49 protein-coding genes, 2 pseudogenes and 1 riboswitch (2 of these 52 running past the window's edge) are annotated in these 56,556 nt (G+C 70.1%); of the genes and pseudogenes, 18 read left to right on the top strand and 33 right to left on the bottom strand.

Features of this window, described 5'->3' with window-relative positions:
• Positions 1–774 carry the 5' portion of a DHA2 family efflux MFS transporter permease subunit gene (locus ACFWXQ_RS08690; RefSeq protein WP_383936927.1) on the bottom strand. The gene continues 726 nt to the left of window position 1, outside the view, so the window shows 774 of its 1,500 coding nt (coding positions 1–774); its start codon is at positions 772–774; its stop codon lies beyond the left edge, outside the window.
• A 100-nt stretch (positions 775–874) separates the two neighbouring features.
• Here ACFWXQ_RS08690 and ACFWXQ_RS08685 point away from each other — a divergent pair, with 100 nt between their 5' ends.
• Positions 875–1,546: a TetR/AcrR family transcriptional regulator gene (locus tag ACFWXQ_RS08685; protein WP_383936925.1), complete on the top strand. Its 672-nt coding sequence runs from the start codon at positions 875–877 to the stop codon at positions 1,544–1,546.
• Positions 1,547–2,095: 549 nt separating this feature from the next.
• The gene (locus ACFWXQ_RS08680) at positions 2,096–2,431 is read left to right on the top strand and encodes a hypothetical protein (protein ID WP_383936923.1); all 336 of its coding nucleotides are present in this window, start codon (positions 2,096–2,098) and stop codon (positions 2,429–2,431) included.
• A 7-nt stretch (positions 2,432–2,438) separates the two neighbouring features.
• Here ACFWXQ_RS08680 and ACFWXQ_RS08675 read toward each other — a convergent pair whose 3' ends face one another.
• From ACFWXQ_RS08675 to ACFWXQ_RS08665, 3 genes and pseudogenes are all read right to left on the bottom strand, one after another.
• On the bottom strand, positions 2,439–3,032 hold the full coding sequence (locus tag ACFWXQ_RS08675; protein WP_383937045.1) for a tetratricopeptide repeat protein: 594 nt from the start codon (positions 3,030–3,032) through the stop codon (positions 2,439–2,441).
• Between the two features lies 1 nt (position 3,033).
• Positions 3,034–3,335 (bottom strand): annotated as a pseudogene (locus tag ACFWXQ_RS08670) (RNA-guided endonuclease TnpB family protein); the annotation flags it as partial.
• Positions 3,336–3,493: pseudogene (locus ACFWXQ_RS08665) on the bottom strand (response regulator transcription factor); the annotation flags it as partial. It abuts the pseudogene before it with no gap.
• Positions 3,494–4,000: 507 nt separating this feature from the next.
• On the opposite strand from ACFWXQ_RS08665, the gene ACFWXQ_RS08660 reads away from it, so the two are divergent.
• Positions 4,001–7,330 (top strand): S8 family serine peptidase, encoded by a 3,330-nt coding sequence (locus ACFWXQ_RS08660; RefSeq protein WP_386267849.1) that lies wholly within the window; start codon positions 4,001–4,003, stop codon positions 7,328–7,330.
• A 325-nt stretch (positions 7,331–7,655) separates the two neighbouring features.
• Here ACFWXQ_RS08660 and ACFWXQ_RS08655 read toward each other — a convergent pair whose 3' ends face one another.
• On the bottom strand, positions 7,656–8,996 hold the full coding sequence (locus ACFWXQ_RS08655) for a class I SAM-dependent RNA methyltransferase (RefSeq protein ID WP_383956174.1): 1,341 nt from the start codon (positions 8,994–8,996) through the stop codon (positions 7,656–7,658).
• A 118-nt stretch (positions 8,997–9,114) separates the two neighbouring features.
• On the bottom strand, positions 9,115–11,169 hold the full coding sequence (locus ACFWXQ_RS08650) for an APC family permease (RefSeq protein WP_383956177.1): 2,055 nt from the start codon (positions 11,167–11,169) through the stop codon (positions 9,115–9,117).
• Positions 11,170–11,597: 428 nt separating this feature from the next.
• Here ACFWXQ_RS08650 and ACFWXQ_RS08645 point away from each other — a divergent pair, with 428 nt between their 5' ends.
• Positions 11,598–12,269 (top strand): potassium channel family protein, encoded by a 672-nt coding sequence (locus ACFWXQ_RS08645; RefSeq protein ID WP_383956180.1) that lies wholly within the window; start codon positions 11,598–11,600, stop codon positions 12,267–12,269.
• Positions 12,269–12,946, top strand: coding sequence for a TrkA family potassium uptake protein (locus ACFWXQ_RS08640; RefSeq protein WP_143638222.1), 678 nt, complete (start codon positions 12,269–12,271; stop codon positions 12,944–12,946). The genes ACFWXQ_RS08645 and ACFWXQ_RS08640 overlap by 1 nt, the downstream gene beginning before the upstream one ends.
• Positions 12,947–13,151: 205 nt before the next feature.
• Here ACFWXQ_RS08640 and ACFWXQ_RS08635 read toward each other — a convergent pair whose 3' ends face one another.
• The 7 genes from ACFWXQ_RS08635 to ACFWXQ_RS08605 all read right to left on the bottom strand — a co-directional run bounded on the left by ACFWXQ_RS08635 (position 13,152) and on the right by ACFWXQ_RS08605 (position 20,847).
• Entirely contained in the window at positions 13,152–13,871 is a 720-nt protein-coding gene (locus tag ACFWXQ_RS08635; RefSeq protein ID WP_055615459.1) for a DUF3159 domain-containing protein, read from the bottom strand.
• A gap of 3 nt (positions 13,872–13,874) precedes the next feature.
• A complete protein-coding gene (locus ACFWXQ_RS08630; RefSeq protein ID WP_359943564.1) occupies positions 13,875–14,273 on the bottom strand; it encodes an OB-fold nucleic acid binding domain-containing protein in 399 nt (132 codons plus the stop codon).
• An 80-nt stretch (positions 14,274–14,353) separates the two neighbouring features.
• Positions 14,354–15,037, bottom strand: coding sequence for a response regulator (locus ACFWXQ_RS08625; protein WP_364183511.1), 684 nt, complete (start codon positions 15,035–15,037; stop codon positions 14,354–14,356).
• The gene (locus ACFWXQ_RS08620; RefSeq protein WP_383955863.1) at positions 15,034–17,592 is read right to left on the bottom strand and encodes an ATP-binding protein; all 2,559 of its coding nucleotides are present in this window, start codon (positions 17,590–17,592) and stop codon (positions 15,034–15,036) included. The genes ACFWXQ_RS08625 and ACFWXQ_RS08620 overlap by 4 nt, the downstream gene beginning before the upstream one ends.
• Positions 17,593–17,752: 160 nt before the next feature.
• Positions 17,753–18,460, bottom strand: a complete 708-nt coding sequence (locus ACFWXQ_RS08615) for an ABC transporter ATP-binding protein (protein ID WP_383955866.1) — start codon at positions 18,458–18,460, stop codon at positions 17,753–17,755.
• A 59-nt stretch (positions 18,461–18,519) separates the two neighbouring features.
• A complete protein-coding gene (locus ACFWXQ_RS08610; RefSeq protein WP_383955869.1) occupies positions 18,520–19,746 on the bottom strand; it encodes an alginate lyase family protein in 1,227 nt (408 codons plus the stop codon).
• Between the two features lie 204 nt (positions 19,747–19,950).
• On the bottom strand, positions 19,951–20,847 hold the full coding sequence (locus ACFWXQ_RS08605; protein ID WP_383957391.1) for a peptidoglycan-binding protein: 897 nt from the start codon (positions 20,845–20,847) through the stop codon (positions 19,951–19,953).
• A gap of 207 nt (positions 20,848–21,054) precedes the next feature.
• Between ACFWXQ_RS08605 and ACFWXQ_RS08600 the strand changes: the two genes are divergently transcribed.
• Entirely contained in the window at positions 21,055–21,621 is a 567-nt protein-coding gene (locus ACFWXQ_RS08600; protein ID WP_383957393.1) for a TetR/AcrR family transcriptional regulator, read from the top strand.
• Between the two features lie 368 nt (positions 21,622–21,989).
• On the opposite strand, the gene ACFWXQ_RS08595 is transcribed toward ACFWXQ_RS08600, so the two are convergent.
• The 3 genes from ACFWXQ_RS08595 to ACFWXQ_RS08585 are packed head-to-tail and all read right to left on the bottom strand — an operon-like array spanning position 21,990 to position 23,855.
• A complete protein-coding gene (locus ACFWXQ_RS08595) occupies positions 21,990–22,751 on the bottom strand; it encodes a DUF3710 domain-containing protein (protein WP_200395442.1) in 762 nt (253 codons plus the stop codon).
• Between the two features lies 1 nt (position 22,752).
• On the bottom strand, positions 22,753–23,274 hold the full coding sequence (dut, locus tag ACFWXQ_RS08590; protein ID WP_383950338.1) for a dUTP diphosphatase: 522 nt from the start codon (positions 23,272–23,274) through the stop codon (positions 22,753–22,755).
• Positions 23,271–23,855 carry a PaaI family thioesterase gene (locus ACFWXQ_RS08585; RefSeq protein ID WP_200395444.1) on the bottom strand — a complete coding sequence of 195 codons (585 nt, stop codon included), beginning with the start codon at positions 23,853–23,855 and terminating at the stop codon, positions 23,271–23,273. Before ACFWXQ_RS08585 ends, dut begins: the two co-directional genes overlap by 4 nt.
• A 58-nt stretch (positions 23,856–23,913) precedes the next feature.
• Between ACFWXQ_RS08585 and ACFWXQ_RS08580 the strand changes: the two genes are divergently transcribed.
• Entirely contained in the window at positions 23,914–24,378 is a 465-nt protein-coding gene (locus ACFWXQ_RS08580) for a DUF3093 domain-containing protein (protein ID WP_200395445.1), read from the top strand.
• A gap of 133 nt (positions 24,379–24,511) precedes the next feature.
• Here ACFWXQ_RS08580 and ACFWXQ_RS08575 read toward each other — a convergent pair whose 3' ends face one another.
• The 4 genes from ACFWXQ_RS08575 to ACFWXQ_RS08560 all read right to left on the bottom strand — a co-directional run bounded on the left by ACFWXQ_RS08575 (position 24,512) and on the right by ACFWXQ_RS08560 (position 28,004).
• A complete protein-coding gene (locus ACFWXQ_RS08575) occupies positions 24,512–25,408 on the bottom strand; it encodes a hypothetical protein (protein ID WP_383950342.1) in 897 nt (298 codons plus the stop codon).
• A 13-nt stretch (positions 25,409–25,421) separates the two neighbouring features.
• Positions 25,422–25,718 carry a DUF4193 domain-containing protein gene (locus ACFWXQ_RS08570; RefSeq protein ID WP_005481602.1) on the bottom strand — a complete coding sequence of 99 codons (297 nt, stop codon included), beginning with the start codon at positions 25,716–25,718 and terminating at the stop codon, positions 25,422–25,424.
• 393 nt (positions 25,719–26,111) lie between these two features.
• Positions 26,112–27,344: a sensor histidine kinase gene (locus tag ACFWXQ_RS08565; RefSeq protein ID WP_383950345.1), complete on the bottom strand. Its 1,233-nt coding sequence runs from the start codon at positions 27,342–27,344 to the stop codon at positions 26,112–26,114.
• A gap of 6 nt (positions 27,345–27,350) precedes the next feature.
• Positions 27,351–28,004, bottom strand: coding sequence for a response regulator transcription factor (locus tag ACFWXQ_RS08560; RefSeq protein ID WP_055615445.1), 654 nt, complete (start codon positions 28,002–28,004; stop codon positions 27,351–27,353).
• Positions 28,005–28,395: 391 nt separating this feature from the next.
• Here ACFWXQ_RS08560 and ACFWXQ_RS08555 point away from each other — a divergent pair, with 391 nt between their 5' ends.
• Complete coding sequence (locus tag ACFWXQ_RS08555; protein ID WP_189841132.1) at positions 28,396–28,569, top strand: hypothetical protein; 174 nt, start codon at positions 28,396–28,398, stop codon at positions 28,567–28,569.
• 93 nt (positions 28,570–28,662) lie between these two features.
• On the opposite strand, the gene ACFWXQ_RS08550 is transcribed toward ACFWXQ_RS08555, so the two are convergent.
• Positions 28,663–29,487 (bottom strand): inositol monophosphatase family protein, encoded by an 825-nt coding sequence (locus tag ACFWXQ_RS08550; protein ID WP_383950348.1) that lies wholly within the window; start codon positions 29,485–29,487, stop codon positions 28,663–28,665.
• On the bottom strand, positions 29,484–30,611 hold the full coding sequence (locus ACFWXQ_RS08545) for a ferrochelatase (RefSeq protein WP_383950351.1): 1,128 nt from the start codon (positions 30,609–30,611) through the stop codon (positions 29,484–29,486). The genes ACFWXQ_RS08550 and ACFWXQ_RS08545 overlap by 4 nt, the downstream gene beginning before the upstream one ends.
• Positions 30,612–30,773: 162 nt before the next feature.
• On the opposite strand from ACFWXQ_RS08545, the gene ACFWXQ_RS08540 reads away from it, so the two are divergent.
• From ACFWXQ_RS08540 to sepH, 3 genes are all read left to right on the top strand, one after another.
• Complete coding sequence (locus tag ACFWXQ_RS08540; protein ID WP_383950354.1) at positions 30,774–32,012, top strand: MFS transporter; 1,239 nt, start codon at positions 30,774–30,776, stop codon at positions 32,010–32,012.
• Positions 31,972–33,291 (top strand): D-arabinono-1,4-lactone oxidase, encoded by a 1,320-nt coding sequence (locus ACFWXQ_RS08535; protein ID WP_383950356.1) that lies wholly within the window; start codon positions 31,972–31,974, stop codon positions 33,289–33,291. Before ACFWXQ_RS08540 ends, ACFWXQ_RS08535 begins: the two co-directional genes overlap by 41 nt.
• A gap of 462 nt (positions 33,292–33,753) precedes the next feature.
• Complete coding sequence (gene sepH, locus ACFWXQ_RS08530) at positions 33,754–34,842, top strand: septation protein SepH (protein ID WP_189841127.1); 1,089 nt, start codon at positions 33,754–33,756, stop codon at positions 34,840–34,842.
• An 81-nt stretch (positions 34,843–34,923) separates the two neighbouring features.
• On the opposite strand, the gene ACFWXQ_RS08525 is transcribed toward sepH, so the two are convergent.
• Complete coding sequence (locus ACFWXQ_RS08525) at positions 34,924–35,751, bottom strand: sulfurtransferase (RefSeq protein WP_383950360.1); 828 nt, start codon at positions 35,749–35,751, stop codon at positions 34,924–34,926.
• A 314-nt stretch (positions 35,752–36,065) separates the two neighbouring features.
• Between ACFWXQ_RS08525 and ACFWXQ_RS08520 the strand changes: the two genes are divergently transcribed.
• A complete protein-coding gene (locus tag ACFWXQ_RS08520; RefSeq protein ID WP_383950362.1) occupies positions 36,066–36,860 on the top strand; it encodes a VOC family protein in 795 nt (264 codons plus the stop codon).
• Between the two features lie 70 nt (positions 36,861–36,930).
• Here the strand turns inward: ACFWXQ_RS08520 and ACFWXQ_RS08515 are convergent, their stop codons facing one another.
• The 4 genes from ACFWXQ_RS08515 to ACFWXQ_RS08500 are packed head-to-tail and all read right to left on the bottom strand — an operon-like array spanning position 36,931 to position 42,296.
• The gene (locus ACFWXQ_RS08515; protein WP_383950365.1) at positions 36,931–37,587 is read right to left on the bottom strand and encodes a thymidine kinase; all 657 of its coding nucleotides are present in this window, start codon (positions 37,585–37,587) and stop codon (positions 36,931–36,933) included.
• Positions 37,588–37,639: 52 nt separating this feature from the next.
• Positions 37,640–38,827 carry an alkaline phosphatase family protein gene (locus tag ACFWXQ_RS08510; protein ID WP_383950368.1) on the bottom strand — a complete coding sequence of 396 codons (1,188 nt, stop codon included), beginning with the start codon at positions 38,825–38,827 and terminating at the stop codon, positions 37,640–37,642.
• Positions 38,827–39,414 (bottom strand): DUF5998 family protein, encoded by a 588-nt coding sequence (locus tag ACFWXQ_RS08505; RefSeq protein WP_143638176.1) that lies wholly within the window; start codon positions 39,412–39,414, stop codon positions 38,827–38,829. The genes ACFWXQ_RS08510 and ACFWXQ_RS08505 overlap by 1 nt, the downstream gene beginning before the upstream one ends.
• A 41-nt stretch (positions 39,415–39,455) precedes the next feature.
• The gene (locus tag ACFWXQ_RS08500) at positions 39,456–42,296 is read right to left on the bottom strand and encodes a GNAT family N-acetyltransferase (protein ID WP_383950372.1); all 2,841 of its coding nucleotides are present in this window, start codon (positions 42,294–42,296) and stop codon (positions 39,456–39,458) included.
• Between the two features lie 267 nt (positions 42,297–42,563).
• Between ACFWXQ_RS08500 and ACFWXQ_RS08495 the strand changes: the two genes are divergently transcribed.
• Positions 42,564–42,845, top strand: a complete 282-nt coding sequence (locus tag ACFWXQ_RS08495) for an HPr family phosphocarrier protein (protein ID WP_003981826.1) — start codon at positions 42,564–42,566, stop codon at positions 42,843–42,845.
• Between the two features lie 337 nt (positions 42,846–43,182).
• Here ACFWXQ_RS08495 and ACFWXQ_RS08490 read toward each other — a convergent pair whose 3' ends face one another.
• The 4 genes from ACFWXQ_RS08490 to ACFWXQ_RS08475 form a co-directional block, all read right to left on the bottom strand.
• On the bottom strand, positions 43,183–43,878 hold the full coding sequence (locus ACFWXQ_RS08490) for a GntR family transcriptional regulator (protein WP_383941075.1): 696 nt from the start codon (positions 43,876–43,878) through the stop codon (positions 43,183–43,185).
• Positions 43,879–44,141: 263 nt separating this feature from the next.
• Entirely contained in the window at positions 44,142–44,915 is a 774-nt protein-coding gene (locus ACFWXQ_RS08485; RefSeq protein ID WP_383941072.1) for a M23 family metallopeptidase, read from the bottom strand.
• Between the two features lie 12 nt (positions 44,916–44,927).
• Positions 44,928–45,088, bottom strand: a riboswitch (cyclic di-AMP (ydaO/yuaA leader).
• A gap of 235 nt (positions 45,089–45,323) precedes the next feature.
• A complete protein-coding gene (locus tag ACFWXQ_RS08480) occupies positions 45,324–46,712 on the bottom strand; it encodes a M16 family metallopeptidase (RefSeq protein WP_383941069.1) in 1,389 nt (462 codons plus the stop codon).
• Entirely contained in the window at positions 46,709–48,070 is a 1,362-nt protein-coding gene (locus tag ACFWXQ_RS08475; protein WP_200395460.1) for a pitrilysin family protein, read from the bottom strand. Before ACFWXQ_RS08475 ends, ACFWXQ_RS08480 begins: the two co-directional genes overlap by 4 nt.
• Positions 48,071–48,443: 373 nt before the next feature.
• On the opposite strand from ACFWXQ_RS08475, the gene ACFWXQ_RS08470 reads away from it, so the two are divergent.
• On the top strand, positions 48,444–50,894 hold the full coding sequence (locus tag ACFWXQ_RS08470) for a DNA topoisomerase (ATP-hydrolyzing) subunit A (RefSeq protein WP_383941064.1): 2,451 nt from the start codon (positions 48,444–48,446) through the stop codon (positions 50,892–50,894).
• On the opposite strand, the gene ACFWXQ_RS08465 is transcribed toward ACFWXQ_RS08470, so the two are convergent.
• The gene (locus tag ACFWXQ_RS08465) at positions 50,891–52,093 is read right to left on the bottom strand and encodes a CobW family GTP-binding protein (RefSeq protein ID WP_383941061.1); all 1,203 of its coding nucleotides are present in this window, start codon (positions 52,091–52,093) and stop codon (positions 50,891–50,893) included. The two genes, ACFWXQ_RS08470 and ACFWXQ_RS08465, sit on opposite strands and share 4 nt — an antisense overlap.
• A 322-nt stretch (positions 52,094–52,415) precedes the next feature.
• Between ACFWXQ_RS08465 and ACFWXQ_RS08460 the strand changes: the two genes are divergently transcribed.
• The gene (locus ACFWXQ_RS08460) at positions 52,416–52,958 is read left to right on the top strand and encodes a DUF6082 family protein (RefSeq protein WP_383941058.1); all 543 of its coding nucleotides are present in this window, start codon (positions 52,416–52,418) and stop codon (positions 52,956–52,958) included.
• Between the two features lie 209 nt (positions 52,959–53,167).
• On the top strand, positions 53,168–53,404 hold the full coding sequence (locus ACFWXQ_RS08455) for a hypothetical protein (RefSeq protein WP_143638156.1): 237 nt from the start codon (positions 53,168–53,170) through the stop codon (positions 53,402–53,404).
• 277 nt (positions 53,405–53,681) lie between these two features.
• On the opposite strand, the gene ACFWXQ_RS08450 is transcribed toward ACFWXQ_RS08455, so the two are convergent.
• Complete coding sequence (locus ACFWXQ_RS08450) at positions 53,682–54,848, bottom strand: citrate synthase (protein ID WP_383941055.1); 1,167 nt, start codon at positions 54,846–54,848, stop codon at positions 53,682–53,684.
• Between the two features lie 97 nt (positions 54,849–54,945).
• On the opposite strand from ACFWXQ_RS08450, the gene ACFWXQ_RS08445 reads away from it, so the two are divergent.
• Positions 54,946–56,205: a citrate/2-methylcitrate synthase gene (locus tag ACFWXQ_RS08445; protein WP_383941051.1), complete on the top strand. Its 1,260-nt coding sequence runs from the start codon at positions 54,946–54,948 to the stop codon at positions 56,203–56,205.
• Positions 56,206–56,256: 51 nt separating this feature from the next.
• A protein-coding gene (locus tag ACFWXQ_RS08440) for a sucrase ferredoxin (RefSeq protein WP_383941048.1) crosses the window boundary here: on the top strand, positions 56,257–56,556 show its 5' portion. 651 nt of this gene lie beyond the right edge of the window; the window shows 300 of its 951 coding nt (coding positions 1–300); its start codon is at positions 56,257–56,259; its stop codon lies off the right edge, out of view.

Genomic DNA, 56,556 nt, shown 5'->3' with positions numbered 1-56,556 from the left:
GGCCACGAAGCCCGCGATGAGGACCGCCGCCGCGCCGAGGGCGACAAGGACGTTGGAGGACCCCCACCCGTCCGCCTCCGCCTGCGAGAGCCCGTAGGTGAGCGCCGCGATGCCCAGCGTCACGCAGAGGCTGCCGGGGAGATCGAGCCGGACCGGCTTGGTGCCGACCCGGGCGGGGAGCAGGCACCAGAGTGTCGCGGCGAACAGCGCGATGCCGGGGGGAATGTTGATGAAGAGCACCCACCGCCAGTTCAGCTCGCTGGTGAGCACGCCGCCGAGGAGTACGCCGGCCGTGCCGGCGAACGCGATGGTGATGCTCCACAGGGCCAGGGCGCGCTGCCGCTGGGTCTCGTCGGTGTGACTCGTGGTGATGAGGCTCAGGCTGGTGGGCGTGAGTGCGGCGGCGCCGACGCCCTGGATGAGCCGGGACACGATCAGCATGGTGGGGTCGGTCGCCACGCCGCCCGTGAGGCTGGCGGCGGTGAAGACGATCAGGCCGAACAGGAACACCCGTTTGTGGCCGAACAGGTCGCCCGCCCTGGCGGCCAGCAGTAACAGACCGCCGAGAGTGACCAGATAGCCGGTGACGACCCACTGCTGCTGGCTGACCGACATGTCCAGTGCGTCGCGCATCTGCGGCAGGGCGAGCGTGACGATCGTGGTGTCGAGCACCACCATGAAGAGCGCCACGCACGAGATGGCCACCACGACGCCGAGCGGCAGATTCGGCCGCAGGACCGCGGGGGTGGGAGGTGACTCTGAGGATGCAGACATTGCGCCTCCTGGTGAACGTCGTTCACCGTGAACGTCGTTTACTGTGAACAGCGTTTACGCTAGCTATATGATTCGGGGGTTGTCAACGATGGAGCGACGCATGCTGCTGCGAAAGGCCGACGTGGTCGAAGGGGCCCTGAAGTTTCTCGACACCGAAGGGCTGGACGGACTGACCATGCGCAAGCTCGGTGCTGCGCTCAACGTGCACGGAGGAGCCCTCTACCGGCACTTCCCGAACAAGGCGGCCCTGCTGGAGGCGATGGCCAACAAGCTCACCGAGGGGGTCGGGGTCCCCTTGCCCGAGGCTCCCTGGCGCGAACAGATCTATGTCCTGGGCCAGCGGTTCCGGACGGCCATGCTGTCGCACCGGGACGGAGCGCGCCTGGTCAGCGGCACCCATGCCACCGGCGCCAACTCGATCACCGCCGGGAGTCTCGTCGTCGACGTCCTCTGCGGCACGGGCCTGGCCCCCGCCCAGGCCGGATCGCTGGCCTTCTCCCTCTACTACTACGTACTCGGCCACACCATCGACGAACAGAACCAGGCCCACGCGCCGGACGAGGGGTGGCAGAGCGGTGAGAACCAGCTCGCGAGCGCGCTGTCGCCCCAGTACGCGGAGGCCTTCGACTCCCTCATGAGCACCGACCCGGCGGAACGGTTCGCGTACGGGCTCAACACCTTCATCGAGGGCGTCGCAAGCCGGATCCCGCCGACGCCCCCTACCGCACCCCGGACACCCGCCCCACCCGCGTCCGGTACTGGGCCGCAATGACCTGAGCCTCGGTGAGGGCGAACACGTCACCGAGGCACTTGCCGTTCCCGGTGCCGAGGGGCAGGTAGCTGTCGGGGGCGTCGAAGCAGCGGGCGTCCCGGTTCAGCAGGAAGGGGCTGTACGACAGCTCGGTGCCGGCCGGTACGGGCAGCCCACCAAGCGTGGTGTCGACGGCCGTCGCCCGAACGGCGGTAGCGGTCGATGGTCTCCTGCACCACCTGGTGCAACTGCGCCTCCGCCCGCTTGTAGCTCTGGTTGCCGGGAGTGGGCAGGCAGGACAGGGCCGTCGGGAGACCGTGGTGGCCGCCCATCGACGACCAACAGCAGGCGCTTGGCCGTCACGGTGGAGTCCGTGGATGTCAATAGACGTCTGGTCGCCGTGAACTCCGACGCCTACGAGGACAACCTCGCCCGCGCCCTGGACAATCTCGCCGCACGGCTCAGCGAGGCGGACCGCTGGGACGAGGCACTCCCTCCCGCTCCGGAGCCGTCGAAATCCGCCGCCGTCAGGTCGGACGCTTTCCCGGAGAGTATGAGCCGGTCCTCGCCATGGCCCTGGACAACATCGGCCGCCTACTCACGCGGAGCGACCGGGGGGCCGAGGCGTTGGACTGCTCCCGAGAGGCCCTCGCCCTGTATCAGTCGCTGGCCACACAGCACCCCGACGCGCATCTGCCTGGCCTCGCGGACGCCTGCCACAACCTCGCGGTACGGCGGATGGTCATGCGGCAGCGCAGCAATCCGCTGCCCGAGGCCGCGGCCGAACGCGTACGCCAGGAACTGGGGCTACCGACCACAACGTCCGGGGAGCGATCGAGCGAGTCGGACCCCTCCGTGCCGTTGTGCTCCCTGTCGGATTTCGCCGACTCGCTGACCTCGTCGTGAAACGTCATCAGCGCGGCTCACTCACGGGCGCTTCGGACAGCCGAACCGTCCGACGCGTCGACCAACTGGTTGATAACCGCAGCAAGTTGCCGTACGGCCATGAGGTCGTCCTGATACACGTCGGGAAGGTCGGACGCCAGCCGCGAGTACAGCCGTACCGCCCCTCCTCGATCTCGCCCGACGCATCGGGCAGGTCGTGATCGCCCCGCAGCCGGATGCCTGCCATCCACCACAACAACCTGGCGAGTTGGGGCTCGAAGGCCTTCGGGTGTCGACTCACCAGCTCACGTCTGAGCGCCAAAGCCTCCTCGGCCCCGCGCACGGCACCGGACCAGTCTGCCCGGTCGGCCAGATCGGCTCCCAGATTGCTGAGCGCTGAGGCGAGTCGAGGAGCGTGGGCTTCTCGGTTGCCCTCTACAGCGACGGTGCGCGGTGGACGCTGGGGTCGCGGCTGGGGCACCTCCTGCAGGATCTCGAACACCTCGCGGCGGAAGCCGAAGGCCGGGAGCGGGAGAGGGAATTGCGCGAGGCAGAGCAGCGGCGGCGCTGGTATGCGGCCGTCGCCCTGGCTCGCGAGCAGCAGGTCGAGCCGGACGAGCATGACGCGTCCATCGTGGTGTACGCAGAGTTCACGACGTGGATGTCCCGCCGTGCTTGCGGCCCATCTCGGTCAGGGCCCGTTTGGTGGCGCCGACGGCGGCGTCGACGGCCTTCCTGGCCATGCTGGTCCTGGCGAGGAATTTCGGCTTGAAGTCCTCGACAGCGATCGCGTCGTGGTGAGTCACGACGGACTTGGCCCTTTTGCGGCCGGTGTCCTGCCGCTGCGGGCGATCTTCTGGTACGTCTTCGCCCGCCACTTCCTGGCCCCACGGTAACCCTTGGAAGCCGCTTGCCCCTTGGCGGGCATCAAGTCCAGTACGACCAGGGCGTATTCGCCGGTCCGGGCCATCCACAGTCCCTGCCGGCCGTCATGGGCGAAGTCGACGCTGTAACCCTCGGCGGTCAGACCGTGTGCAGAGTGTGGGCAAGATCCACCGCGTCTTCGACCACCAGGATGCGCATGCGGTGCAGCCTCGCACAGCGCCGGCCCGCCTTCCTGATCGGCCGGTCAGGTTGGATCAGCATCCGGTCAACGAGGTCCTGGCACGCTGGCGGAGCGTTTTCGCCACTGCTGAAAGGCCCTGCCACACGTGTCCGTTGCTGAACATGCCCCCGCTGCGGCCAGGACGGTTCCCCCGCCCGCACGCGCCCGTCGTCAGTCACCGCTCCGGCCTGTGACCGATGGCGGTCCCCAGCCTCGGGCGCGTCTGCGGTGACGCGGGGGTGCTTGCTGAGCCGAGGCGGTCAAGCTCAAGGGCACGACGGGCCATCATCACGCCACAGGCGAAGGGGAAGTCCGAGCGGGCGGGCGAAAGCGAACCCTTGTCCTTACGAGCCGGCATGAGGAACACCGCGTCAATGGCGAAGCGGGCGGCGGCAAATTTACGCCTGAACAGCAGAAAGCCAGCGATTACACCCGGAAGACAACAAGTTCTCAGACAGCCTCCAGGGGGAGACTTGCGCAGACAAGTGAAAAGAGCGTGCGCGGCCACGATCGCCACGGCGGCAGCCGTGGCCCTGGCGGCGGGCATGACCAGCCCGGCGTCGGCGGAGCCCGAGCGTGCAGCCAATGACCCGGCCGGCGCCTCGGCCGTGCAGACCGCGCCCAAGCACCGCATCACCCTGATCACCGGCGACCGTGTGGTCGTCGACGCCAAGGGCCGCGTCGTCGGCCTGGAGCGGGCCAAGGGCCGTGAGGGGATACCCGTCCAGGTCCGCACGGCCGGCGGGCACACGCTCGTCGTGCCGGCCGACGCCGCGCGGCTGATCGCCACCGGCAAGCTCGACCAGCGGCTCTTCGACGTCACCGAGCTCAACAAGTCGGCCAACCGCAAGGCCCAGAAGCAGGGCCTCAAGCTGATCGTCGGCTACCGCGGCGCGGCCGCGGCGGCGAAGGCGGACGTCCGTGACGCAGGTGACACCGAGGTCCGCAGGACTCTCAAGTCGCTGAACGCGGACGCGGTCCTGACGCCCAAGGGCGACGCGAGCGACCTCTGGGCCGCGGTCACCGACGCGCAGGGCGGCAACGCGCGCACCGCCTCCGGTGTCGCCCACGTGTGGCTCGACGGGGTCCGCAAGGCCAGCCTCGACAAGTCCGTCCCGCAGATCGGCGCCGACAAGGCCTGGGCCGCCGGGTACGACGGCAAGGGCGTCAAGATCGCCGTCCTCGACACCGGTGTCGACAGGACCCACCCGGACCTCAAGGAGCAGGTGGTCGGGGAGAAGAACTTCTCCACGTCCCCCGACGCGACCGACAAGTACGGCCACGGCACGCACGTGGCGTCCATCGCGGCCGGTACGGGCGCCAAGTCCGCGGGCAAGTACAAGGGCGTCGCACCGGGCGCCAAGCTGCTCAACGGCAAGGTGCTCGGCGACGACGGCTCCGGCGACGACTCCGGCATCCTCGCCGGCATGGACTGGGCGGTCGAGCAGGGCGCCGACGTCGTGAATCTCAGCCTCGGCGGCGGGGACACCCCCGACATCGACCCGCTGGAGGCCCAGGTCAACAAGCTGTCCAAGGAGAAGGGCACCCTCTTCGCGATCGCCGCGGGCAACGACGGGGCCGAGCAGACGATCGGCTCCCCGGGCAGCGCGGAAGCCGCGCTCACCGTGGGCGCCGTCGACGACAAGGACAAGCCGGCCGAGTTCTCCAGCATGGGCCCCGGCCTCGATGGACAGATCAAGCCCGACGTGACCGCGCCCGGCGTGGACGTCACGGCCGCCTCGGCCCCGGGCAGCGTCATAGCCCAGGAGGTCGGCGAGAAGCCGGCCGGCTACGTGAGCATCTCGGGTACGTCGATGGCCACCCCGCATGTCGCGGGCGCCGCGGCGATCCTGAAGCAGCAGCACCCCGACTGGACGTACACCCAGCTCAAGGGCGCGCTGACCGGCTCCGCCAAGGGCGGCGCCTACACGCCGTTCCAGCAGGGTTCGGGCCGGATCCAGGTCGACAAGGCCATCAGGCAGACCGTGGTCGCCGACCCGACGTCGGTGAGCTTCGGCATCCAGCAGTGGCCGCACACCGACGACACCCCGGTCACCGACAAGGTCACGTACAAGAACCTCGGGAAGACCGATGTCACGCTGACCCTCGCGGCGACGGCCACCGACCCGAAGGGGCAAGCCGCACCGGCCGGCTTCTTCACGCTCGGCACCAAGACGCTGACCGTCCCGGCGGGCGGCACGGCCTCCGCCGACCTCACGGTCGACACGAAGCAGGGCGGCACGCTCGACGGCGCCTACTCCGCGTACGTGACCGCGACGGGCGGCGGCCAGAGCGTACGCACGGCGGCGGCGGTGCAGCGCGAGGTGGAGTCGTACGACGTCACGCTGAAGTTCCTTGGCCGTGACGGCAACCCGGCGAAGTACTACGGCACCAGCCTGGACGGTGTCTCCGGGCTGGCACAAGGCAAGTGGTACGCGCCCCACGACGAGTCCGGCACCGTCAAGGTCCGTGTTCCCAAGGGCGGTTACATCTTCAACTCGTCCGTCTACGTCGACCCGGATGACTCCGCCAAGGGCTTCGACTGGGTGACGCAGCCGAAGCTGAGCATCACCAAGAAGGCCACGATCACGGTGGACGCGCGGACCGCGAAGCGGGTGGACATCGCCGTGCCCGACGCGGCGGCGAAGTCGGAGGTCGCTACGCCGTTGTACACCGTCGGCGTGCCGGACGGCAGTAACTCGTACGGCTGGTGGCTGGACTCGTACGCCAACTTCCGTACCGCGCACGCCGGCCCGCCGATCACCGACGGCAGCCTGTACCAGCAGTGGGGCGGTCACTGGGTCAAGCCCGCCGAGGAGTACGACACCCTCGCCGGCGGCAAGGTCAAGCAACTCGCCACCGGTTACACCAAGCGCTACAAGGCGAGTGAACTGGCCACGGTGAAGACCGGTCTGGGTGCCTCGTCGAGCGGCAAGAAGGGCGTGATCTACGCCTGGGGCGAACTGCCTGGCAGTACAAGCACCTTTGCACCCGGGGTCCAGCAGACGCTGCCCGGCACGCGCACGCTGCGCCTGTCCACCGCGGGCGGGGCGAAGTGGAAACTCGACTTCGAGCAGCACGGCGGGGTCGACGAAGACGGCTCACCGATCGTCGAGGCCGTCTACACGCTCGGCGCTCCGCAGACCCTCAAGGCCGACAAGAGCTACGAGAAGACCTTCAACACGGCGGTCTTCGGCCCGCGCATCGGTTCCGGCCTGGGCATCTACCGCGAGGGCAACGGCATCTACGGCTACCTGCCGCTGTTCGCCGACGGCAAGACCCACGTCGGCGGGTCGCTCTACTCGTCGGCCACCACGACCCTCTACCGCAACGGCGCCAAGGTCGGCTCGAACAGCGACCCGCTGGAAGGGCAGGGCGTCTTCAAGGTCCCGGCCGGTGACGCCGCGTACAAGCTGACCACCTCGGTCAAGCGCAGCGTCAAGATCGCCGCGGCCTCCACCCGCGTCGACGCCAGCTGGACCTTCCGCTCGAAGAAGGCCGACCTGGCCAAGCTGCCCGCGTCCGCGATCCGCTTCGACGCGGCCGTCGGACTGGACAGCAAGGTCCCGGCCGGCAAGAAGGTCTCCGTCCCGGTGACCGTCCAGGGCTCGGCAGCGGGCTCGAACCTGAAGTCCCTGTCGGTGTACGTGTCGTACGACTACGGCCAGACCTGGAAGAAGGTCACCGTCAAGAACGGCAAGATCGCGGTCACGAACCCGGCCAAGGGCAAGGGCATCTCGTTCCACGCCAAGATCGCCGACAAGAAGGGCAACAAGTCGACGATCTCGATCTACAACGCGTACTACGGGAAGTGACCTGATCCGGTGGATCACCGACAGGCTCGCTGAACGGACAGAGTCCGACGACTCCATCGTTTGTGTAGGCCACGGATGCCTGCGGCCTGCACCACCAGGAGACCAAGAACCCGCCGAGAACTACTCATAAGCGGCTGGGCACAACTACTTGGGATCGCGAAATTCCCAGCGGTACCCCTCAGCCGGACTACGCATCAAATCGCCTGACCAACAACGAACCACGACTGACACCCCATCAGAACGAGCGTCACGGGCGTCATTTCAGCGTCAAGATATCGCCCGTGACGCCCGCACCGCACATAATGCGCACGCACAAAACCGCAGGTCAGGAGCCCTTCGCGGCAGGTTCAAGAATCGCGACGCACTCAACGTGGTGGGTCATGGGAAACAAATCAAACGCCCGCAGCGTCCGCACCCGATACCCCCCATCGCGGAAGTACGCCAGGTCCCGCGCCAGCGCGGCCGGGTCGCAGGCCACGTACGCGATCTTGCGGGCGCCGAGGGAGGCGAGGTGCTGGACCGTCTTCTTGCCGGCGCCGGCGCGGGGCGGGTCGAGGACGATGAGGTCGACCTCGGTGATGCCGGTGCGCGGGAGGACCGTCTCGACCTTGCCCTGTTCGATGCGGACGCGGTCGAACGCGGCGAGGTTGTGCTTGGCGTCCTCCACCGCACGCTTGCCGGACTCGATGCCGAGGACCGCGCCCTTGTCGCCGAGGCGGTCGGCCAGCGCGCCGGCGAAGAGGCCGACGCCGCAGTAGAGGTCCAGGGCCATGTCGCCCTTGCGCGGGAGCAGGCCCTGCATGACGGCCTTGACGAGCGTGTCGGCCGCCATCGGGTGGACCTGCCAGAAGCCGCCGCTGCCGACCCGGTGCGTACGGCCGTCGGCGCGCTCGCGGACGAAGGCGCGGCCGTGGACCTTGTGGATACCGCCGTCGTGCTCCTCGACGCGCATCACGGAGACGGGCTTGTCGAGTTCGACGAGGGGCAGGCGGGCGCCGGGCCGCGGTTCGAGGATCACCATGCGGTCCTGCGAACCGGTCGCCGCGATCGCCTCGACCGACTCCATGCCGGACCAGTCGCGCTTCTCGATGCCCAGCTCGGAGACCCCGGGCGCGGCGATCATGCAGTGCTCGATCGGCTCGACCTCGTGCGAACGGTGGCGGCGCAGACCGGCGTTGCCGTCCTCGTCGACCGCGTACTGCACGCGCGTACGCCAGGCGGGTACGTCACCGGCGGGCAGCTTGTCGCCCTCGGCCGGCATCACCGTGCCGTCCCAGCCGGCCTCCTCCGGGGTGAGGCCCGCGAGCCGCTGGAGCTGCTCGGCGACGACCTCGCCCTTGAGCCGCCGCTGTGCGCCCGGCTTGGCGTGCTGCCAGTCGCAGCCACCGCAGCGGCCAGGACCGGCGTACGGACAGGGCGCCTCGACGCGGTCCTTGGACGCCTCCAGCACGGTCACCGCGTCCGCCCGCAGGAAGCGCGAGTCCTCCTCGCCGTCCGTCACCCGTGCGACGACCCGCTCACCGGGCAGCGCGTGCCGCACGAAGAGGACCTGGCCGGCGTCCGTACGGGCGACGCAGTGCCCGCCGTGCGCGACGGGGCCGATCTCGACCTCGTACTCCTGACCCACGAGCGACCCCGCCGGCGATTTCTTCGGTTCTGCCTGCATGGCGGGGTGACTCCAGATGCGAAAGGGGAACGAACGGCCAAAGCGGCCGGACCACAGCCCACCAGTCTACGTGGACACCGCCCGGCCGCTCACCACGAGCCCGCAAGCCCCCTGATTCTCAGCTCTTCGTCGGAGACGACGGCTCCTTCGGCCGGTCCTCGGCCGGCCCGCGCCGCACGGAACCCGGCGCGTTCCAGTCCTGCCGCTTGCGGGCCCGCTTCTTGGCCACCTCGGAGGACTCCAGCTGGTACGGCACGGACGTCACCATCACGCCCGGCGTGAACAGCAGCCGCCCCTTGAGCCGCAGCGCGCTCTGGTTGTGCAGCAACTGCTCGTACCAGTGGCCGACCACGTACTCGGGGATGATCACCGACACCGCGTCACGCGGCGACTCACGGCGCAGCCCCTTCACGTACTCGATGACCGGCCGCGTGATCTCGCGGTACGGCGAGTCGAGGACCTTCAGCGGTACGTCGATGCCGCGCCGCTCCCACTCCTCGCGCAGGGCCTTCGTCTCGGCCGGGTCGACGTTGACGCTGAGCGCCTCCAGGGTGTCGGAGCGCATCAGCTTGGCGTAGGCGAGGGCCCGCAGCGTCGGCCGGTGGATCTTCGAGATCAGCACGACGGAGTGGACGCGGGAGGGGCGCACGCTGTCGTCAGACGGGCCCTCGGGCGCGGCGATCTCCTCGGCGACCCGGTCGTAGTGCTTCCGGATCGCGGACATCGTGGCGTAGAAGATCACCATGCCGAGCAGTGCGACCCAGGCGCCGTGCGTGAACTTGGTGACGAGGACGACGACCAGGACCAGGCCGGTGAAGAAGGCGCCGAACGCGTTGATCGCCCGGGAGCGGACCATGTGGCGGCGCTTGGCCTGGTCCTTCTCGGTGGCCAGGTGGCGGTTCCAGTGCCGGACCATGCCGGTCTGGCTGAGCGTGAAGGACACGAACACACCGACGATGTAGAGCTGGATGAGCCGCGTCGAGTCGGCGCCGTAGACCCAGACGAGCAGGATGGCCGCGCCGGCCAGCAGCACGATGCCGTTCGAGAAGGCGAGCCGGTCGCCACGGGTGTGCAGCTGGCGCGGCAGGTAGCGGTCCTGCGCGAGGATCGAACCGAGCAGCGGGAAGCCGTTGTACGCGGTGTTCGCGGCGAGGAAGAGCACCAGCGCGGTGGCCGCGGCGAGCAGGATGAACAGGAAGCTGCCGTCGCCGAACACGGCCTCGGCGACCTGGGAGATCACCGGGTTCTGGACATAGTCGGAGCCGACCTCGACGCCGTTCTTCAGCAGGTCGTGCGCGGGGTTCTCGGCCATGCGGACGTTGGTCGCCATGGCCAGGCCGATGATGCCGCAGAACATGGTGACGGCGAGCAGGCCCATGGCCGCGAGTGTGCTCGCCGCGTTCTTGGACTTGGGCTTGCGGAAGGCCGGGACGCCGTTGGAGATCGCCTCGACGCCGGTCAGAGCGGCGCAGCCGGAGGAGAAGGCGCGCAGCAGCAGGAAGACGAGGGCGAAGCCCGCGAGCCCCTGGTGCTCGGCCTTGATCTCGAAGTCGGCGGTCGGCGCCTTCATGGTGTCGTCGAGGACGAGCCCGCGGAAGGCACCCCACGCGATCATCAGGAAGACGCCCACCACGAAGACGTACGTCGGGATCGCGAAGAGCTTCCCGGACTCCTTGACCCCGCGCAGGTTCATCAGCGTGAGCAGCACGATCACGGCGATCGCGCAGAGCACCTTGTGCTCGACGACGAACGGGATCGCCGAGCCGAGGTTCTCGATGCCGGACGAGATCGACACCGCGACGGTCAGGACGTAGTCCACGAGCAGCGCGCTGGCGACGGTGAGCCCGGCCTTGGGGCCGAGGTTGGTGTTGGCCACCTCGTAGTCGCCGCCGCCGCTGGGGTAGGCGTGCACGTTCTGCCGGTACGAGGCCACGACGGTGAACATCAGCACGACGACCGCGACCGCGATCCAGGGGCTGAAGTGATAGGCCGACACACCCGCGATGGAGAGGACGAGGAGCACTTCCCCGGGTGCGTACGCCACGGAGGAGAGCGGGTCGGAGGCGAAGACGGGGAGTGCGATGCGCTTCGGCAGGAGTGTCTCTCCGAGCCGGTCACTGCGCAGTGCGCGCCCGATCAAGATCCGTTTGGGCACGTCGGTCAGTTTGGACACGCAGAGGATCGTAAGCGGTCGAACACGGCCACGCCCACCCTCCCCCGCCCTCGGCATTGCCCGGAGGACGGAGCGGCCGTCCTTCGTCTGCCCTCCGAGTGAAATCCCGTACGGGCCCGGTTGCGGATTCCGCCGCCGGGCGAAGCCGCATGCCTATATGAAAAAAGCCAAAACTTTGCCGCCCCTTGCCACTTCATGGAGGTTCCATGCACGCCACCGCGGAACTCATCGGCGCCGCCGCCGGACTCGTAGGCCTCGGGATCCTCACACTCGTCAGCGTGCGCAGCATCAGCCGCCGCTGATCGCCGGGATCCCGCGGGCGATCGTGCACGGGGGTGCCCCCCGCGGACCGCGCGTGTGTAGCTTGGGCGGCGGTCTGAGACCCTGTTCCAGCCTGAGCAGTAACTTTTCACACCGGAAGGACGGTCGTGCACATCGTCATCATGGGCTGCGGAAGAGTGGGTTCCGCTCTTGCCCGGACCCTGGAGCAACAGGGGCATACGGTCGCCGTGATCGACCAGGACCCCACCGCCTTCCGACGACTGGGCTCCGGGTTCGGCGGCCGTCGTGTCACCGGCATCGGTTTCGACCAGGACACCCTGCGCGAGGCGGGCATCGAGGACGCCGGTGCCTTCGCCGCCGTCTCCAGCGGTGACAACTCGAACATCATCGCCGCCCGGGTGGCCCGCGAGATGTTCGGCATCGAGAACGTCGCGGCGCGTATCTACGACCCCCGCCGTGCCGAGGTCTACCAACGGCTGGGCATTCCGACGGTCGCCACCGTGCGCTGGACCGCCGACCAGATGCTGCGCCGGCTGCTGCCGTCGGGTTCCGAGCCGCTGTGGCGCGACCCCACGGGCGGGGTGCAGCTCGCCGAGGTGCACGCGTCCACGGCGTGGGTCGGCCAGCGGATCAGCCGGCTCCAGGAGGAGACCGGTGTGCGCGTGGCCTTCCTCACCCGGCTGGGCGAGGCGGTGCTCCCCACCTCGCAGACGGTGCTGCAGGAGGGCGACCTGGTGCACGTGATGATGCGTACGGACGACGTCGAGAAGGTCGAGGCGTCGTTCGCCGAGGGCCCCGAGGAAGAAGGCGGTCACTGATGAGGGTCGCCATTGCCGGTGCCGGTGCGGTGGGCCGCTCGATCGCGGGCGAGCTCCTGGAGAACGGGCACGAGGTCCTGCTGATCGACAAGGCACCGACCGCCATCTCGGTCGAGCGCGTCCCGCAGGCGGAGTGGCTGCTCGCCGACGCCTGCGAGATCACTTCGCTGGACGAGGCCGCGCTGCAGCGGTGCAACGTGGTCATCGCGGCGACGGGCGACGACAAGGTGAACCTCGTCGTCTCGCTCCTCGCCAAGACGGAGTACGGGGTTCCGCGGGTCGTCGCCCGCGTCAACAACCCCAAGAACGAATGGCTGTTCAACGAGTCGTGGGGCGTGGACGTGGCCGTCTCGACCCCCCGTCTGATGTCGGCCCTGGTCGAGGAGGCGGTGAGCGTCGGCGACCTGGTCCGCCTGCTCCGCTTCAGCCACGGCGACGCCAACCTCGTCGAACTGACCCTGCCCCCGGAGTCGGCCCTGGCCGGCACCCAGGTCGGCGAAGTGGCCTGGCCCGAGGACACGTCCCTCGTCACCATCATCCGCGGCACCCGGGTCCTCACGCCCACCCGGGAGGACTCCCTGGAAGCAGGCGACGAACTCCTCTTCGTGGCGGCCCAGGCCCGCGAGGAACAGCTGGAGGACCTGCTGTCGGTACGCCGCGAGGAGACGACGGGCTGACGGCGGACGGCTGTCGTACAGAGACAAATGGAGGGGCGCTCGGAGACATCTCCGAGCGCCCCTCCATTTTCAGCTTGATCCGGCTCTACGTCTCAGCCTGGTCCGGCACCATCCAGCCCGTCCGGCGTTTGAGGACGAGGCCGTTCAGGCCGACAGCGGGGGTCTGGGGGCGCAGCCCCCAGCGGCCCACACAGGCACCGGGTGCCTAATCCGCAGACCGAGCCGCCGCTTCCCGCTCCTTCTCGGCGCGCTCCTCCGCCTCCATCTCAGCAAACACATCGATCGGCGGCGGAGCCTTCGCCAGGAAGACCCACGTGAGCCAGACCGCGAGCAGGAAGGGCGGGATCTTCAGGGCGATCAGGACCCAGCCGAACTGAGTCGTGTCGGCCCACCAGTACAGCGGAAACAGAATCGCGCACTTGGCGAGCAGGATGAGCCCCCAGGCCCAACTGGCCTTCGCGTAAGCCGTCTTACGACCAGGGTTGCGCGTACGCCAGGAGAGGTTCTCCTTGAAGACCGGGCCGAGAATGAGCCCGATCAGCGGAACTCCCGCGAGCGTCGTGATGATGTAGGCGAGGGCGAGTCCGAGCGTGTAGAGCATGCCCGGCAGATAGAAGTCCTTCGCGTTGCCCGTCATCATCGCGAAGACCACGCCGAAGGCCACACCGAAGACGCCGCTGAAGGCGTGCTTGACGGTGTCCTTCATGACGAGGCGGACCACGACCAGCAGGATCGAGACACCGAGGGCCGCGATGGCCGCCGAGTGCAGATCCTTGTTGATCGTGAAGATCGTGACGAAGAGCAGGCCCGGCAGGACCGTCTCGATCATGCCCCGCAGACCGCCGAACGCCTCGAAGAGCGCGGCCTCGGTCACCGCCCGCGAATCCCGCTGGGCGTCTTCGGTCGGCTTGTCGAGCGACGTCACCGGCTACTCCCGTCCGAGGGGTCTGAGTTCGTATTTGGGATTGAACAGCACCCGGCGGCCCCGGCTCATCGAGATCCGGCCCGATGCGATCAGCTTGCGCCCCGGTTCTATCCCCACTATGGAGCGCCTGCCGAGCCACACCACGTCCAGGGCGGCCGAACCGTCGAACAGCTCGGCCTCCAGGGCCGGGACACCGGCCCTCGGGCGCAGGGTGACCGTGCGCAAGGTACCAGTAACGGTGACCACCTGTCGGTCCCGGCAGTCACCTATACGCGTACAGCCCGCGGTCTCCGTGTCCTCGCGCAGCTCCTCCGACTCCAGGTCCTCCTGGGACGAGGAGAGCCGGTCGAGCATCCGCCGGAACCGGCCCGCCGGCTTTTCGGAACGAGGAACAGCGCTCATATCCGAAGCGTACCGGGGGGCGCTGACGTCTACGTACCCCTGGTGCCGCCACTCGAACCGGCGTACGACCCGAACCGGGCTCACTTCTCGAACCGATACCCCATCCCCGGCTCCGTAATGAAGTGCCGGGGATGCGCGGGGTCCGTCTCCAGCTTGCGCCGCAGCTGGGCCATGTAGACCCGCAGATAGTTCGTCTCGGTGCCGTAGGAGGGGCCCCAGACCTCCTGGAGCAGCTGTTTCTGGCTGACCAGGCGGCCCGTGTTGCGCACCAGCACCTCCAGGAGGTGCCACTCGGTCGGGGTGAGGCGCACGTCGCGGCCGTCCCGGTTGACCTTCTTGGCGGCCAGATCGACGGTGAAGTCGTCGGTCTCGACGATCACGTCCTCCTCGTCGCCGCCGTTGGGCTCGGCACGGCGGACGGCGGCCCTCAGCCGGGCGAGCAGCTCGTCCATGCCGAAGGGCTTGGTCACGTAGTCGTCGGCGCCCGCGTCGAGGGCCTCGACCTTCTCGTCGGAGGAGTGCCGGGCGGACAGCACCAGGATCGGCACGCGGGTCCAGCCGCGCAGCCCCTTGATCACCTCGACGCCGTCCATGTCGGGCAGGCCGAGGTCGAGCACGACGACGTCCGGGTGCCGGGCGGCCGCCAGCTGGAGCGCGGTGGCGCCGTCGGGGGCCGCGTCGACCTCGTACTTGCGTGCCTTGAGGTTGATCACGAGGGCTCTGGTGATCTGCGGCTCGTCGTCGACCACGAGGACGCGGGTCATGAAGCCTGCCTTTCCGGTTGTACGAGTGCAGTGACGTCCACGAAGGGTGTCGGGTGGGCGGGGGCCGCCCTGAGGGTGAGGACCATGGTGAGGCCGCCGCCGGGGGTGTCCTCGGCGTCGAGGGTGCCGCCCATGGCCTCGGCGAAGCCCCGGGCGACCGCGAGGCCGAGGCCCACGCCGGAGCCGCGCGGGGCGTCACCGTACCGCTGGAAGGGCGCGAATATACGGTCCTTCGCCTCGTCCGGGACCCCGCGGCCGCGGTCCACCACGCGTACCTCCACGCGGTCCCCGAGCGTGCTGGCGGCGACCAGGACCCGCTCGTCGGCGGGGCTGTACTTGACGGCGTTCTCGACGATGTTGGCCACCGAGCGCTCCAGCAGGCCCGGGTCGACGGCGACCATGGGCAGCGTCTCGGGGATCTCCAGCTCGACGCTGTGCTCCGGTACGCCGCCGAGGGCCATCGGGACGACCTCGTCGAGGTCGATCTCGCGGATCAGCGGGGTGACCGTGCCGGTCTGCAGGCGGGACATGTCGAGGAGGTTCCCGACCAGGTGGTCGAGCCGGTCGGCGCCCGCCTCGATGCCCTCCAGGAGCTCGGCCTCGTCCTCCTCGGACCAGGCCACGTCGTCGGACCTGAGGGACGACACGGCGGCCTTGATGGCGGCCAGCGGGGTGCGCAGGTCATGGCTGACGGCCGCCAGAAGCGCCGTACGGATGCGGTTGCCCTCGGCGAGTGTGCGGGCCTGCTCGGCCTCCTCCTGGAGGCGTTTGCGGTCCAGGACGACGACGGCCTGGGCGGCGAAGGCGGCGAGCACCCGCCGGTCCTCGGCGGGCAGGACCCGGCCCGAGAGGGCGAGCGCGGTGTGGTCGCCGACCGGCATGTCGACGTCCGCGTCCTCGGGGAGCGTCGGCGGGTGCGGGCCGACGCTGCCCGCGCAGGTCCACGGGTCGACGTCGCTCTCCCGCTCCAGGAGGGCCACCGACTCCATGCCGAAGGTCTCGCGGACCCGCTCCAGCAGGGCGTCCAGGCTGGTCTCGCCGCGCAGGACGCTGCCGGCCAGGAAGGAGAGGATCTCGGACTCGGCCCGCAGCCGGGCGGCCTGGTGGGTGCGGCGGGCGGCCAGGTCCACCACGGAGGCCACCGACACCGCGACACCCACGAAGATCACGATGGCGACGATGTTCTTGGGGTCGGCGATGGTCAACCGGTGCAGCGGCGGGGTGAAGTAGTAGTTCAGCAGCAGCGAGCCGAGGGCCGCCGAGGCGAGCGCCGGAAGCAGCCCGCCCAGGAGGGCCGCCGCGACGATCAGCGTCAGGAAGAGCAGCATGTCGTTGGCGAGCCCGAGGTTCGAGGCGCCATGGGTCAGCAGCAGGGCGAGGAGGGCCGGGCCGACGACACCGACCAGCCAGCCCGCGATGATCCGGGACCGGCCGAGCCGCGATCCCCGGGCGGCCGGCAGTCCCCGCCCCTTGCCGACCGCGTCGTGCGTGACGATGTGCACGTCCAGGTCGGGCCCCGACTCCCGGGCGACCGTGGCGCCGACGCCGGGGCCGAGCACGTACTGCCAGGCCTTGCGCCGCGAGGAGCCGAGCACGATCTGGGAGGCGTTGACTCCGCGGGCGAACTCCAGCAGCGCGGACGGGATGTCGTCGCCGATGACGTGGTGGAAGGTGCCGCCGAGGTCCTCGGCGAGGGTGCGCTGGACGGCGAGTTCCTTGGGCGAGGCGGAGGTCAGGCCGTCGCTGCGGGAGATGTAGACGGCGAGCACCTCGCCACCGGCGCCCTTCTCCGCCAGCCGCGCCGCGCGGCGGATCAGCGTACGGCCCTCGGGTCCGCCGGTCAGGCCCACGACGATGCGTTCGCGGGCCTGCCAGGTGGAGCGGATGCCGTGCTCGCCGCGGTACTGCTGGAGGTATTCGTCGACGCGGTCGGCGACCCAGAGGAGGGCCAGTTCGCGCAGGGCGGTGAGGTTTCCGGGGCGGAAGTAGTTGGAGAGGGCCGCGTCGACCTTGTCGGGCTTGTAGATGTTTCCGTGCGCCATCCGGCGGCGCAGCGCCTGGGGCGACATGTCGACGAGCTCGATCTGGTCGGCCCGGCGCACCACCTCGTCCGGGACGGTCTCGCGCTGCCGTACTCCCGTTATCGACTCGACGACGTCACCGAGCGACTCCAGGTGCTGGATGTTGACCGTCGAGACGACGTCGATCCCGGCGGCGAGGAGTTCCTCGACGTCCTGCCAGCGCTTGGCGTTCCGTGAGCCGGGGACATTCGTGTGGGCCAGTTCGTCCACCAGGGCGACGGCCGGGGCGCGCTCCAGGACGGCGTCGACGTCCATCTCCGTGAAGACGGTGTCCCGGTAGGAGATCTCCCGGCGGGGGATCCGCTCCAGACCGTGCAGCATGACCTCGGTGCGCGGCCGGTCGTAGTGCTCGACGAAGGCCACCACGCAGTCCGTGCCCCGCTCGACGCGGCGATGCGCCTCGGACAGCATCGCGTACGTCTTGCCGACGCCCGGTGCCGCACCGAGGTAGATCCGAAGCTTGCCGCGTCCCATGGCCCCATTGTCTTCCCAAAACGCACTGCGTACGCTCCGTCGACCCTACGGCCAACAATCCTGACAAATGGGGTGAGGGGTGGGGCGCGGGACGTCTTTGACAGAACCCTGACGCGCCGCCGCGGGCCCCTCCGGGCCTCGGTGCTCCACAGTCCCGGCCTCAGTGCTCGACGATCTCGCCGTCGCTCAGTTCGAGAACCCGGTCGGCGAGGTCCAGGAGGGCCGCGTCGTGGGTGGCGACGAGCGCGGTGACCCGCTCGCTGCGGACGACCGCCCGCAGCAGCTCCATCACGGCGATACCGGTCTCGGCGTCGAGCTGGCCGGTGGGCTCGTCGGCGATGAGGAGCGCGGGCTCGTTGGCCAGGGCGCGGGCGATGGCCACGCGCTGCTGCTGCCCGCCGGAGAGCTCGCCGGGCCGCTGCGCCGCGTGGTCGGCGAGTCCGACCAGGGAGAGCAGCAGCTCGACGCGCTCCTCGCGCTCGCGGGGCTCGGCCCGGCGCAGCCGCATCGGCACACCCACGTTCTCGGCGGCCGTCAGGATCGGGATGAGACCGAAGGACTGGAAGACGAAGCCGATACGGTCCCGGCGCAGCTCCAGCAGCCCGTTCTCGCCGAGTCCTGAGAGGTCGAGCCCGTCGACGGTGATCCGCCCGTCGTCCGGCTCGTCGAGCCCGCCGACGAGATTGAGGAGTGTGGTCTTGCCTGACCCCGACCGACCCTTGAGGGCGACGAGTTCACCGCGCGGTATGTCGAACGAGACACCGCGCAGCGCGTGCACGGCGGTGGCTCCGCTGCCGTACGAGCGGTGGACGTTCTCGACGCGCACCATTGTTTCGGTGACGACCGTTTCGGCGACGACCTGGCTCATGACCCTCCCCCGTGGACCGGGCGCCAGTATCACCGTCCGGCGCCCGGTCGGGCAACGTCTCAGTTCGGGTTGTCGCCGTGCGTGAGCGTCTCCCAGGCGACGAAGAGGTTGTTGCTCCCCGCCGGACGGTTCTGCAGCGTCAGCCGCTCGGTATTGGTCATGACATGGCCGAGGCGGTTGCTCAGGGCGTTGTGGCCGACCTCCGTGATGGGCCCGAGCCCGAGGTGCAGCGACCCGCCGCACAGCCAGCTCGGGGGCGCCTCGCCCAGCTGGTACTTGGCCTGGAAGCCGAGCGCGTGCCGCAGCCGCTCGCCGACGTCGGTGCCGTACAGGTCCTGGCCCTGGATGCGGCTGGTCTCGGCGACGTGCGAGATCGCGGAGATGCCGTATCCGGTGTGCGTGAGGTCGCGGCAGGTCTCCTGGGTGAGCCCGTTGACGAAGGTCGACTGCCCCTGCCAGTAGTTGATGATCTTCTGTGCGGTGTCGAGGTTCTGGCTCGGCACGGTCTTCGGCAGCGCGCCGTCGGAGGACAGGTACACGAACGCGGCCGTCCGGGTGCGGAACTTCGCCATGGCCTTGTCGTACGACGCCTTGTCCTCCAGGAAGACGGAGATGCCGACGGCGGCCTCCATCATCGACAGCTCCCAGTTGCCGTTGGAGTTCGAGCCGTTGATGATCTCGGGGAGGTACACGGTGCGCAGCATGGTCGCGAAGCGGCCCGAGTTCGCCCAGCCGCCGTCGTACGTGTACTTGATGATCTCGGCGGCCTTGGGCCAGGACGAGCCCGCCCAGCCGGTCTGCAGCGGGGCGTTGCTGTTGGTGTGGTCCCGGATCGTCGCGGACCAGGCGTCCATCAGCTCGATCGCCTTCCGCGCGTACCGCGCGTCCCGTGTGACGTACCAGGCGAGCGCCTGGGTGTACGCGGCGATCGCGTCCTCACGCTCGTCGGTGCAGCCGTTGTTGGGGTTCGAGTACGAGCCGCACTCGACGACGGCCCGGGGCTTGGGGGTGCGCGTGAGCGAGCCGTACTTGCTCGCCAGCATCTGGTCGTACGCGCCCTTCCAGGGCTGTGCGCCGGCGTTGACCTGTTGCCGGGCGAAGTCCAACTGGCCGCGGGAGACGGTGACTCCGGGGTGCGTGAAGGTGGCGGGAGCCGCTTCGGCACGGTCGGCGGCGGGCCAGGCGAGGGCGCCCGCCACGAGGGCGGCGACGGTCGCGAGGAGCGCGAGGCGGGATCTGCGGCGATGACGTGGAGGTACCGGGGTGTTCAGCATTGTGGGGGACATCCGTTCTCGTATGTGAACACGGAATGCCTTTATGAACACAGGCGTTGGCGGTGACCATAGGTACGGACCAATTTCACGTCAAGAGAAAAGGCAGGAGAAAAGAAGCGGGGGAACCGCAACGGCCCGTGGGGCTCCGGAAGTCGTCCGGAGCCCCACGGGCCGCGCGCTGCAGTGCTGGGGTGGTGCTGGGAAGCCGAAGGGCACTCAGTCCTTGACCGTGAAGCCGTGCTCCTTGCCGAGCCTCTTCAGTGTCGTCTGGCCCGGGATGCCGTTGGCGTCCGTACCGCTGAAGCCGTACCGGCGCTGGAGGCTCGCGTACGCCTCGACGGTCCTGCTGCCGAAGGAGCCGTCGGCCCACTGGGCGGGCAGCAACCCCTCGGCGACGAGGGCCTTTTCGACGACGAGGACGTCCGCCTTGTGGGTCTTGCCGCCCTGGGGCAGACCCGGGTCGCGGCGCGCGGCGGCGATGAGGTTGCTGAGGTCGACGACCGGCTTCGACGGCGTGGTGCCGCCGCCCGCCCCGGGGGACCCGATCGGGGCCGCCTCGAAGAGCGCGGACTTGTCGATGTTGCCCGGGTCCCAGTGGTCGTTGCCGGGGATGTTGGCGTGGCCGTAGTGGCCGCCCTTGCTCATCCAGATCGTCCGGGGGCGGTTGGTCGCGTCGGCGCCCGAGGTCGCGAGGCGGCCGGCCGGGAAGGTGTCCGGGATCTTCCAGGAGCGGATCGCGGCCATCATGGCCCGGTAGTTGGGCCCCGGCTTCCAGGTGGCGGTGAACGGCTTGCCCGCCCGTCCGAGCACCTCGATCTGGATGCAGACCTTGCCGACGCGGTTGGTCCTCGTCGAACCGTCGTTGCGCAGGGCGCGGGCGCTCGCGTTCAGCGGCCCGTACTGGCCGAGCCGGTCGGTCGTCGGGTCGTACAGCAGATGCGGCTCGGCGGAGACGCTGATCAGGTGCGCCGACACGGCACGGAACGCGTCGTCGCCGGCACCGCTCTCCGTGGTGTGCCAGACGACGCGGCCGGGGATCGACGGGTGGTCCATCGCGCCTCCGATGCTCCCGTCGCCCAGCCGCTGCGCCTTCTCGATCCAGTTCGTACCCATGCCGGGCTCCCGTGCTCTGTTGCGTAGGTCGGTAAGTCGGTAAGTCGTCGGTGGTACAGGCGAGTTGACGGTTCGACGCCAGCTCCGCCCTGGGTGACGCAGCGTAGCCACTCGCGGGTTCCGGTTCAGACGTTTCTTTGTTTTTTCAGCGCAACGAGTGGCTCCCGTCCCTGGACGGCGAAAAAGTGTGAGTGGTTGAGTACTCACATGCAGACGGAACGACGCCGCCACCTGTCCACCGCCGAGGAGCGCCGCGAGACGGTGCTCCGCACCGCCATCGGCGCCTTCGCCTCACGGGGCTACTTCGGCACGACGACCACGGAGGTGGCCAAGGCCGCCGGAATCTCCCAGGCGTACGTCTACCGGCTGTTCCCGAACAAGGAGTCCCTGTTCGCCGCGGTCGTCGAGCACTGCTTCGTCAGGGTGCGCGAGAGCCTGGAAGGGGGCGCGGCCGAGGCGAAGGGCAGCTCACCGGAAGCGGTGCTCTCCTCGATGGGCGACGCCTACGCCCGCCTGATCAGCGACAACGACCTGCTGCTCGTCCAGCTGCACGCCCAGGCGGCCGCGGTCTCCGTCCCCGCGATCCGGGACGCCGTCCGAGCGGGGTACGCCCGTACGGTGGAGTACGTGCGCGGCGCCTCCGGGGGCGACGACCGGCAGGTCCAGGAGTTCTTCGCCGTGGGCATGCTCTGCCATCTCGTGGCGTCGATGGAGGCGCAGAAAGTGGACGCCCCCTGGACGCGCACGCTCACTGCGGGCATCCGGCACTACTGAGGGGCCACCCCTTCACACCTCGACAGCCCCGCCTCTTTTTTGAACCCAATCTTTTTTGAACTCAAGAGTGAGTGGTCAACCACACATACTTCATACGCGCTCCTGTCGCACTCCTGGCGCCCAAGAACTCACAGGAACTCACAGGAACCCGCGAGAAGGGGGCCCGATGTCCAGCACGCGAACGGAAGCAGGGAGCAAGGGCGGTCCGCCCCGGCGCCGTGCTCGTCGGCACCCTGGTGCTGGTCCCCGCCTCACCGCCCGACGACTGCGCTCCCGGGCGGCTCGAAAAAAGGCGAAACGGCGGTGGGCCGCACTCCCCCGAGGGGAGTGCGGCCCACCGCCGTACTTCCGTGTGCGCGGCTACGCGGCTATCGGACCTCGGTGATCTCCGGTCCGCGCTGCAGCTGACCCATGCCGCCGGAGAAGCGGGAACCGGCCTGCTCCTCCTGCTGGACGCCCTCGGCGACCATCTGCGCGTCGTCCGGCAGCTTCAGGACAATCGGGTCGCGCGGGGCCATCGGGCCCTCGCCACGGACCACCACGGTGTCCCTGAAGATCGACTCCAGCACGCCGCCGGTCTGCGGCTGCACGGCGCCCTGGCCGGAGATCACTCCGCGCAGGAACCAGCGGGGCCCGTCCACACCGATGAACCGGACGACCTGGAAGCCGCCCGTCCCGTCCGGCAGCTGCACCGGTACCTGCGCGCGCAGCTCCCAGCCCAGCGGGCCCTCGACCTCGTCGATGACACCGCCCTGCTGGGTGATGCCGGTGGCGATCTCCTCGCGCACCTCGCCCCAGATGCCCTCGCGCTTGGGGGCGGCGAAGGCCTGCAGCTGGACGGCGCTGTCCTTGAGCACCACGGTCGCCGCGACGATGGCGTCGCCCGCGACCTCCACCCGGAGCTCCATCCCGTCGACCCCGGGCACGAAGAGACCGCCCAGGTCGACCCGGCCCTCGGCCGGATCCCGGACCTCTGTGCTGTCCCAGGGGCCGTCGGGGCGCGGCTCGGGCTCGAGCCTCACGCGCTCGCGCTCCGCGTCGTCCGCCTCAGTGTCGACACTGTCGACGACCTGCTCGGCCTCGCCCGCCGCGTCCTCGGCGGCACTGCCCTTCTTGCGACGTCCGAACACGTCACTGTCCTTCCCGGTCGGATACGACCGAAGCGTATCGATTCCCACCCGCTGTGCCGCCCACGGCGGCATGCCCGCCGGTGGACCCGAAGCCCCCTGCGGCCCGCGCCGAGTCGGGAAGCTCCGCCACCTCCTGGAAGCGCACCTTCTCGACCTGCTGGACGACCAGTTGGGCAATCCGGTCGAAGCGCTCGAACCGCACGGACTCGCGCGGGTCGAGATTCACCACGATCACCTTGATCTCCCCACGGTACCCGGCATCAACCGTCCCCGGGGCATTCACCAGAGCGACACCGCAGCGGGCGGCGAGCCCGGATCGCGGGTGCACGAAGGCCGCGTACCCCTCAGGGAGCGCGATGCACACTCCCGTGGGCAGCACGGCCCGCTCGCCGGGGTCCAGTACGCGGCTCTCCGTCGTCCGGAGGTCCGCGCCGGCGTCGCCGGCGTGCGCGTATTCCGGAAGCGGTACGTCCGGATCGACGCGCTTGATCAGCACGCCCACGGGAGTCGGGGTCGGGGTCACGGGTTCACCTCGAAGGCACGGGCACGGCGGACCTGGTCGGGGTCGTCCATGGCCGCACGGATCTCCTCCGGGCGGCCGTTGTCGATGAAGTGCTCCACCTTCACCTCAAGGAAGAGCGCGTCCGCACGCACGGCGACGGGCCCGTCCGGGCCGCCGGTCCGTCCGGTGGCGGACGAGTAGATCTTGCGCCCCGCCACCGCCGTCACCTCGGCCTCCAGATACAGCACGGTGCCGACGGGCACGGGCCGTACGAAGTCGGTCTCCAGCCGTCCGGTCACGGCGATGGTGCGCAGCAGCCAGTTCAGCGAACCGAGGGTCTCGTCGAGGGCGCTCGCCAGGACTCCGCCGTGCGCGAGGCCGGGAGCGCCCTGGTGGGCCGGCTTCACGGTGAACTCGGCGGTGATCCTCACCCCCTCGCCCGCGCGGGCCTCCAGGTGCAGTCCGTGCGGCTGCTCTCCGCCGCAGCCGAAACACTCGCCGTAGTGCGCGCCGAGCAGCTCGCCGGGCGCGGGCGCGTCGGGATGCCTCACCGGCGCCACGGCGTCGGCCGGGGGCCGCAGAGCTGAAGATGTACCACTCACAGGCGCAGACCTTACCTCCGCGTCAGCGCCGCGCACGCACCGTGGCAGGCTAGGCCGTATGCAGCTTTCCGCCTCGCCGTACGAAGAACGTCTGACCGCGCCCCGTTCCTGGTGGTTCATCAGCCTGCTGGTGGGTCTCTCGATGGCCCTGATCCTGCTGCCGTTCGGCACGCTTCCCCTGCTGGGGGGCCTGGTCGGCGGCACGGCGGTCGCGGCGGTGGCGGCCAGTTCGTACGGCTCCGTGCGGATCCGTGTGGTGGCGGGCTCCCTGATCGCGGGCGACGCGAAGATCCCGGTCTCGGCTCTCGGCGAGGCCCATGTCCTCGACCCGGAGGAGACGCGCGCCTGGCGCACGTTCAAGGCCGACACCCGCGCCTTCATGCTCCTGCGCTCCTACATCCCGACGGCACTGCGCGTGGAGGTCACCGACCCGGCCGACCCGACGCCGTACCTGTACCTGTCGACCCGCGAGCCGGAACGCCTGGCCGCGGCACTGGAAGCGGCACGGACGACGACGGCGTAGTTCCGGCCGGCTCCGCTCCCGGACCTGCTCCAGGCTCCCGGCCAATTTTGGGGCGCGCTCGCACTCGTGTCCCGTACGGAAACTTTCCCTTCCGCGGGTCAGAACTTTGCCTGCCGGGGCCGGGGGAAGGAGGTCAGCGCCCCAGCTCCTTGGGGATCTCCCCGACGCGCAGCGGATCGGCGGGCTTCTCCAGGGGCGGCAGCGCCGGCAGCGCGTCCCACGGCACCTGCGCCTTGCGGAGGTCCTTGCGGATGCGATCCGCGAGCTTTCTCGTGTCACGGCGGTTCATGACCGCCCCGACCGCGGCGCCGACCATGAACGGCATCAGGTTCGGCAGATTTCTGACCATGCGCTTCATGATCTGCTGGCGCAGCTCGCGCTTCAGCTGGCCCCCGAGGGCCACATTGAGCGTCGACGGTTTGGTCACGTCGATTCCGCGCTCCTCCGACCACGAACTCAGATACGTGGTGGAGCGCTCTCTCAGGCTGCCCGGCGGCCGCAGGCCGTAGACCTCGTACAACTCCGCGATCAGCTTCATCTCGATCGCGGCCACGCCGGTGATCTCGGCGGCCAGCTCCGTGGGCATCGCCGGGGGTACGGGCATCATCGCGGCCGCGCCGATTCCCGCGCCCACCGTGGAGGTCGCGTTGCAGGCGCCCGCCACGAGCTTGTCCGCGAGCTGCTCGGGGCCGAGGCCCGGGAACTGCCTGCGGAGGGTCGCGAGGTCCCGTACGGGGATGCGCGGGGCGTTCTCGATGATGCGGTCGGTGAGGTACGCCAGGCCCGCCCTGGCGCGGCTGCCGCCCTTGCGGACACCTTCCTTGACCCCGTGGCCGACCGCGGCGGCCCTGCGTTTGGCGACAGGCACCTTTGGAACCGGCACCTCCAGGGCGCCGGAGGCGCCTGTCGCGTCCGCTGCTTCGAGCGAGGCCGGGTGGCCCCGCTCGTCGTCATGCATGCCGTCCGAGGACGGACCGGCCGCTCCCTGGTCACGAAAGCGGCGCTTCCAGGGCGGGGTCGAGCCTGTCACGGCCGACCCTGCCTCAGTCGCAGTCGCGGCAGATCGGCTGGCCGTTCTTCTCGCGGGCCAGCTGGCTGCGGTGGTGGACCAGGAAGCAGCTCATGCAGGTGAACTCGTCCTGCTGCTTCGGCAGGACCCGGACGGCCAACTCCTCGTTCGAGAGGTCCGCTCCGGGCAGTTCCAGGCCTTCTGCTGCCTCGAACTCGTCCACGTCGACCGCCGAAGTCGACTTGTCGTTCCGGCGAGCCTTCAGTTCTTCAAGGCTGTCCGAATCGACGTCGTCGTCGGTCTTGCGTGGGGTGTCGTAATCCGTTGCCATGTCGCTCTCCCCCTCTGGGTGTCTGCGGTGTCTCCAGCGCACGTAACGCGTGAGAGGCCGGACTTGTGCCCGACCCGAGGCGGAGATTTTGCCTCACATCAAGGTCTGTTACTCAATCGACACCCAATCGGACCCCTCAAGAGTGATCGGCTTGGATGGCGAACGGGACCGTACACGGTCCGAATGCCGCACTTCAAAGGCGTCTCACCGTGTACTTCCCGTGATCTCGACCCCCGAAAACCCGGATTATCCCGGCTTTACGACGGCCTTCTTGATCACGGAGAGTAGATGGCCGGAAATTCGCCCTTGTGATCGATCACACACGAGACAGCCCACTGCGTGCCCAGAAAATTCCGCGCAAAGCGAACATCCTCGCGTGTCGGCGACATGGTCTCAGACGGGCAGGGTTACTCGCATCACCAGTCCACCCCCCTCACGCGGTTCCGCGGCGATGTGACCGCCGTGGGCACGGGCCACCGACCTGGCGATCGACAGGCCGAGACCCACGCCCTTGTCACTGCCCGTCCGCTCCGTACGCAGTCGCCGGAAGGGCTCGAAAAGATTGTCGATCTCGTACGCGGGCACCACGGGCCCCGTATTGGACACCACGAGAACCGCCTGACCGTGCTGCACCTCTGTGGTCACCTCGACCCAGCCCTCCTCCGCCACGTTGTACCGCACGGCGTTCTGGACGAGGTTCAGGGCGATCCGCTCCAGGAGGACACCGCTGCCCTGGACGACCGCGGCGGCCCGCTTCCCGCGGATCGTGACGCCCTTCGCCTCGGCCTCGCCGCGCACCTGGTCGATGGCCTGCGAGGCGACCTCGGCGAGATCGACCGGCTTGCGTTCGACGATCTGGTTGTCGCTGCGGGCGAGCAGCAGCAGTCCCTCGACGAGCTGCTCACTGCGCTCGTTCGTGGCGAGCAGCGTCTTGCCCAGCTGCTGCAGCTCCACGGGCGCTCCCGGATCGGACAGGTGCACCTCCAGGAGCGTGCGGTTGATCGCGAGGGGCGTCCGCAGCTCGTGCGAGGCGTTCCCCACGAACCGCTGCTGGGCCGTGAAGGCCCGCTGCAACCGCTCCAGCATGTCGTCGAAGGTGTCCGCCAGCTCCTTGAACTCGTCGTCGGGACCGTCCAGCTCGATCCGCCGCGACAGGTCCGAGCCCGCCACCGCGCGCGCGGTGCGCGTGATCCGGCCGAGCGGGGACAGCACCCGGCCGGCCATCGCGTAGCCGAATGCGAACGCGATGACGGCGAGGCCCAGCAGGGCGAGGAGCGAGCGGCTCAGGAGGTTGTCCAGGGCGTGCTGGCGCTGCTCGTTGACGCAGGCGTTCATCGCGTTGTTGAGCTCGGTCGCCGACGGCTCGGACGGGAAGTTGCAGGTGGGGCTGGTCACACCGCCGGAGACGATCCTGAAGGGCAGATCACTGCCCACGTTCAGGGCCTGGGCGGCGAGCAGATAGATGATCGACAGCAGGAGGATGCCCGCGATCAGGAACATCCCGCCGTACAGCAGCGTGAGCCGTATCCGGATGGTCGGACGCAGCCACGGGAACGGGGGCTCCGGCTTCCGCGGGTCCCAGGTGGGCTTCGGAGGCGCCGTCGGGGGCGCGGGCGTCGTGGCCACCACAGATCAGATCCGGTAGCCGGAACCGGGCACCGTGACGATGACCGGGGGCTCACCGAGCTTGCGGCGCAGGGTCATCACCGTGACGCGCACGACGTTGGTGAACGGGTCGGTGTTCTCGTCCCAGGCCTTCTCCAGGAGCTGCTCGGCGGAGACGACGGCGCCCTCGCTGCGCAGCAGCACCTCCAGGACGGCGAACTCCTTGGGCGCGAGCTGGACCTCCTTGCCGTCGCGGAAGACCTCGCGGCGGTTGGGGTCGAGCTTGATCCCGGCGCGCTCCAGGACGGGCGGCAGCGGCATGCTCGTACGCCGGCCGAGGGCACGCACGCGTGCCGTCAGTTCGCTGAACGCGAAGGGCTTGGGGAGGTAGTCGTCGGCGCCGATCTCCAGGCCCTCCACCCGGTCGCTGACGTCTCCGGAGGCCGTGAGCATCAGCACGCGTGTGGGCATGCCGAGCTCGACGATCTTGCGGCAGACGTCGTCGCCGTGCACGAGGGGAAGGTCACGGTCGAGAACGACCACGTCGTAGTCGTTGACGCCGATGCGCTCCAGGGCGGCCGCGCCGTCGTACACGACGTCGACGGCCATGGCCTCCCGGCGCAGTCCGGTGGCCACCGCATCGGCGAGCAGTTGCTCGTCCTCGACGACGAGTACGCGCACGTCGCTTGTCCTTCCTCTGTCCACCCGCGTAGCGCCTTCTCGGCGCACGCGGGCAGGGTCTGTCGCGGGTTGAGTCTCCATCCTGCCCTTTTCGGCCATAAGTCGGCTGTAAGGCGGGTGCGGAGGCCGGGGAATGCCAGATTTTCTCGTGCGGTTGAGGTTTCCGTGGAAGGGAGCGGGGGGAGGACGGCTTTACACCCCGCGATCACGCTCTGCTTGTGCCGCACCACCATGCGGTACGTCACGGTCCGCTTCCGCAGGGCGGGCGTGGGTGTCCGGCACCGTCGCCGCCCAGTGCGGGCAGCGCTGGGCACCCTGGAGACGTGATCGCCCCTTCCGAACGGCACACCCCCGTGCCACCGACCCACGACCCAGGACGAGGGGGCGCAGCATGGACGCATTCACCGCAGGACTTCTGCAGCGCATAAGGGCGACCGAGTCCGACCTGACGATGGCTCGCGAGACCGGCGACGACTTCCTCGCGGAGGTCGAGCAGGCAGAGCTCGACGATCTGCACCGCCTTGCCGCCGAGCACGGCGTGGAGGTCGGCGCGTCACGCGTCTGATCAGCTCGCACAAAGGCGGGGCCCCGGCATCGATCCAGTGCCGGGGCGCCCGTTTTTTTGCGGCTCGGTTCACCGCCGGGCGTCCACGCGCGCTCAGTCGTGCCAGGCGCCCAGTTCCTCCAGGCGGGCCTGGAGCGGTTCGAAGAGGCCGGGCGGGGCCGCGACGGTCAGGTCGGTCGAGAGGGGCTCCCCGGGGCGTCCGCCGGTCAGGGCGCCCGCCTCGCGGGCGATCAGGTCGCCGGCGGCGTAGTCCCAGGGGTTCAGACCTCGCTCGTAGTACGCGTCCAGGCGGCCCGTCGCCACATCGCACAGGTCGATCGCCGCAGAGCCGCCGCGGCGGATGTCCCGGACCTGGGGGATCAGGTGTCCGACCACCTCGGCCTGCCGGGCCCGGCGCTCGGCGACGTAGCCGAAGCCGGTGCCGACGAGGGCCAGCCCGAAGGCGGGAGCGGGCCGCACGCGCGCGGGGCGGTCGTTCACGTACGCGCCCTGCCCCAGGACGGCCCGGTAGGTCTCCGCGCGCATCGGGGCGTGCACCACTCCGACGACGGTCTCGCCGTCCTTGAGGGCCGCGATGGAGACGGACCAACTGGGCAGCCCGTACAGGTAGTTGACCGTGCCGTCGATCGGGTCGATCACCCACTGGACGCCGCTGCTGCCCTCGACGCTGGCGCCCTCCTCGCCGAGCACGCCGTCGTGCGGCCTGCGGTCGGCCAGCAGACCGGTGATCAGCTTCTCGGACGCGATGTCCATCTCGGTGACGACATCGACGGCACTGGATTTGGTGGCGGCCACTCCCAGGTCGTCCGGGCGGCCGTCACGCAGGAAGGCGCCCGCGCGGTGGGCCGCGTCGAGCGCGATCTCCAGCAGCTCGGCCTTCAGCTCGTCGTTCGCTGTGGCGGTCACGGTGCTCCTCATGCGTACGGGCTGTCGGCGCCCGCGGCTGCGGGCTTGGGGGCGCGGGCCGGGCAGCAGCCCACGGGACAAAGGTTGTGGCTCGGGCCCAGGGCGCCGAGCGCGCAGGGCGTCACGCCCCGGCCGCTCTCCGCGGCAGCCCGCTCCAGGACCAGTTCGCGGATCGCGGCAGCGAACCGCGGGTCGGCGCCCACGGTGGCCGAGCGGCGGACCGGCAGTCCCAGCTCCTCGGCCTTGGCCGTGGCCTCCGTGTCGAGGTCGTACAGGACCTCCATGTGGTCCGAGACGAACCCGATGGGTGCCATGACGACGGCCGGGACGCCGTTGCCGTGCAGCTCCTCCAGGTGGTCGCAGATGTCCGGCTCCAGCCACGGGATGTGCGGGGCGCCCGAGCGGGACTGGTAGACGAGCTGCCAGGGGTGGTCGATCCCGGTCCGCTCGTGCACGGCGTCGGCGACGAGCCGGGCGACGTCCAGGTGCTGCTTCACGTACGCCCCGCCGTCGCCGTGGTCCTCGGCCGGGCCCGAGGTGTCCGCCGAGACGTTCGGGATCGAGTGGGTCGTGAAGGCGAGGTGCGCGCCCGCGCGGACGTCCTCGGGGAGCTCCGCGAGGGACTTCAGGAGGCCCTCGATCATGGGCTCCAGGAAGCCGGGGTGGTTGAAGTAGTGCCGCAGCTTGTCGATGCGCGGCAGCTCCAGACCCTCGCCCTCCAGGGTGGCCAGGGCCCCGGCGAGGTCCTCGCGGTACTGCCGGCAGCCCGAGTAGGAGGCGTACGCACTCGTGGCGAGGACCAGGACCCGGCGGCGGCCGTCGGCGACCATCTCGCGCAGGGCGTCGGTCAGGTACGGCCCCCAGTTGCGGTTGCCCCAGTACACCGGCAGGTCGAGCCCGTGCTCCGCGAAGTCCTTGCGGAGGGCGTCCAGCAGGGCGCGGTTCTGGTCGTTGATGGGACTGACCCCGCCGAACAGGAAGTAGTGCTGCCCCACTTCCTTGAGGCGTTCCTTGGGGATGCCCCGTCCGCGCGTCACGTTCTCCAGGAACGGGACCACGTCGTCGGGACCCTCCGGGCCGCCGAACGAGAGCAGGAGCAGGGCGTCGTAGGGGGTGGCATCGAGCGCGTCTCGCATGTCTCGATCCTGCCACCCGGCTCCGACAGCCGGACAACGGCGGGGTGCCGGACAGCGGGCGGACGGGGTGACGGCCGACATCCGCGGATGAGTTAGGGTCACCTGACTCGTAAGCTGTATCAGCCGCATTCGCGCCTTACCGGACCGCTCCCGGAGACCCCCGTGCCCAGCCCCTACCGCGACCTGTTCGCCGCCCCCGGCTCCAGGGGCTTCACCACCGCGGGCCTCCTCGGCCGGATGCCGCTGTCGATGATGGGCATCGGCGTGGTCACGATGATCTCGCAGCTCACCGGGCGGTACGGGCTCGCGGGCGCGCTCTCGGCGACCATGGCGCTGTCCGCCGCGGTGTTCGGCCCGCAGATATCCCGCCTGGTGGACCGGCACGGGCAGCGGCGCGTACTGCGCCCGGCCACTCTGTTCGCGCTCGCCGCGTCCGCCGGACTGCTGCTGGCCGCGCACTTCGACTGGCCGGACTGGGTGCTGTTCCTCTGCTCGGCCGGCATCGGGTGCGTACCGAGCGTCGGCGCGATGACCCGGGCACGCTGGGCGTACCTGTACCGGGGCAAGCCCCAGCTGCACACCGCGTACGCGTTCGAGTCCGTCGTCGACGAGATCTGCTTCATCTTCGGGCCGATCATCTCCATCGGCCTGTCCACCGTCTGGTTCCCGGAGGCCGGGCCGCTGCTCGCGGCCTGCTTCCTGGCGGCCGGCGTCTTCTGGCTGACCTCCCAGCGCGCCACCGAGCCACCGCCGCATCCGCGCGAGCACCACACGGGCGGCTCGGCCCTGCGCTCGGCCGGGCTGCAGGTCCTGGTGGCCACCTTCGTGGCGACGGGGGCGATCTTCGGGGCGGTCGACGTGGTCACCGTCGCCTTCGCCGACGAACAGGGACACAAGGGGGCCGCGAGCGTCGTCCTGGCCGTGTACGCGGCGGGCTCCTGTCTGGCGGGTGCCGTGTTCGGGCTGCTGCGCCTCGGCGGAGCGCCCGCCCGCAGGTGGGTGCTGGGCGTATGCACCATGGCCGTGAGTATGATCCCCCTCCTACTGGTCGGAAACTTGCCGTTCCTGGCCGTGGCGCTGTTCGTAGCGGGCCTGTCCATCGCGCCGACGATGATCACGACGATGGCCCTCGTCGAACTGCACGTACCTCGCGCGAAACTGACCGAAGGCATGACGTGGGTGAGCACGGGGCTCGCGGTCGGGGTCGCGCTCGGCTCCTCCCTGTCCGGCTGGGTGATCGACACGGCCGGGGCGCGGGCCGGGTACGGGGTTCCGGTCGCGGCCGGAGCCGTCGCGGTCGCGGTGGGTTTCCTGGGGTATCGCCGGCTCAGCAGGCCGGCTCCGCAGCGGGAGGGGACCCATGAGCAGCACAGTGAGCGGGAAGAGCGGCACCTGGCGTAACTGGGCGGGGAACGTCACCGCCCGGCCGGCCAGGGAGGTCACTCCGGCCTCCGTCGAGGAACTCTCCGCCGCCGTGCGCCAGGCCGCGGAGGACGGACTCAGGGTGAAGGCCGTCGGCACCGGTCACTCCTTCACGGCGGCCGCCGCCACCGACGGTGTGTTGATCCGCCCTCAACTGTTGACCGGGATCCGCAAGGTTGATCGTGAGGCAGGCACCGTCACTGTTGAGGCGGGCACCCCGCTCAAGCGTCTCAACCTGGCTCTCGCGCGCGAGGGGCTGTCGCTCACGAACATGGGCGACATCATGGAGCAGACGGTCTCGGGTGCGGTCAGCACCGGGACGCACGGCACCGGCCGCGACTCCGCCTCGATAGCCGCCCAGATCACGGGCCTTGAGCTGGTGACGGCCGACGGCTCGGTCCTCAGCTGCTCGGAGAAGGAGAACCCCGAGGTGTTCGCCGCGGCCCGCGTCGGCATCGGCGCCCTGGGGATCATCACCGCGATCACCTTCTCCGTAGAGCCCACTTTTCTTCTCACGGCCCGTGAGGAGCCGATGAGCTTCGACGAGGTGACGCGGTCCTTCGACGAACTGTTCGCGGAGAACGAGCACTTCGAGTTCTACTGGTTCCCGCACACCGGCAACTGCAACACCAAGCGCAACAACCGCAGCGCGGGTCCGGAGAGACCGGTCGGCACCGTGCGCGGCCTCTTCGAGGACGAGTTCCTCTCCAACGGCGTCTTCCAGGTGGCCAATTACGTGGGCCGGGCCGTGCCCGCCTCGATCCCCTCGATCGCCAGGATCTCCAGCCGCGCCCTGTCCGCGCGCACCTACACCGACATTCCCTACAAGGTCTTCACTTCCCCGCGCCGGGTCCGCTTCACGGAGATGGAGTTCGCCGTCCCGCGTGAGGCCCTCGTCGAGACGCTGCGCGAACTGAAGGCCATGGTCGACCGTTCGCCCCTGCGCATCAGCTTCCCGGTGGAGGTGCGTACGGCGCCCGCGGACGACATCACGCTCTCCACGGCGTCCGGCCGGGACACCGCGTACATCGCCGTCCACATGTTCCGGGGCACGCCGTACCAGGCGTACTTCAGCGCCGCCGAGCGGATCTTCACCGCGCACGAGGGGCGGCCGCACTGGGGCAAGGTGCACACGCGCGACGCGGAGTACTTCGCCGATGTCTACCCGCGCTTCGGCGAGTTCACCGAACTGCGGGACCGGATCGACCCTGAACGGCGGTTCGCGAACGACTACTTGCGCCGGGTGCTGGGCGAGTAGACACGGACGTTTGCACGAGGCTTCGAGACGCCCGCGCGAGAAGAGGACGTACAGGCGAAACGATTAGTTCCGTTTGCGGTGATTCCGTGAAGCGCGCCACGCGCCATGGTCACCGGAACGTCGCCCCGGGTGGCCAACTCCCGCCCCCGGACAGAAGTTCGGCGGCGTGCCGATCCACGCAAGTGGCCCGAATGGAGTACTGTTGCGAGCCCTGGGTCCGGACACTCGCCAGGGCGTCCGGGGCCTCCAGGACCGCCGGGAGGGGGCTCGTTGCACAGGGTGATGGAGTTCGTCACTTAGCGTTGCGAATAGGTAACCGTGCCATAACGGCGATCCCGGGCCACCGCCCGACACGCCGGGCAACTCGGCAAGGTTGTGGCAGGCTGCACCCGGGCAGGCCACACTCGACTAGCGGAAGCAGCGACGCACGTGACGTCGGCAGGCACCACCCGGGAGGTCCCCATGCCCGAACTGCGTGTCGTGGCCGTCTCTAACGACGGCACACGGCTGGTGCTGAAGGCTGCGGACAGCACGGAGTACACGCTTCCGATCGATGAGCGTCTGCGCGCCGCCGTACGCGGCGACCGTCCCCGCCTCGGCCAGATCGAGATCGAGGTGGAGAGCCATCTCCGCCCCCGAGACATCCAGGCACGTATACGTGCGGGAGCGTCCGCCGAAGAGGTCGCATCGCTCGCCGGTATCCCCGTCGACCGGGTGCGTCGCTTCGAGGGACCCGTACTCGCCGAGCGTGCCTTCATGGCGGAGCGTGCCCGGAAGACCCCTGTCCGCCGCCCAGGCGAAACCACCGGTCCCCAGCTCGGCGAGGCGGTGCAGGAGCGGCTTACGCTGCGCGGCGCCGACAAGGAGACCGTCCAGTGGGACTCCTGGCGCCGGGACGACGGCACCTGGGAAGTCCTGCTGGTCTACCGGGTGGCGGGCGAACCACACTCGGCGAGCTGGACGTACGACCCGCCCCGGCGGCTCGTCCAGGCCGTGGACGACGAGGCCCGCTCGCTGATCGGCGAGTCCGACGACCTCGCGGCGGCCGAGCCCAGCTTCCCGTTCGTGCCGCGCATCGCCCGGCTGCCGCGCGACCGTCCGATGGACCGCGCCCTGGACCGGCAGACGGAGCGGCCGAGCCTGCCCTCGCCGTCGCCCGAGCCGGACCTGGAGGAGACCGCCAGCGAGCGCGACTCGCTCACCAGTCTCCTGGAGGCGGTGCCCAGCTTCCGCGGCGACATGGTGGTGCCCGAGCGTCCGTCGACCGCTCCCGTTCCCGCCGCCTCGACCACCTCCACCACGGAGCGGCCTGAGGTGGAGGAACCGCTCGACGCGGAGCCCGAGGCGGAGGAGCCCCCGGCTCCCGCGGCCTCGGCCGGTTCCGCGTACGCGGACGTGCTCATGCCGCGCTCGGTGGCCAGTCACCGCGACCGGCTGATCGGTGCGACCGACCGGCAGGCCGAGGCGGACGGGGTCCGTCCCGGACGCAGAGCGGCCGTGCCGAGCTGGGACGAGATCGTCTTCGGGACACGCAGGAAGAAGCAGGACTAGGACATGCCGGAAAGGGCTCGCACCACCTCGGTGCGAGCCCTTTCCGCTGCCGTGCGCCGTTCCTCCATGGAGTCGCCGCGGCTACTGCGGGTCCGGCCCCGTGGCCACCGGGCGGTTGTCGTCCTGGGACCACTCCGACCAGGAACCCACGTACAGCGCGGCCGGGATGCCCGCGACCGTGAGCGCGAGGACCTCGTGCGCGCCGGAGACGCCCGAGCCGCAGTAGACGCCGACCTCGGAAGTGCCGGTCACGCCCAGCGACTTGAAGTGGTCGGCGAGGTCCGCGGCGGGGCGGAAGTGGCCGGATTCGGCCACGTTCTCCGTGGTGGGAGCCGAGACCGCCCCGGGGATGTGCCCGCCGACCCGGTCGATGGGCTCGACGTCGCCCCGGTAGCGCTCGGCGGCCCGGGCGTCCAGGAGCAGACCGGTACGGGCCAGCGCCGCGGCCCCGTCCGCGTCGAGGAGGGACAGCGCGCCGGGGGCCGGTACGAAGGTGCCGGCGGAGGGCGACGGGCTGCCGGACTCGACCGGGCCGCTCCAGGCCGCGAGGCCGCCGTCAAGCACACGCACCGACGGATGACCCGTCCAGCGCAACAGCCACCAGGCGCGCGCGGCGGCCCAGCCGAGCCCTCCGTCGTACACGACCACGTCCCGGTTCTCGGACACTCCGGCGGCCCGCACGGCCGCTCCGAAGATCTCCATGCCGGGCAGCGGATGGCGGCCCGCCGCTCCGGCGGGGGCGGCGAGTTCCGAGTCCAGGTCCACGTAGACGGCCCCCGGAATGTGCGCCTCCTGGTAGGCGGAGCGCAGGTTCGGGCCGCCCAGCTGCCAGCGGATGTCCAGGACGACCGGCGGATTCGGACCCGCCAGGTCGCTCGCGAGTTCGGGTGCGGAGATGATGGCGTTCATGGCCACCATCCTTGCGCACGGGGTGGCCGCATCGTCCAGGTCCGGCTACTCTGCTCGGCCGGGCCGCCCCGACCACTCGGCGTGCGGGCCCGGCCACACGCTGTATGCCTGATGGACATCATCAGGCAATGGCGGGGAAACGGATGGGAACCAGCAATTCGGGCATCCTCCCGCCATGGGCCACTCGGCCGGGGCGCGCCGTGCCCCTGGTGGTGCGAACATCGGCACCGGGCGCGCAGTGCGCACGGCGGCGGAACACGCGGTTCGGTAGTGGAAGTGAAGCGGCCCCACGAGGCGCCGAGGAGAGGGTGACGATGACCGAGGCACGGGGGTCGGCCGGCCTGAACGGCAGTGCGTACACGCCCGGCACACCCTGCTGGGTGAGCCTGATGGTGCACGGGATGGCCGCGACCCAGGAGTTCTACGGGGATCTGTTCGGCTGGGAGTTCCAGCCCGGCCCGCAGCACCTCGGCTCGTACGTGCGGGCGCAGCTCGACGGCCAGGAGGTGGCGGGTATCGGCCAGCTCCCGCCCGACCGTCATCTGCCCATCGCCTGGACGCCCTACTTCGCCTCGGACGACGTGGACCTGACGGCGGAGACGGTCCGGCACTGCGGCGGCACGGTCGGCGTCGGCCCGCTCGACGCGGAGGACGCCGGGCGGCTGGCGATCGCCTCGGACCCGGCGGGGGCCGTGTTCGGCATCTGGCAGGCCGCGGCCCACCTCGGCTCCGGCATCACCGACGTCCCGGGCACCCCCACCTGGAACGAGCTGATCACCCGCGACTCCTCCGGCGTCGCCAAGTTCTACGAGACGGTCTTCGGTTTCGAGGAGGAGCCCGTCATCTCGGCCGACTTCGACTACATCACCCTGCACATCAAGGGGCGCCCGGTGGCGGGCATCCACGGCGTCGGCAACTCCCTGCCCCGCGACCGGGGACCCCATTGGATGACGTACTTCGAGGTCGCCGACGTGGACGCGTCGCTCACCCACCTGCTCGACCTGGGCGGTCATGTCCTCAAGCCGGCCCGTGACACCCCGCACGGCCGCATCGCCACGGTGGCGGACCCGGAGGGTGCCGTGTTCTCGGTGGTGCGGACGACCCACTGAGGGGAGCCCCGGCGCCCCTTCAGGGCCGGGCAGTCCCCTCACGGGCAGACCCCTCAGATCAGGGACACCCTCAGGTCCGGGACACCGCGTCCACCGGCAGCACGTCCGGGGACAGCACGCCCACGCGGGCGCTGGCCGCGGTCGTCCGCCGGCGGTGATGCCTGCGGCACAGGACCTCGTAGCCGATGTCCTCCGACTGGTCGACGTCTCCCACGACGACCTGGGCGCCCTCGACGACCATGTGGCCGCCTATGGTGCGGGCGTTGTGGGTGGCACGGGCGCCGCACCAGCAGAGCGCCTCGACCTGGAGGACCTCGACCCGGTCGGCGAGTTCGACGAGGCGCTGGGAGCCGGGGAAGAGCTTGGAGCGGAAGTCCGTCGTGATGCCGAAGGCGAAGACGTCGATGCCCAGGTCGTCGACCACGCGGGCGAGTTGGTCGATCTGCTCGGGGGCGAGGAACTGTGCCTCGTCCGCGATGACGTAGTCCGCGCGGCCGCCCCGCGAGAGGTGGTCGACGACGTACGCGTACACGTCCTGGTCGTCCTCGACCTCCACCGCGTCCGTGACCAGGCCGAGGCGGGAGGACAGCTTGCCCTCGCCCGCGCGGTCGTCACGGGTGAAGATCATGCCCTGCAGGCCGCGGGCCGAGCGGTTGTGCTCGATCTGGAGAGCCAGTGTCGACTTCCCGCAGTCCATCGTTCCGGAGAAGAACACCAGCTCGGGCATGGGGAGTTGAGCACCTTTCGGCATGAGGGGTTCGCTGGGCGGGCGGGGAGGGTCAGGAACGTACTTCCAGGAGCGGGATGTGCTGCTCGACCGGTGTCATCGAGCCGTGGTTGCCGACCATCGCCGACTCCTTGGGCTCCCGCTCGGACGCGATGATCAGTACGTCGTCACGGGCGGCCGCGACCACGTCACCGATGCGTGCGTAGACCCGCTCGTCGATGTGCGGGCCGAACCAGCCGGCCGCGATCGCCTCGTCCCGCGAGGCGATCCAGAACTGCTCGCCGAGCACCTCGCGCCAGCAGGTCAGGACGTCCGACTCGGCGCCCGGGACCGCGTAGACGTGCCGGGCGCGGCCCTCGCCGCCGAGGAGGGCGACTCCGGCGCGCAGCTCCCAGTCCTCGTCGAAGTCGATGCGGTGCTGCTCGTCGAAGGGGATGTCGATCATGCCGTGGTCCGCGGTCACGTACAGGGCGGTGCGCGGGGGCAGTTGCTCGGCCAGGCGCTGGACCAGCCGGTCCACGTACATGAGTTGTCCGCGCCAGGGGTCCGAGTCGACGCCGAAGCGGTGGCCCTTGCCGTCCACCTCCGCGTAGTACGTGTAGACCAGCGAGCGGTCCCCGGCGGCCAGTTGCTCGGCCGCGAGGTCCATGCGGTCCTCGCCGGTCAGCCGTCCATGGAAGGTGCCGCCGCTGAGGGCGACCTTGGTCAGCGGGGTGTTCTGGAAGTGCGGTGACGACACCTGGGCGGTGTGCACGCCCGCCGCGTCGGCCAGCTGGAACAGGGTGGGGTAGGGCTGCCACTTGCCCGGCTGTGTCCACGGCTGCCAGCGGAGCTGGTTCATCAGCTCGCCTGTCTCCGGGTTGCGCGCGGTGTAGCCGGGCAGGCCGTGCGCGCCCGGCGGCAGGCCCGTACCGACGGAGGCCAGGGAGGTCGCGGTGGTCGCGGGGTAGCCCGCTGTGATCGGGCGGCCGGTGCCGCCGCGCGAGCTGGCCAGGAGGGAGGTCATGAACGGGGCCTCGTCCGGATGCGTCTTCAGCTGCTCCCAGCCGAGGCCGTCGATCAGGAAGACGCAGTTCCGGTCGGCCGGGCTCAGTTCCGTGAGCGAGGCGGTGACGTCCGGGACGTCCATGCCCGCGGCCAGTGTGGGCAGCAGGTCGGCGAGCGAACCGGCCCCGTACTCGGGTACGGGAGCGGAGTCGAGGGAGAGTGGTTCCGGGTGGTCCCAGACTTGCTGGGACATCAGCGGGTGACGTCCGCGGTCGCCTCGGAGAGCGACTGCGCGAAGGCGAGCGTCTGCCGCACGGCGTCCGGGCCGTCTCCGGCCTCGCTGACGCGCAGGCTCAGGTCGTCGGCCGTCGAACTGCCCGTGTACCCGTGGTCCGCCTCGCAGTTGGGGTCGCCGCAGGCGGCGGGCTCCAGGTCGATACGGGCGACCGCGCCCCAGCCGATGGTGAGAACGACCTCGCGGGGCAGCGTCCCCGGAACGTACTTCTCCGGATTGGCGACGACCCGGCTGAGAACCACCGACGAGATCCGGCCAAGCTTCACGGACTCGGTCGACGTGGTCGCGTACGGCGTCGGGGACGTGCTGTCCGCCGCCTGTTCGTCGGTGTGGCTCACGATGAAACGGTTTCCCGTGAGGACGAGCACCGTCACGTGCCGACGCACCTCGTTGGCGTCGAACGTCGTCTCCTGATGGACCAGATACGACCGGATGGGCTCGCCGCCCACAGCGGCCTCCACAGCCTCGGCCACGAGGGCCGGGTAGTAGCCGCTGCGCTCGATCGCCGCTCGCAGCCCCTGGGTCGTCGTACTGGTCTTGGCCATGACGTCCATCCTACGGGGGCGCACTGACTGCGAGGCACCGCTCAGTACACAGGAAGCGTGCGTGGACCGAGGTCGTCGCGGGCCGGCGGCGGCGCGAGGCGTACGGAGGCGCCGAGCGCGCTCAGGCCGTGCGGGGCCACGACGACGGGCTCCAGGGACACGGAGACGACCTCGGGGTGGTCGTCGACAAGGCGTGACAGGCGCAGCAGCAGTTCCTCCAGGGCCACGACGTCCGCCGGCGCCGAGCCCCGCCAGCCGAAGAGGAGCGGTGCGGTCCGGATCGACCGGACCAGCGAGGCCGCGTCCCGGTCAGTGACCGGAATCAGCCGGTGCGCGGTGTCTCCGAGCAGCTCCGACGGGGCCCCGGCGAGCCCGAAGGAGAGCACCGCTCCGGCCGCCGGGTCTATGACCGCCCGTACGACCGTGTCGACTCCGCGCGGTGCCATCGCCTGGACCACCGGGCGCAGCTCCTCGGGCGTCCCGAAGAGGCTGGTCAACTCGGCGTACGCCCGGCGCAGTTGCTCCTCGTCCGCCAGATCAAGGCGTACGCCGCCGAGGTCGGCGCGGTGGCGCAGGTGGGGGGCGGTGGTCTTGAGCGCCACGGGGTAGCCGAGGCGCTCCGCGGCGGCTACGGCCTCGTCGGGGGTGGGCGCGGGGAGGGCACGGCGGACGTCGATGCCGTACCGCCCGAGCAGGGCGCAGGTGTCGTCGGGGCCGAGGGTGAGGCCGCCCATGCCGCCGTCGCCGAGCAGGCCGTCGATCTGCTCGGCGGCGCCCTTCTCGTCGATGTCCTCGTACTCGGGGACTCGGCCGGGGTCGGTGGCCTCGCGCCGCCACTGGCCGTACCTCACGGCCTCGGCGAGGGCTCGGACGGCCCGCTCGGCGGCGGGGTAGGCGGGGATGAGCCGGGAGTCGGCCTCGGCCTCGGGGACTTCCGCCACCGTCGGCGGGCGGTCCGCGGGGCGGATGGGGTGGTTGCTGCCGGCGAACGGGGGTGCTGCGGGGGCCGCCTGGGGCGCGGTGCTGGCGGCCGCGGACAGCGCTTCCGCGAGGCCGCCCAGCTCGACGTGGACCACGAGGACCGGCTTGGCGGGAGCGGCGGCGGAGGCCGAGCGCAGCGCCTCGGCCAGGGCGGCGTCGGCCGTGGAGGCCTCCCCCACCGTTGGAATCGCGGTGACCACGACGGCGTCGCAGGCGTCGTCGGCCAGCGCGTGCGTCAGCGCAACGCGGAAGTCCTCGGCCGTGGCGGCCGTGGTCAGGTCCACCGTGGGCGACGGCCGCAGCCCCTCGGCGAGGCACGCGTCGTACGTCAGCAGTCCGAGGGACTCGGAGTTCCCGAGGATCGCCACCCGCGGCCCGGCAGGCAGGGGCTGGCGCGCCAGGAGCAGGCCGGCGTCGACCAGCTCGGTGATCGTGTCCACCCGGATGACGCCGGCCTGCCGCAGCAGCGCCGACACCGTCGCGTGCGGCAGCCGGGTGGCCCGGACGGCGTGCCCCTGGGGCGCGGCCCCGCCGTGCCTAGCGCCCTGGACGACGACCAGTGGCTTCGCCGCCGCAGTGCGCCGCGCGAGGCGGGTGAACTTCCTCGGGTTCCCGATGGATTCGAGGTACATGAGGGCGACATCGGTGTCGGGGTCGTCGTACCAGTACTGAAGGACGTCGTTGCCGGACACGTCCGCGCGGTTGCCCGAGGAGACGAACGTCGACACGCCGGTCACCCCGGTGACCCCGCCGCCGCGCCGGTGCAGCCGGGACAGCAGCGCGATGCCGATGGCACCGGACTGGGCGAACAGGCCGATCCGCCCGGCGCGCGGCATCTCCGGTGCGAGCGAGGCGTTGAGCCGCACGTCCGGGGAGGTGTTGATGACTCCGAAGGCGTTCGGTCCGATGATCCGCATCCCGTACGTACGCGCCTGGCGCACGAGCTCGCGCTGGCGCTCCCTGCCTTCGGGGCCGCTTTCGGCGTACCCGGCGGAGACCACGACGAGCCCCTGCACCCCGTGTTCACCGCACTCGGCGACGACTTCGGGGACGCGCTCGGCCCGGACAGCGACGACGGCGAGGTCGACGGGCTCGGGGATGTCACGGACGGAGCCGTACGCCGGCACTCCGCCGAGCTCCTTCTCCTGAAGCGCCCCGTTCACGGCGTACAGGCGACCGGTGAAGCCCGCTTCGCGGAGGTTCTCCAGGACGCTGCGGCCCACTCCCCCGGGTGTGCGGCCCGCGCCGATGACGGCGACCGAGCCGGGCGCCAGGAGCCGGGCCACGGAGCGCCCCTCGGCCCGCTGCTCCCGCGCGCGCTGCACGGCGAGCGAACGGTCGGTGGGCTCCAGGTCGAACTCCAGGCGTACGACGCCGTCCTCGAAGTGGCGCTTCTGCTGGTACCCGGCGTCCGTGAACACCTTGATCATCTTGTTGTTGGCGGGCAGCACCTCGGCGGCGAAGCGGCGGATGTCGCGCTCACGGGCGACGGCCGCGATGTGCTCCAGCAGGGCCGACGCCACGCCGCGGCCCTGGTGGGCGTCCTGCACGAGGAAGGCGACCTCCGCCTCGTCCGCGGGTGCGGAGGCGGGGAGGCCGTCGGCGTTGATGCGGTCGTAGCGTACGGTGGCGATGAACTCGCCGCCGACCGTGGCCGCGAGTCCCACCCGGTCCACAAAGTCGTGGTGCGTGAAGCGGTGGACGTCCTTGGCGGACAGGCGCGGATACGGCGCGAAGAAGCGGTAGTACTTCGACTCGTCGGACACCTGCTCGTAGAAGCTGACCAGGCGGTCGGCGTCGTCGGCCGTGATGGGCCGGATGCGCGCGGTGCCGCCGTCGCGCAGCACGACGTCGGCCTCCCAGTGAGCGGGGTACTCGTGCCGGTCCGGCGAGGTCTGCATGGGGCCCAGAGTACGGCTCGGGTCCGACAACGGCCGGTCGTCGTCCCGGGGGTTCATGTCCCGGGTTCGGTCGCGGGCTCAGGTCCCCGGGTTCGCCTCCAAGGGGTTCACGTCCCGGCGACGGCGGGCTCGCGTCCGGCAGGGGCGCGAGGCAGTCTTGGGGGACCGAAGCCGCCCCGGGCCCGGAATCCGCGGCCGCCCGGGGCACGCTTCACGATATGGAACAATGGTCTAGACAACCGTGAGACACCTGAAGGGCAGCATCACATGGCTGAGCGCCGCGTCAACGTCGGCTGGGCCGAGGGCCTTCACGCCCGTCCCGCCTCCATCTTCGTCCGGGCCGCCACGGCCTCCGGCGTCCCCGTGACGATCGCCAAGGCCGACGGCAACCCCGTCAACGCCGCCTCGATGCTCGCGGTTCTCGGCCTGGGCGCCCAGGGTGGCGAGGAGATCGTCCTGGCCTCCGACGCCGAGGGCGCGGACGCCGCGCTCGACCGCCTGGCGAAGCTGGTCGCCGAGGGCCTTGAGGAGCTCCCCGAGACCGTCTGATCCCGCGAACCACGTACGGCGGAGCCGCGTCCACCCATACAGGGTGACGCGGCTCCGCCGTTTCCGTCCGCGCGTGCGTCGCGCGGCGCGGTGTGTGTACGTGACACCGCCGTTTTCGCGCGACCGCGCCGCCGTTTTGTCCGTACGTCACGTCGGTGCGCGGCTTTCCGGCGCATCATCGGGCATCTTCCGGGCTTTTTCATGCCCGCGCGCCGAGTTCCGCACACCGGGTTCCGCGCATGCGGAAATCACGTGCGCGGAAATTCCGGGCACGTGGAAAATAGGGGCAGCAGAAATAGACCCCTGCGAATAACCCTCTTTGTATACGGCGCCACTGTTAATACCGCAGGCCCGCCGTGTTTACGGGATGTTGCGAAGTCCTCACACGCTCCGCGCGGTCACCGCCGCCGGGAAAGCGCAGCCGGTGCGCGGCCATCGCCCGCTCGGTGTGCAGTGCCGTGATCGCCCTGGCCCGGTCGTTGTCGCCGCGCGCGACGGCGTCCACGATGGCGCCGTGCTCGGCCCAGGACTCGGCGGGGTGGGCGGGCGCCTCGACCGAATACATCCAGGCGATCTTGTGCCGCAACTGGGCGAGCGTGGAGGTGAGCGCGGGGCTTCCGGAGGCCTGTGCGAGCGTCTCGTGGAACCAGCCCCCGAGCGAGCGCAGATCCTCGCTGTTGCCCCTCCTGGCCCGCTCCTGGCCCAGCCTGACCAGGCCGCGCAGCACCTTGAGATGCGCCTCGGTGCGGCGCTGGGCGGCGCGCGCGGCACCCAGCGGCTCCAGCAGCGTGCGCATCTCCAGGAGGTCGGCGGCCTCCTGCTCGGTGGGTTCCGCGACGCACGCGCCCGCGTGCCTGCGCGTGACGACGAAGCCTTCCGCCTCCAGGGTGCGCAGAGCCTCCCGCACGGGGACCCGCGAGACTCCGTACCGGCGCGCGAGCAGTTCTTCGGTGAGCCGGCCGCCGCGCTCGTAGACACCCGCGACGATGTCGTCACGGATCGCCGTGCATACCGAGTGCGCGGGAATACGCATGACCGGACCTCCGCCTTAACCCCCGCGAAACGCGGTCGATTGACGCCTGTTCGGTGACTCTATTGCAGAGAGCGGGAAATTCCGATGGCGGACCGGAATCCGTGGATATTTTTTGGACACACCTGGCTTCTGAACAGGCAGTCGTCCGGTGCAAAGTCGGCCGAGAAGTGGCCGAGAAGCCATCAGGAAGTGATCAGAACCGCGCGAAGGCCCCGGCTCGATGAGCCGGGGCCTTCAGCTGTTGCGCAGGCTGTCGCCCGCCGTCAGACGTTCACGCCGTGCTGGCGGAGGTACCCGAGGGGGTCGATGTCCGAGCCGTACTCCGCGCTCGTCCGCGCCTCGAAGTGCAGGTGCGCCCCTGTGACGTTGCCGGTCGCACCGGAGAGGCCTATCTGCTGGCCGGGGGTGACCGTCTGGCCGACCGAGACACCGAGGGACGACATGTGCCCGTACTGGGTGAAGGTGCCGTCGTTCATCTTGATGACGACCTGGTTGCCGTACGCGCCGCCCCAGCCGGCCTCCACGACGGTACCGGCGCCCACCGCGTGCACGGTGGTGCCGCTGGCGGCGTGGAAGTCGATGCCGGTGTGGCTGCCGGAGGACCAGACAGCGCCGCCGGCCTTGTAGCCGGTGGAGACGTACGAGCCGGAGATGGGCGCGGTGTACGACTTCAGCAGGCGCTCGCGCTCGGCCGCCCGGGCTGCGCGGGCCTTGACCTCGCGCTCCTTCTTGGCCTTCTCCGCGGCTTCCTTGGCACGCTCCTTGGCGGCGGCCTCAGCCTTCTCGCGGGCGGCGGTCTCGTCGGCGGCCTGCTGCTGGGCGGCGGCCTGGGCGTCGATCTGGTCGGCGACCGAGTCGCCGATGGTGATCGCCTGGGTCAGGGTCTGCTCGGCGGGGCTCTCTGCGGCGAATGCGGGAGCAGCCAGGGTGCCGACGACACCGGTGGTGGCGAGTGCGGCGACGCCGACGGTCCGGTTGGTCGTGCGCTTCATGCGGCTGGGACGACGGTGCTTCCCGGTGGCGCGGGTGAACGCCATGAAGTGGCTGGTCCTTTCCTTCCTTCTCGCCTACCGGGTTAGCTGACGGGTTCGGAGCAGGAAGGTCTCCTACGGACACCCTTCGGGAAGGGCGTCCGATTCACCCCAGGGACTGCGTATGGGTCCCCGGCTCCCCTGGCTCGCGCCGTACGGGGACTCGGCGATGACTGTCCGGTGCCGCGGGCGCGGCGCACTGCCTGACGAACAGCCGGACCGACGCTAAGCGGGGCGTCTTTCAATCAACAAACGGATCAAGGGTTTTGTAGCGCATGCCACAGGGCAGACGGGCAGCCTCTCCACCAATACGGACAACTCACCGATCGACTGCCGAAGTCCGGGCAAAAGGAGAACCCAGGCGACTCTTCAGTCACCTGGGTTCGCCATGGAGGGGTGCTGTTCTACTCCGCTCTACTCCGCCGTCACGACGCTGACTTCGCCGATTCCGAGGGCGCGGACCGGCTCCTCGATCTGCGCGGCGTCACCGACGAGGACGGTCACCAGACGGTCCACCGGGAAGGCGCTCACCGCGGCCGCGGTGGCCTCCACGGTGCCGGTCGCGGCGAGCTGCTGGTACAGCGTCGCCTGGAAGTCGTCCGGCAGGTACTGCTCGACCTGGTCGGCGAGGGTGCCCGCGACGGCGGCCGCCGTCTCGTACTTCAGGGGCGCCACACCCACGAGGTTCTGCACGGCGATGTCGCGCTCGGCGTCGGTGAGGCCCTCGGCCGCGAGGGTGCGCAGCACCTTCCAGAGGTCGTCGAGCGCCGGGCCGGTGTTCGGGGTGTCCACGGAGCCGCTGATGGCGAGCATCGCGGCGCCCGTCCCGTCCGGCGCGGAGCGCAGCACCTGGCCGAACGCCCGCACACCGTAGGTGTATCCCTTTTCCTCGCGCAGGACACGGTCCAGACGCGAGGTGAGGGTGCCGCCGAGGCAGTACGTGCCGAGCACCTGGGCGGGCCACACACGGTCGTGCCGGTCGGCGCCGACGCGGCCGATGAGCAGCTGCGTCTGGACGGCTCCGGGACGGTCGACGATGATCACGCGGCCGGTGTCGTCGGCGGTCACCGGCGGAATGGGGCGGGGCTCGGCCTGCGATCCCGTCCAGGCGCCGAGCGTGTCCCCGAGCAGCGCGTCGAGGTCGACGCCGGTGAGGTCGCCGACCACCACGGCGGTCGCGGTGGCGGGGCGTACGTGCTTCTCGTAGAAGGCGCGGACGCCCGCCGAGTCGATCGCGGTGACCGTCTCCTCGGTGCCCTGGCGCGGACGCGACATGCGCGAGGTCGCCGGGAAGAGCTGCCGGGAGAGCTCCTTGGCGGCGCGGCGGGCCGGGTTGGCGGTCTCGTGCGGGATCTCGTCGAGCCGGTTGCGCACCAGCCGCTCGATCTCGCTGTCCTCGAAGGCGGGTGCCCTGAGGGCGTCGGCGAGCAGACCGAGCGCCTTGGGGAGCCGGGAGACGGGGACTTCGAGGCTGATCCGTACGCCGGGGTGGTCGGCGTGCGCGTCGAGGGTGGCGCCGCAGCGCTCCAGCTCGGCGGCGAACTCCTCGGCGGAGTGCTTGTCGGTGCCCTCGGTGAAGGCACGCGCCATGATCGTGGCGATGCCGTCCAGGCCCTTCGGCTCGGCCTCCAGCGGGGCCGCCAGGAGGATCTCGACGGCGACGACCTGCTGGCCGGGGCGGTGGCAGCGCAGCAGGGTCAGGCCGTTGTCGAGCGCGCCGCGCTCGGGGGCCGGGAAGGCCCAGGGCCTGGCCTCGCCGGCCTGGGGCTGCGGGTGGAATTCCATCGTGGCGAGCTCGGTCACTTGGCCGCCTCCTCGTCGGTGTCGTCAGCGGCGTCGGTCTCTTGGGCCTCTTCGGCGACGGTCGGCTCGTAGACCAGCACCGCGCGGTTGTCGGGGCGCAGGCGGGCCTTGGCGACCTCCTGGACCTCCTCGGCCGTGACGTCGAGGACGCGCTGGACGGCCGTCAGGGCGAGCTGCGGGTCGCCGAACAGCACCGCGTACCGGCACAGTTCGTCGGCGCGGCCCGCGACCGTGCCGAGGCGGTCCAGCCACTCGCGCTCCAACTGGGCCTGGGCGCGCTCCATTTCCTCGGCGGTGGGACCCTCCTCGGCGAACCGGGCGAGCTCCTCGTCGACGGCGGTCTCGATCACCGGCACCTCGACGTCGCCGGACGTCTTCACGTCGAGCCACCCCAGGGAGGGTGCTCCCGCGAGGCGCAGCAGGCCGAACCCGGCCGCGACGGCGGTGCGGTCGCGGCGTACGAGCCGGTTGTAGAGCCGGGACGACTCGCCGCCGCCGAGCACGGTCAGGGCCAGGTCCGCCGCGTCGCACGCGCGCGTGCCGTCCTCCGGCAGCCGGTAGGCGGCCATCAGCGCGCGGGCCGGGACCTCCTCCTCGACGACCTCGCGCAGCTGCTCGCCGATGGTCTCGGGAAGCGCGCCGTCGCGCGGGGCGGGCTTGCCGTCGTGGCCCGCGATCGAGCCGAAGTACTTCTCGACCCAGGCGAGCGTCTGCTCCGGGTCGATGTCTCCGACGATCGAGAGAACGGCGTTGTTGGGCGCGTAGTAGGTGCGGAAGAACGCGCGCGCGTCCTCCAGGGTGGCCGCGTCCAGGTCCGCCATCGACCCGATGGGGGTGTGGTGGTAAGGGTGGCCCTCCGGGTAGGCGAGGGCGGTCAGCTTCTCGAAAGCGGTGCCATAGGGGACGTTGTCGTAACGCTGGCGGCGCTCGTTCTTGACGACGTCCCGCTGGTTCTCCATGGACTCGTCGTCGAGCGCCGCGAGCAGCGAGCCCATGCGGTCGGCCTCCAGCCAGAGGGCGAGCTCCAGCTGGTGGGTGGGCATGGTCTCGAAGTAGTTGGTGCGCTCGAAACTGGTCGTGCCGTTGAGCGAACCGCCCGCGCCCTGCACCAGTTCGAAGTGACCGTTGCCCTTCACCTGGCCCGAGCCCTGGAACATCAGGTGCTCGAAGAGGTGGGCAAGTCCGGTGCGGCCCTTGACCTCGTGCCGCGAACCGACGTCGTACCAGAGGCACACCGCCGCGACCGGGGTCAGGTGGTCCTCGGAGAGCACCACACGCAGGCCGTTGGCCAGGCGGTGCTCGGTCGCTGTCAGGCCGCCGGAACCGGCCTCAGCTGTGGCCGTGTGACCCATGGGCATGTACGTCCCTTCGATCGCGGAAAACTGCTGAATTCCTGCTAGTCATGCCACTGTATGCAAGCGCGCGGACAGCTGGCGAAGTTCCCGCGGCGCGTACGCCGAGAGCGAGCAGGCGGGCGGCGTCGGCAGGCCGTACGCTCGTGCGCCCGCACGGCCTCCGAAGCCCTGTGCGGGCACGCGGATTCGCCGCTTCCGAAGCCTGTGGAAAAGGCCGAGAAGGCGGCCCGCGACGCCTGTTGGAGCGGCCGGACACCCGGCTCGGGAGGCCCGTACGGACGGGTCGTGGTCCACGTTGTCAGTGGGCCGGTCCACAATGGAGCCCGTCAGAACCCGTTCATGCCCCGGCAGAGACTGTGAAGGAGTCGCAGCAGCGATGGCCCGCCGCAGCACGAAGACCCCGCCGCCAGACGACTTCGAGGAGCGCATCCTCGACATCGACGTCGTCGACGAGATGCAGGGCTCCTTCCTCGAGTACGCGTACTCGGTCATCTACTCCCGAGCCCTGCCGGACGCCCGCGACGGCCTCAAGCCGGTGCATCGCCGCATCGTCTACCAGATGAACGAGATGGGCCTGCGTCCCGACCGCGGCTATGTGAAGTGCGCCCGCGTCGTCGGCGAGGTCATGGGTAAGCTCCACCCCCACGGCGACGCGTCGATCTACGACGCCCTGGTCCGCCTGGCCCAGCCCTTCTCCATGCGGTTGCCCCTGGTCGACGGGCACGGCAACTTCGGTTCGCTGGGCAACGACGACCCGCCGGCCGCCATGCGGTACACCGAGGCGCGGATGGCCGACGCGACGTCCCTGATGACGGAGTCGATCGAGGAGAACACGGTCGACTTCTCCCCGAACTACGACGGCCAGGAGCAGGAGCCGTCGGTCCTCCCGGCCGCCTACCCGAACCTCCTGGTCAACGGCTCGTCGGGCATCGCGGTCGGCATGGCGACGAACATGGCGCCGCACAACCTCGGCGAGGTCATCGCCGCCGCCCGTCACCTGATCCGCCACCCCGGCGCCGATCTCGAGACGCTCATGAAGCACGTCCCGGGGCCCGACCTGCCCACGGGCGGCCGCATCGTCGGCCTCACCGGCATCAGGGACGCGTACGAGACGGGCCGCGGCACCTTCAAGATCCGCGCGACAGTGTCCGTGGAGAACGTGACGGCGCGCCGCAAGGGCATCGTCGTCACCGAGCTGCCGTTCACCGTCGGCCCGGAGAAGGTGATCGCCAAGATCAAGGACCTGGTCGGCTCGAAGAAGCTGCAGGGCATCGCGGACGTCAAGGACCTCACCGACCGTGCGCACGGCCTGCGCCTGGTCATCGAGGTCAAGAACGGCTTCGTCCCGGAGGCCGTCCTGGAGCAGCTCTACAAACTGACGCCGATGGAGGAGTCCTTCGGCATCAACAACGTGGCGCTGGTGGACGGCCAGCCGCTCACGCTGGGCCTCAAGGAACTCCTGGAGGTGTACCTCGACCACCGCTTCGAGGTCGTGCGCCGCCGCAGCGAGTTCCGCCGCACCAAGAAGCGCGACCGGCTGCACCTGGTCGAGGGCCTGCTGGTGGCCCTGATCGACATCGACGAGGTCATCCGCCTCATCCGCTCCAGCGAGAACTCCGCACAGGCCAAGCAGCGCCTGATCGAGCGCTTCTCGCTGAGCGACGTCCAGACGCAGTACATCCTGGACACGCCGCTGCGCCGGCTCACCAAGTTCGACCGCATCGAGCTGGAGACCGAGCGCGACCGGCTCAACGGCGAGATCGACGAGCTGACCGGCATCCTGGAGTCGGACTCCGAGCTGCGCAAGCTGGTCTCGTCCGAACTGGCCGCGGTGGCCAAGAAGTTCGGCACCGAGCGGCGTACGGTCCTGCTGGAGTCCGCCGGTTCCGCCGCCGCGACCGTGCCGCTCCAGGTGGCCGACGACCCGTGCCGCGTGCTCCTGTCGTCGACGAAGCTCCTCGCGCGTACGGCCAACGGTGACCCCTTCGGGGAGAGCGAGGGCAAGCGCGCCAAGCACGACCTGATCCTTTCCGCCGTCCCGGCGACCGCCCAGGGTGAGATCGGCGCGGTCACGTCCGCCGGCCGGCTGCTGCGGATCAACGTCATCGACCTGCCGCAGCTGCCCGACACCACGGCGGCGCCCAACCTCTCGGGGGGCGCGCCGGTCTCGGAGTTCCTGACCCTGGAGGGCGACGAGGACATCGTCTGTCTGACAACGCTCGACGAGTCGTCCCCGGGGCTCGCCATCGGCACACAGCAGGGTGTCGTCAAGCGCGTGGTGCCCGACTATCCCTCCAACAAGGAGGAGCTGGAGGTCATCACGCTCAAGGACGGTGACCGGATCGTCGGCGCGGCCGAGCTGCGCACGGGCGAGGAGGACCTGGTCTTCATCACCGACGACGCCCAGTTGCTGCGCTACCAGGCCTCCCAGGTCCGCCCGCAGGGCCGGCCCGCGGGCGGTATGACGGGCATCAAGCTCACGGACAACACCAAGGTGATCTCGTTCACGGCGGTTGACCCGGCCGTGGACGCGGTGGTGTTCACGGTGGCGGGCTCGCGCGGCACGCTGGACGACTCGGTCCAGACGACGGCCAAGCTGACGCCCTTCGACCAGTACCCGCGCAAGGGCCGTGCCACGGGTGGCGTGCGCTGCCAGCGGTTCCTGAAGGGCGAGGACTGCCTGAGCCTCGCGTGGGCAGGTCCCGCGCCGGCCCGGGCCGCGCAGAAGGACGGGACGCCCGCGGAACTGCCCGAGATGGACCCGCGACGGGACGGCTCTGGCGTCTCACTGGCGAAGACGGTTTCGGTGGTGGCGGGCCCGGTCTAGACGTCGTAGGCACCGGGCAGGCCGGCGCCCCGAGCCCGACCGCCCGGGTCCTGCGCCGCTTCAGCCTCCTGCTCCCCCTCCCGCTCCCGCTCCCGCTCCTGTACGTAGCGGAGGACGCCCCACATGCTGTGCTCGTCGGCGTGTGGGGCGTCCTCTTTGCACGCCTCCAGCTCCTTGCCGAGCGCGAGGGCGTCGATGCCGGAGCCGATGAGGACGAGCTGACTGAGCCGATCGCCCGGGGCCCACGGCTCCGGGTAGAACCGCAGGAAACGGCCGACGGCGTGCACGGCGTACCGGTTACGGGGGTCGGCGGCACCGAAGTCGACGTACCCCTTGATGCGGTAGAGCCCTTCGGGCCTGCTGTCGAGGAAATCCATCAACCGCCGGGGGCTGAGGGGCACTTCGGAGGTGAAGGAGACGGACTCGTAGGCGGAGTGCAGATGGCTGTGATGGTCGTGAAGGTCGTGGCGGCCGGGGTGCTCGTGGGTGCCATGTGACTGGGAAAGGCCGTCGTGGTCGCCCTCCTCGTGCCGGTGCGGGTCGTCGAACCGGCTCAGGTCGTCGAAGGAGAGCTGTCCGACGCGCTCCTCCGTGGGCCTGCGGTCGAAGAGGAACTCGGGGTCGATCCGCCCGTACGAGGCGGACACGACGGCGGCGGCGCGGTCGGTGAGGGACCGGACGAGGCCCATCACACGGTCGGGATCCGTCGCGCGGTCCGCCTTGTTGACGACGACCAGATCGGCGATGGCGAGGTGCCGGTCGATCTCGGGATGCTTCTGGCGGGTCGCGTCGAACTCCGCGGCGTCGACGACCTCCACGAGCCCGCCATAGACGATGCGCGGGTTCTCGCTGGCCAGGAGCATCTTGACCAGCTCCTGGGGCTCGGCCAGCCCGCTCGCCTCGATGACGATGACGTCGATTCGGGCAGCGGGCTGAGTGAGCCGGTCCAGGAAGACGTCGAGCTCGCTGGCGTCCACGGCGCAGCACAGACAGCCGTTCCCGAGGGAGACGGTGGAGTCGCCGAGCGCCCCGGCCACGGCCATCGCATCGATCTCGATGGCACCGAAATCATTGACGATCGCCCCGATACGACTGCCTCCGCTGCGGTGCAGGAGGTGGTTGAGCAGGGTGGTCTTGCCGGAGCCCAGGAAGCCGGCGAGGACGACGACCGGGATCTGCTGGGGGCTCGCCTGACTCAACGCGCGACCTCTCTCACACCAATGCGTGCACCGGCTCACGGGCCGGCTCTCACGACGGGAAACGAATGCCGAACCAGGATACGAGCCGGTGGATAGCCCTCGGAGTGAACGATTGTTAGCGGCGCTCGCGGGGCACACGTCTGGCATGGCGCCGAGTTGCGCGACCCGCGCTTCCCTCCGTGCGCCTCCTCTCCGCCTCCCTGCCGATCAGAGCCGCTCGGCACCCTGGGAGACGGCAAGCGCGCCGCCCACCGCTCGCCGGTCCGCCCCCTGGCGACCCACACCGACGACCGGCGGACGGTCGCCTGATTCGGGGGTTGACATGGTCACACAATCTGGGAAGCAAAGGCTGAGCTCCGCGGTCACAGCGGGGCTCGCCTTTGCAGCGGGGGCACTCGCAGCGCTGGCCGCCCAGCAACGCCGGTACGAGGAACTGCGGCTGCGCGTCGCGGAAGTCGAGCGGAGTGACAGGCAGGCCATGCTGACCGAGCAGCAGCGTCTGCAGTTCTACCTGCTGAGCAGGGCGATGGAGGACCCCGATCTGGCAGCCGTCTACAGCAACGTCCAGGTGGATTCACCCACGCAGCGGCGCCAGTACCTCTTCGCCAACGCGCTCTACACCAACGCCCTGCTTGCCTACCGCGTCGGCGTCGTCAACTGGGAGGAGCTGCACGGCCACCTTCGCATGATCTGCCGCAACCCCATTTTTCGAGACTACTGGGAGGCTCACCGACCCCATCGGGCCAGCCTCGAGGACAACTCCGAGGAGGCCCGGGTCGGCCGAATGGTGGACGTCCTGATCCGCGATTTGGACGAGGCGGATACCGAAGAATGGTGGGTCGTCGGCGAACCGCCACTGGAATAAGGCCAGTTGACTCACCATGCGACCATCCGCCTCACCGTCAGCTCCGCGAGCAGCCGACATCTCCAGTAGCCAACTGCACCAGTAACGGTATGCGTGCCCTTGTATCCTGAACCCCCCTCAACGGGGTACTCTGGCCCCGCCCTCAACTCTGCCCTCAACCGTCCAGACGTGAGGCCCGGGGCCTTCACGCCTAGACACGAGGACAGGAATTGAAGATCGTGCGCCGCATCGGTGCGTCCCCACGCGAACGAGGCAGTTTGTCCGGCGACTCATGTCCGGACATTTTTGAACTCAGCGACGGGAACTTCGCAGTCATCGGGACAGAGGCCACCGCGGCGCTCGACCAAGAACTCCCCCCTGACGCAGCACGCGCGGACTATGAACGCATCGTCATCGTCAGCAGAGAGACGCTGGTCCGCGCCAAGGCAGACATCCCCGACGCGTAACGCGACCGCAGGTCTGCCGTAAGGACGATCCCGTCAACTGTTGAGGCCCATCCGGTCACCCCGTTGAGGTTCGCCTCCGGGAGACGGTGCCGTTCCAGCCCGCCACACACACCCACCACGCCCCGCGCACCACTCCGTCACGACAGGGGCCTACCGAGAAGGCCGGCGCATACCTCGCCGACCGCTCGATCCAAACTTCCCGAGGTCCGGCATCCGAACGGTGCCGGACCTCGCGCGTACGCGTCGCATGCCGTGCCCTACGTCGGATACGTGACCCTCAGACCACCGCAGGCACCGCCACCGGCGCCCCCGGCCCCACATACCGTGCCGCCGGTCGGATGATCTTCGGGTCCTCCGCCTGTTCGAGGATGTTGGCGCTCCAGCCGACGACGCGGGCCGCGGCGAAGGTGGGTGTGAACATCTCTCGTGGCAGGCCGCAGAGTTCCATGACGACGCCCGCATAGAACTCCACGTTCGTGTGGAGTTCCCGGCCGGGCTTGAGCTCCGCGAGGATCGCTTCCACGTGCCGTTCGACCTCGACCGCGAAGTCGACCAGGGGGCCGCCGAATTGCTGGGCGATGCCGCGGAGCATGCGCGAGCGGGGGTCCTCGGTGCGGTAGACGGGGTGACCGAAGCCCATGATGCGGTCGCCGGCGAGGACGCGTTCACGGATCCAGGAGTCGATGCGGTCGGGAGCCCCGATCGCGTCGAGGGTGTCCAGGGCCCGGCTCGGGGCGCCGCCGTGGAGCGGACCGGATAGGGCTCCCACCGCGCCGACGAGGCAGGCCGCCACATCGGCCCCCGTCGACGTGATCACCCGCGCCGTGAATGTTGATGCATTGAATCCATGGTCAATGGTCGAGATCAAGTACTGCTCGATCGCCCTCGCCCGGTCCGCGTCCGGTTCCGAACCCGTCAGCATGTAGAGGTAGTTGGCGGCGTAGGGCAGATCGTCGCGCGGCTCGATCGGTTCGAGGCCCTGCCCGAGCCGGTGGAGCGCCGTCAGCAACGTCGGCACGGCCGCCGACGCGGCGAGCGCGTCCGCTCGGCGCTGCTCGGCGTCAATGTCGTACACCGGCCGGAACCCCCGCGCCGCACCGAGGAGAGACAACGCGGTGCGCATCCCGGCGAGCGCCCCTGACCTCCCACTGGCCGCGGAGATCGCGGGCAGTACGGCCCGCACCTCCACCGGCAGCCACCGCAGTTCCGCCGTCCGCGCGGCAAAGGCGGAACGCTGTGCCGCGTCCGGCAGTTCACCATGTACCAGCAGGTGCCACACGTCCTCGAAGCCGCGGGTCCGTGCGAGGTCGACGGCCGAGTACTGGCGATAGTGGTAGAACCCTTCGACCCCCCTGACGTCACCCAGCACGGTGTCGGTGACAACGACGCCCGCGAGTCCTCGCGGTACGTCGACAGAAGCGGTCGCGGCCCGGTTGATCGGCACGTTTCCTCCCTGGACTTGATTCGACTGTCCATGCTTGACTCAATTCCTGTCAATATTGATTGAATCAATACTCAACTGCACAGATACGGTGATGCTCATGACGGATCAAGAACCGGCCCTCGCGTACGAAGCGCGGCGGATCAGCACCAAGCAAGCGGCCGAACTGCTCGGGGTGAAGCCCGAGACGGTCTACGCGTATGTGAGCCGCGGCCAGCTCAGCAGCCGACGCAGCACCGGCGGCCGGGGCAGCACCTTCGACACCAAGGAGGTGGAGGCGCTCGCACGTCGCAACAGGCGCGAGCCGACCGAGAGTTCACCGGCCTCCGGCCAACTTTCCGTACGTACCCGCATCACCTTGATCGACAAGGACCGGTACTACTTCCGAGGGGTCGACGCGACCGAACTGGCCGCGCGCCACTCCTACGAAGAGGTCGCCGAGTGGCTGTGGACGGGCGTCCTGCGCCCGGGTGTCACGTTCACGGCTCCGGAGGCGTCCGTCGCCGTCGCCCGCCGTGCCGTCGACGCACTGCCCGAGCACACGGGCCCGACCGACCGGCTCCGCGTCGCGGCCATCGCCGCGGCGACCGCCGACCCGCTGCGCTTCGACCTCTCCGAACAGGCCGTGCTCGGGACGGCCCGCACGCTGATCCCCACGCTCGTCGCCGCCCTGCCCCCCAAGGGACACGACCATCGGGACGGGGACTCGCTCGCGCACCGCCTGTGGGCCCGGCTCAGCGGCCGCGAGGCCGACGAGGCGTCCCTGCGCGCCCTGGACACCGCCCTCGCGCTGCTCGTCGACCACGACCTGGCCGCGTCGACGCTGGCGGTCCGGGTCGCCGCCTCGGCCCGCGCCCACGCGTACGCCGCCGTCTCTGCGGGCCTCGGCGTCCTCGAAGGCCCGTTGCATGGAGCGGCCAGCGGCCTGGCGCACCGGATGCTGCTCGACGTCCTGGACCGGGGCACGGCGGCCCCGGTGGTCGCGGACGAGCTGCGGGCCGGGCGCCGCGTCCCGGGGCTCGGCCACCGCCTCTACCCGGGCGAGGACCCACGCGCGCGCGTGCTGTTCGGCCTCCTGGAGGACATTCCCCGCGCCGCCCCCGCCCTGGCCGCGGCTCGCGACATCGTGGACACCACGGCCCGCCACGTACCCCTGCACGCCAACGTCGACCTGGCCCTCGCTGTCCTCACGGCCTCGTCCGGCATGCACGCCTCGGCGGGCGAGACGATCTTCGCGGTGGCCCGAACGGCCGGCTGGATCGCCCATGTGCTGGAGGAGTACGACGAGGCCCCGCTGCGCATGCGCCCGAGCGGACACTACGTAGGCGCACGGCCCCCTCAGCCACTTCCGGAGCAGTGACATCACCCGCCCCGGAAGTCACCCCGGTCAAGTCAGGTTAGGCTCACCTCTGTGAGTACGTGCGCGAAGGTCTCACGGGACCTGGAGGAGCCCCTCGCGGGGACCGCCGCCACCGCGAGGACGTGGCTGCTGGTCGAACAGCCCGGCCCCTGGGGCGCCAAAGCGCTGACATCGAGCCACCTGGACCCCGTACTCGGCCGGGCGCTTGAGCAGGCCGCCGAGGGCACGGGCGTACGCATCGCGCTGATCCGGCGCCCGGGCCGCCACGCCGACTGCCACACGGTCGCCGAGCGCCAGGTGTACGCGGCCCACACCACCCCGGGAAACGTATGGCTGCACAAGGCCACCACG

Source organism: Streptomyces sp. NPDC058697, from assembly GCF_042715345.1.
In the GTDB taxonomy this organism is placed as follows: Bacteria; Actinomycetota; Actinomycetes; order Streptomycetales; family Streptomycetaceae; genus Streptomyces; species Streptomyces liliifuscus.
The sequence above is the reverse complement of the archived record's forward strand: the minus strand, read 5'-3'. Positions and strand labels throughout refer to the sequence as shown.

Excerpts from the sequence above, each read along its gene's own strand:
- ACFWXQ_RS08535 (WP_383950356.1), top strand. The coding sequence starts at position 31,972 with ATGAGCAGCACAGTGAGCGGGAAGAGCGGCACCTGGCGTAACTGGGCG.
- ACFWXQ_RS08475 (WP_200395460.1), bottom strand. The coding sequence starts at position 48,070 with ATGCCCATGGGTCACACGGCCACAGCTGAGGCCGGTTCCGGCGGCCTG.
- ACFWXQ_RS08630 (WP_359943564.1), bottom strand. The coding sequence starts at position 14,273 with ATGAGCGCTGTTCCTCGTTCCGAAAAGCCGGCGGGCCGGTTCCGGCGG.
- ACFWXQ_RS08545 (WP_383950351.1), bottom strand. The coding sequence starts at position 30,611 with ATGCGAGACGCGCTCGATGCCACCCCCTACGACGCCCTGCTCCTGCTC.
- ACFWXQ_RS08580 (WP_200395445.1), top strand. The coding sequence starts at position 23,914 with ATGCAGCTTTCCGCCTCGCCGTACGAAGAACGTCTGACCGCGCCCCGT.
- ACFWXQ_RS08610 (WP_383955869.1), bottom strand. The coding sequence starts at position 19,746 with ATGTCCCCCACAATGCTGAACACCCCGGTACCTCCACGTCATCGCCGC.
- ACFWXQ_RS08510 (WP_383950368.1), bottom strand. The coding sequence starts at position 38,827 with ATGTCCCAGCAAGTCTGGGACCACCCGGAACCACTCTCCCTCGACTCC.
- ACFWXQ_RS08640 (WP_143638222.1), top strand. The coding sequence starts at position 12,269 with ATGAGGGTCGCCATTGCCGGTGCCGGTGCGGTGGGCCGCTCGATCGCG.
- ACFWXQ_RS08485 (WP_383941072.1), bottom strand. The coding sequence starts at position 44,915 with ATGGCGTTCACCCGCGCCACCGGGAAGCACCGTCGTCCCAGCCGCATG.
- ACFWXQ_RS08680 (WP_383936923.1), top strand. The coding sequence starts at position 2,096 with ATGGCCCTGGACAACATCGGCCGCCTACTCACGCGGAGCGACCGGGGG.
- ACFWXQ_RS08500 (WP_383950372.1), bottom strand. The coding sequence starts at position 42,296 with ATGCAGACCTCGCCGGACCGGCACGAGTACCCCGCTCACTGGGAGGCC.
- ACFWXQ_RS08620 (WP_383955863.1), bottom strand. The coding sequence starts at position 17,592 with ATGGGACGCGGCAAGCTTCGGATCTACCTCGGTGCGGCACCGGGCGTC.
- ACFWXQ_RS08615 (WP_383955866.1), bottom strand. The coding sequence starts at position 18,460 with ATGAGCCAGGTCGTCGCCGAAACGGTCGTCACCGAAACAATGGTGCGC.
- ACFWXQ_RS08520 (WP_383950362.1), top strand. The coding sequence starts at position 36,066 with ATGACCGAGGCACGGGGGTCGGCCGGCCTGAACGGCAGTGCGTACACG.
- ACFWXQ_RS08600 (WP_383957393.1), top strand. The coding sequence starts at position 21,055 with ATGCAGACGGAACGACGCCGCCACCTGTCCACCGCCGAGGAGCGCCGC.
- sepH (WP_189841127.1), top strand. The coding sequence starts at position 33,754 with ATGCCCGAACTGCGTGTCGTGGCCGTCTCTAACGACGGCACACGGCTG.
- ACFWXQ_RS08490 (WP_383941075.1), bottom strand. The coding sequence starts at position 43,878 with ATGCGTATTCCCGCGCACTCGGTATGCACGGCGATCCGTGACGACATC.
- ACFWXQ_RS08685 (WP_383936925.1), top strand. The coding sequence starts at position 875 with ATGCTGCTGCGAAAGGCCGACGTGGTCGAAGGGGCCCTGAAGTTTCTC.
- ACFWXQ_RS08555 (WP_189841132.1), top strand. The coding sequence starts at position 28,396 with ATGGACGCATTCACCGCAGGACTTCTGCAGCGCATAAGGGCGACCGAG.
- ACFWXQ_RS08550 (WP_383950348.1), bottom strand. The coding sequence starts at position 29,487 with ATGAGGAGCACCGTGACCGCCACAGCGAACGACGAGCTGAAGGCCGAG.
- ACFWXQ_RS08470 (WP_383941064.1), top strand. The coding sequence starts at position 48,444 with ATGGCCCGCCGCAGCACGAAGACCCCGCCGCCAGACGACTTCGAGGAG.
- ACFWXQ_RS08445 (WP_383941051.1), top strand. The coding sequence starts at position 54,946 with ATGACGGATCAAGAACCGGCCCTCGCGTACGAAGCGCGGCGGATCAGC.
- ACFWXQ_RS08505 (WP_143638176.1), bottom strand. The coding sequence starts at position 39,414 with ATGGCCAAGACCAGTACGACGACCCAGGGGCTGCGAGCGGCGATCGAG.
- ACFWXQ_RS08655 (WP_383956174.1), bottom strand. The coding sequence starts at position 8,996 with ATGCAGGCAGAACCGAAGAAATCGCCGGCGGGGTCGCTCGTGGGTCAG.
- ACFWXQ_RS08570 (WP_005481602.1), bottom strand. The coding sequence starts at position 25,718 with ATGGCAACGGATTACGACACCCCACGCAAGACCGACGACGACGTCGAT.
- ACFWXQ_RS08525 (WP_383950360.1), bottom strand. The coding sequence starts at position 35,751 with ATGAACGCCATCATCTCCGCACCCGAACTCGCGAGCGACCTGGCGGGT.
- ACFWXQ_RS08495 (WP_003981826.1), top strand. The coding sequence starts at position 42,564 with ATGGCTGAGCGCCGCGTCAACGTCGGCTGGGCCGAGGGCCTTCACGCC.
- ACFWXQ_RS08460 (WP_383941058.1), top strand. The coding sequence starts at position 52,416 with ATGGTCACACAATCTGGGAAGCAAAGGCTGAGCTCCGCGGTCACAGCG.
- ACFWXQ_RS08605 (WP_383957391.1), bottom strand. The coding sequence starts at position 20,847 with ATGGGTACGAACTGGATCGAGAAGGCGCAGCGGCTGGGCGACGGGAGC.
- ACFWXQ_RS08515 (WP_383950365.1), bottom strand. The coding sequence starts at position 37,587 with ATGCCCGAGCTGGTGTTCTTCTCCGGAACGATGGACTGCGGGAAGTCG.
- ACFWXQ_RS08625 (WP_364183511.1), bottom strand. The coding sequence starts at position 15,037 with ATGACCCGCGTCCTCGTGGTCGACGACGAGCCGCAGATCACCAGAGCC.
- ACFWXQ_RS08675 (WP_383937045.1), bottom strand. The coding sequence starts at position 3,032 with ATGCTCGTCCGGCTCGACCTGCTGCTCGCGAGCCAGGGCGACGGCCGC.